This is a genomic window from Pseudomonas sp. RIT-PI-S (assembly GCF_025642975.1).
In the GTDB taxonomy this organism is placed as follows: Bacteria; Pseudomonadota; Gammaproteobacteria; order Pseudomonadales; family Pseudomonadaceae; genus Aquipseudomonas.
In genome coordinates, this window is sequence record NZ_JANZKJ010000006.1 from 170381 (window position 1) to 225791 (window position 55411).

A 55411-nucleotide genomic window follows, 5' to 3' on the forward strand; every position below is an offset into this window, starting at 1 on the left:
CTTGAGCCCAGACCTGAACCCGGACCAGGTCTATCTGAACGGTGTCAACAACCTCGAAGAACGGCTGGTGATCTACTCAGAAAGCCTGACCTACGCCACTACCCGGCGGATCCTCGAGCAGGACCCGCCTTCCCCAGTGGACAGCGACACCGATACCCTCGGGGTGTTCTTCGTGGCCTACAGCTTCGCCGATGAGCACCGGGTCCCGGACCACACGCCAGCGCAGGTCAGCCAAGCCATGGAAGCGGTTTATTTCCGGCTTGTTTAACCTCCTCGGTTGACCCTGCTTGCGTTCAGCTGAGGTTGCCTAGCGCATCCCGGCTGAACGCCAGGATGTCATCGTCACGCCCCTCCCGCACCTTGACCGCCCAATCCGGGTCTACCAGCAACGCGCGCCCCACCGCCACCAGATCGAACTCCTGCTGCTCCAACCGAGCAACCAGGCCGTCCAGGCGGGCGGGCTGCGCCACCTCGTCGGTCTTGGCCATGAATTTAAGAAACTCCCCATCCAAACCAACGCTGCCCACGGTGATTACCGGTTTGCCCGTCAGGCGGCGCGTCCACCCGGCAAGGTTGAGCCCGGCGACATCGGCTGGGGCATCGGGGAACTCCGCCTCCCAGAAGCGCCGGGTGGAACAATGGAAGATATCCACGCCCGCTTGCGCCAACGGCTGCAAAAACTCCTCGAGTGCCTCGGGCGTCGGCGCCAGCCGCGCGCTGTAATCCTGCTGCTTCCATTGGGAGAAGCGGAAAATGATCGGATAGTCTGGCCCTACCGCTGCGCGCACAGCCTGTATCAGCTCGACCGCGAAGCGCGAGCGACCTTGCACGGAGCCGCCGTAGGCATCCTCCCTTTGGTTGCTGGCCTCCCAAAAGAACTGGTCGATCAGGTAGCCGTGGGCACCGTGAATTTCCACCGCATCCATGCCGATGGCCTTCGCGGCGGCCGCAGCCTCGGCGAAGGCCACGATTACAGCGTCGATGTCGGCTTGGGTCATGCCATGGACGACCACTTGGTCGTCTTTGCGTTTTTCCATTGGGCCATAGCCAGGCACTGATCCGTCGGGCTCAGTACCCAACCGCCTCACATTGCCCACGTGCCACAGCTGTGGAGCGATCTTGCCACCTTCGGCATGCACCGCCTCGACGACCTTGCGCCAGCCAGCCAGTGCATCCTCGCCATGGAAGCGCGGTACGTTTGGGTAGCCGTTGGCAGCTGGATGATCGACTGTGGTGCCTTCGGTGATGATCAAGCCAACGCCTGCGGCCGCGCGACGACGGTAGTATTCGATCACCTGGTCGTTAGGTACGCCACCCGGCGAGAACGAGCGCGTCATGGGTGCCATGACAATGCGCGACGCCAGCGTGAGCGGCCCCGAGACGAAAGGTTGAAACAAAGATTGCACCGACATTTGCGCTGTCTCCGTGTAGTTCAGGGAGCAAGCTTAGGCATGACGGGCGCGGCGGCCTACCATTATTGATGCGGGTGATTGCACGCCCCGCAGGTCAGCCCAGGGCGCCTTCGATAGCGTTTAGCAGTGCGGGGTCTTGCGGCGGAGTGCGAGGGGAAAAGCGAGCCAGTACACGGCCGTCCTTGCCGACGAGAAACTTTTCGAAGTTCCAGGAGATGTCCCCAGGAAACTCCGCGCCCTCGCCAACCAATAGCCGATACAACGGATGACGCTGGTCGCCGTTCACCTCCATCTTGGCGGTGAGCGGGAACGTCACGGCATAGTGAGTGCTGCAAAAGGCCTGAATCTCGGCCTCAGAGCCCGGCTCCTGACCGCCGAACTGATTGCAAGGTACACCGAGCACCGTAAAGCCACGAGACCCGAAGCGTTCTTGCAAATGCTCCAGGCCTTCGTATTGCGGGGTAAGGCCGCACTTCGACGCCACGTTCACCACCAGCACCACTTGGCCGGCGAAACCGTCCAGCGGCAGCGTGCTGCCATCGAGTGCAACGAGTCGAGTGTCGTGAAACGCGCTCATGTCCCTTCCCCGCAACCGATCAGTGGTGGTGGCCGCCTTCGCCGTGAACGTGACCGTGGGCCACTTCTTCTTCGCTGGCGTCACGTACGTCCACTACCTTGACCTTGAAGTTCAGGCGCTGGCCGGCGAGCGGGTGATTGCCATCAACGGTGACGTCATCGCCGTCCAGGTCACGAATGGTGACGATCTGCATCTGGCCATCGGGCGCGGAAGCGTGGAACTGCATGCCGACTTCCAGCTCATCGACGCCTTCGAACATGCTGCGGCTCAGGGTGCTGACCAGCTCGGGCGAGTATTCGCCGTAAGCGTCTTCGGGTTCGATGGTCACATCCACTTCATCCTGAGGCTGCTTACCTGCGAGCGCCTTTTCCAGGCCCGGAATGATGTTGCCGGCGCCATGCAGGTATACCAGCGGCGCACCGCCGGCCGAGCTGTCGATGACCTCACCAGCATCGTTGGTGAGGGTGTAGTCGATGGACACAGCCTTGTTGGCGGCAATGAGCATGGGGTAAGACCTTTGCACAAGAGATTAGAAGACCTCAGTGTAAACAAGCATGGTGACGATTGCGAATATGACGAGCCTGCGGCGGGTGCGCTCGGCGGGACTTTGGCGGTACCCTTGGCTCATCTGGCCCAGCAGTGAAGAAAGACCGCGGCCTGTTTTGCTGACCGAGACATATCATGCAAACCTTTTTCATCGCGCCAACTGATTTTGGCGTTGGCTTGACCTCCATCAGCCTCGGGCTGATCCGCACTTTGGAGCGCGCCGGGCTCAAGGTAGGGTTCTTCAAGCCGGTAAGCCAGCCGCACCCCGGCGACACCGGGCCGGAGCGTTCCAGCGAATTGGTGGCACGGACCCACGGGCTCAAGCCGCCCTCCCCTCTGGCCCTTGGCCATGTAGAGCGGATGTTGGGCGACGGCCAACTCGATGAACTCCTTGAAGAAATCATCACCCTTTACCAACAGGCAGGCGTGGGCAAGGACGTACTGGTGGTCGAAGGCATGGTCCCCACCCGCCAGGCCAGCTATGCCGCACGGGTCAACCAGCACCTGGCCAAGAGCATGGACGCGGACGTGATTCTCGTCTCGGCCCCGGAAAACGAAGCACTGGCGGAGCTCTCCGGGCGGGTGGACCTGCAGGCTCGCCTGTTTGGCGGGGCCAGCGACCCGAAGCTGATCGGCGTCATCCTCAACAAGGTCCGCACCGAAGAAAGCATCGAGCAGTTCGCGGTGCGCTTGCGCGAGCATTCGCCGCTGCTGCGCGCGGGAGACTTCCGCTTGCTCGGCTGCATCCCTTACCAGCCCGAACTCAATGCCCCGCGGACCCGCGATGTGGCCGAACTGATGGGCGCGGAGGTGATCAACGCCGGTGACTACGAGCAACGGCGAATGTCGCGCATCATCATTTGCGCCCGTACGGTGCTCAACACCTTGCAGTTGCTCAAGCCGGGCGTACTGGTGGTTACCCCGGGTGACCGTGACGATATCCTGCTGGCCGCTTCACTGGCATCGCTCAATGGCGTTCCGCTGGCGGGCGTGCTGCTCACCAGCGACATCCGCCCCGACCCTCGGGTGATGGAACTATGCCGAGGTGCGCTGCAGGCCGGCCTGCCGTTGCTGTCGGTCAGCAGTGGCTCCTACGACACCGCCACGCGCCTGAATCAGCTGAACAATGAAATTCCCGTCGATGACCGCGAGCGCGCGGAGAACATCACCGATTTCGTCGCCAGCCATCTGGATGCCGCCTGGCTCCACCAGCGTTGCGGCACCCCGCGCGAACTGCGGCTGTCGCCAGCCGTGTTCCGTTACCAGTTGATCCAACGCGCGCAGCAGGCGAACAAGCGCATCGTGCTGCCGGAAGGTAGCGAACCCTTGACGGTGCAAGCCGCTGCGATCTGCCAGGCGCGGGGCATTGCGCGCTGCGTGCTGCTGGCCAAGCCTGCCGAGGTCGAGGCGGTTGCCCGTGCCCAAGGGCTGGAATTGCCAGCAGGGCTGGAGGTCCTCGATCCGGATGAGATTCGCGGGCGTTATGTAGAGCCTATGGTGGAGCTGCGCAACAGTAAAAACCTGAACGCGCCCATGGCCGAGCAGCAGCTGGAAGACCCGGTAGTGATTGGCACCATGATGCTGGCGCTGGATGAAGTGGACGGGTTGGTTTCCGGGCTGGTGCACTCCACCGCCAACACCATCCGCCCGGCCTTGCAGCTGATAAAAACCGCGCCAGGCTGGAGCCTGGTGTCTTCGGTGTTTTTCATGCTGTTTCCAGACCAGGTCGTGGTGTATGGGGATTGTGTAATGAATCCTCACCCGGACGCTGCCGAGCTGGCCCAGATCGCCTTGCAAAGCGCGGACTCCGCGCAAGCCCTGGGTATCGCGCCGCGGGTCGCCATGTTGAGCTACTCCAGCGGTCAGTCCGCTGCCGGCGAGGAGGTGGAAAAAGTTCGCGAGGCCACGCTCCTGGCTCGCGAAACGCAGCGCGATCTATTGGTGGATGGGCCTCTGCAATATGACGCGGCAATCAACGAGGCGATTGCCCGCCAGCTGGCACCGGACAGCGAGGTCGCAGGCCGCGCCACGGTGTTCGTGTTCCCGGACCTCAACAGCGGCAACACCACCCATAAAGCGGTGCAACGCAGCGCAGATTGCGTAAGCCTCGGGCCAATGCTGCAGGGGCTGCGCAAACCGGTGAGCGACCTGCCCCGCGGCGCTCAGGTCGATGACATCGTGTACACCATCGCCCTGACCGCCATCCAGGCAAGCCGCTCGACCTGAGCTGGCTCGCCAGGCGCTTACTGCTGAGCGGGTTGCTGATACTGCTGCCCAGGGATGGGCTTGAGGTTCACCTCGACGCGGCGGTTCTGCGCGCGGCCATTGGCGTCGGCATTGCTGGCGATGGGTTGGTCAGGGCCGGCGCCACGCACGGACAGCCGCGCCGGATCGACGCCCTGCGAACTCAAATAGGTGCTCACGGCCTGGGCCCGTTGCAGGGACAGGTCCATGTTGTGCTGGCGGCTGCCGGTGCTGTCGGTGTAACCGACGATCTCGATGTTGTTCTCGTTGAACTGCTTGAACGAGCCCGCGAGGTTGTTCAGCGGCGAGTAGAAACTTGGGGCAATTGCAGAGGAGTCTGTGGCGAAGGTGATGTTGCCGGGCATGATCAGTTTGATCTGGTCCCCCTGGCGCTGCACTTCCACGCCAGTGTTGGCCATGCTTTCGCGCAGGGCCTTTTCCTGGCGGTCGGCATAATAGCCATAGCCCGCGGACGCGGCACCTACCACCGCGGCGCCAATCAATGCGCCCTTGCCGCGGTTGTTATGGTCGATGGCAGCACCCGCTACCGCCCCGGCCAGCGCACCGAGCCCGCCGTATTTGGTGGTGTTGTTGACACCTTGGCCGGTTTGGCCCTGGCTCCCCTGGCCTTGGTTCGCATAGGGGTTTTGCCCAGCGCAGCCGGCCAACACGGCAACAACGGTAGTGACGAGGATCAGGCGGCAAGGGGTGCGCATCGGGGACTCCTGGTTACGAATAGGCATCGGGAAAGCGTGCATTACGGATGCGGATTTGAGCCTGGGAGGCCTGGCAAATTCCAGTGACGTTTGTTTCACGGTTTTTCCCAAGCGCCCCGCACGTCGGCCTGGCGGGGCTCTACCGTACCGCTGGTCAGAATGCCATCAAGCGCCCAAGCAGCGTGCCGTTAACTCCGAAGTAGCGCCATGGAAGGCAAATAGTGCTACGCCTGCCCGGCTGAAGCCTCCCGAGTGAGGGCCAGCCCACTCGAGCATTACAAGCATGATCGACCTGACAGTCTGGAACCTTACGCTTCCGATTCAAACGCCTGCGCTCACCGTGGCCACCGCCGCGATTCCCAGGCTACAAACGTCCTACTTCACCAACACGGGTGACAAGATTGTGTTCTGGGCGCCTGTAACGGGTTCGCACGCAGGCAGCAGCGACTTCCCTCGCTCTGAGCTGCGCGAAACCGCCACAGACGGCAAGGCTCGCAATTGGTTGTACAGCAGTGGCCTGAACACGCTCAAAGGCACCCTTTCCGTGGATCAGGTGCCCTCGACCGGCCGTGTGGTCGTGGCGCAAATCCACGCCAAGGACGCCGCCGCCCCGCTGCTCAAGGTGGTTTACCGCTATGCCAACGGCACCGGCAACATCGACCTGGAATATCGCGTTAACCCGACCGATGTGAAGAGCCCGGTGGCTTACACCGTACCTAACGTGCCGCTGAACAAGCCCTTTGCCTATGCCATCCAGATGAACAAGCAAGGCAAGCTGACGGTGCTGATCAACAATGCCGGGCCACAAATCCAACTGGCGCCGTCGTGGTATGGCTATGCGTTCTACTTCAAGGCTGGTGTGTACACCCTCGACAACGTGGGCTACGCCACCGAGGGCGGCAAGGTCACGTACACGCGCCTGGACGTGAGCCACCAGTAACGATGATCGCCCCGGGCCGCTCAGGCTTGGCCCTTGATAGCCTTGATACGTAGGTAGAGTGGCCCGGAAACGTCGTCGGGAAGATCCGCTTCATCGATCAGGTCGGTGATGCGGTTCAACTCCAGCAACATAGCCTGGCGCGGCAAAGTGCAAGCGTGGTCGATCATGGCGTTGAAGGCGGCGCCATCCAGTGGCGGCGTGCCCTCTGACTGCTCGTGGCATTCAAGTATGTCCACGATCCTGAGCAGCGTGCCATCGGTTGCCGGCTCCGATTCGTGACCTTGATCGACTTGGTTGTATGCGCCCATGTGAAACACATGTGGCCGGGCAGCGCGTTCGTCGCTGAGCCATGCACTCAGCATCTCCTTGCAACCCTCCTGTTCGAAGCCCACCTCGACTTTTCCACCGGCGTGCAAGCAAACCTGCACGGTGAAGGGCTGGGCGAGGTCTACCGGCTCGAATACCACCTGCTTGGGTGGGGCAGCGGGGTCTGGTGCGATGCGCAAGCCCACCTTGAAAACTCCGGAAAGTCGGTCCTTGGTCTCGATAAACCCTTTGAGGGTAGGGTCGTTGCCATCGTGGCAATGAGCCTGGATCAGCACGAAGCTGCCCTTCCAGTTCACCTGCTGCACCTGCGAGGTCAGCCGTGCAATGTGTTTAACACCATCGGCCAGGTAGAACGGCTTGCCCTTGACCTCACAGCGGGTGCGGTTGACGCTTGCCGTAGTGGCACCGCTAGTCGGCGCCCATAGCACCGCGCAGCCCTCCTCATAGCGGGCGAATTCACGGACTTCGTCGATGCGGTGCCCGGGAACGGTAAGCGCCGTCGTGCCGCCGGGTTTAGGTTTGGGAGTGGTGATATCAAAGGGCGTAAGGTCGAAATTCGCCATAACGCGAGCCTCAATCAGTAGATGGCGGCAGGTACACATACCGTATCGACCCTGCATCACAGTGCCTAGCTGGCAGAGTTGACAGGTACCGAAGGCACAACCCTGGTGGCCACCCTTTTACGTTTATCCTCCTTACCGCTGATCCTGGGCAGGGCGCTGATCCGCAGGGCGGAACCGCGCCACAGCCTTGTGCTGCTTAACCGAACCGCCCGGTGATGTAGTCCTCGGTCTGGGTCTTGTTCGGCTTGGTGAAGATGGTGTCGGTGTCCCCATGCTCGATCAGTTCACCCAGGAACATGAAGGCGGTGTAGTCGGAGCAGCGTGCCGCCTGTTGCATGTTGTGGGTAACGATGATGACGGTGAACTGCTCCTTGAGCTCGGTGATCAACTGCTCGATCCGCCCGGTGGAGATCGGGTCCAGTGCCGAGGTCGGCTCGTCGAGCAGCAGCACCTGCGGGCGCAGGGCGATGGTACGGGCGATGCACAAGCGCTGCTGCTGGCCACCGGAGAGGCTTTGGGCGCTCTGCTTGAGCTTGTCCTTCACCTCGTCCCACAGGGCGGCACCGCGCAGGGCCTGCTCTACCCGCTCCTCCATCTCGCGGCGGTTGAGCCGCTCGTGATGGCGCACCGCGTAGGCAATGTTGTCGAAAATCGACATCGGGAACGGCACAGGCTTCTGGAACACCATGCCCACATGGCTGCGCAGGCGGTTCATGGAGTAACCAGGGGCCAGGATGTTCTCGCCGTTGAGCAGCACCTCACCGCGCGCTTCCTGCTTGGGGTACATCGAATAGATCCGGTTGAACACCCGCAGCAAGGTGGATTTGCCGCAGCCGGAGGGGCCGATGATCGCCGTTACGTGCTTCTCAGGGATGTCCATGTTGATGGACTTTAGCGAGCGATGGCTATCGTAGAAGAACTCGAGGTCGCGCACCTGGATCTTGGTTCGTTTCGGGGCGAGGTTATTCATCAATTGGACCTATCGCGCAAAAGAATGAGGCGGGAAAGCAGGCTAAGCATCAACACGAACATCGTCAGCACAAGCGCACCGGCCCAGGCCAGGGCGTGCCAGTCGTCGAAGGGGCTCATGGCGTACTGGAAGATCACCACCGGCACGCTGGCCATGGGCTTGAGCACATCGCTGCTCCAGAACTGGTTACCGAACGCCGTGAACAGCAGCGGCGCGGTTTCACCGGTGATGCGCGCCAGCGCCAGCAACACTCCGGTCACCACGCCGGCGCGCGCTGCGCGCAGCACGATCTGCAGCGTCAGCTTCCACTGGGGCACGCCCAGCGCCAGCGCGGCTTCTCGCATGGTCGAGGGTTGCAGTTGAAGCATTTCGTCGGTAGTGCGCACTACCACCGGGATCACCAGCAGCGCCAGGGTCAGCGCGCCAGCCAGGGCCGAGAAACCCACGCGATGATCGGTCAGGGCGCTGACGGGCAGGATGAACGCGGTGTAGATGAACAGCCCCAACACGATCGAGGGCGCCGACAACAGAATGTCGTTAATGAAGCGCACCGCCATGCCCAGCTTGGTGTGGCGGGCGAACTCCGCCAGCCATACGCCGGCCATCAGCCCGATCGGAGTGCCGATCAACAGGGCGATCAACGACATCAGCGCGCTGCCATAGAAGGCGTTGGCCAAGCCGCCCGGGCTACCCGGCGGCGGCGTCATCTGGGTGAACAGCGCGGTGCCCAGGGCTTCGAACCCGTTGAGCAAGGTGGTGAGCAGAATCCAAACCAGCCACAGCAGGCCGAATAGCGTGGCCCCGCAGCTCAGGACCATCGCTAGCTTGTTTTTGAAGCTGCGCAGGCGGTAGAGGTTTTCATTCGGCGAACTCACAGGCCCTCCTTGCGCGACAGGCGCATCAGCATCAGCCGGGCACAGGCCAGCACGATGAACGTTACGACGAACAGCAAAAAGCCCAGGGCGATCAGCGAGGAGCGATGCAGGTCGGTGTAGGCCTCGCTGAACTCGTTGGCGATGACCGAGGCGATCGAACTGCTTGGCATCAACAACGAGGCGGACAATTGATGGGCGTTCCCCAGCACGAAGGTCACCGCCATGGTTTCACCCAGCGCGCGGCCGAGGCCGAGGAAGATCCCGCCCACCACCGCAGTGCGGGTATAGGGCAGGACGATGTCCCAGACCACTTCCCAAGTGGTGCCGCCCAGGGCGTAAGCCGACTCTTTCAGAGCCACAGGTACGGTGCGGAACACTTCGTTCATCACCGAGGTAATGAACGGGATGATCATGATTGCCAGCACGATGCCGGCAGTCAGGGTGCCGATGCCCAGGGGCGGCCCTTGGAACAGCGCGCCTATGCCGGGAATGGCCCCGAGCGTGTCATTGATCCAGGGCGACAGGTGTTGCGCCATGAAGGGCGCGAACACGAAGAGGCCCCACATGCCATAGATGATCGAAGGGATACCCGCCAGCAGCTCGATGGCCGAGGCGATCGGCATGCGCAGCCAGGGCGGGGCGACTTCGGTCAGGAAAATAGCGATGCCGAAGCTCACGGGTACCGCGATCAGCAACGCCAGAAAGGAGGTGACCAGGGTTCCATAAACAGGCACCACTGCGCCGAAACGGCCGGCGACGGCGTCCCAGTCCGTAGTGGTGAGGAAGTCCAGGCCGAAGGTTCGGAACGCTTCACTGCCGCCCCACAGGGTTGAACCGGCGATACTGGCCAACAGGAGCAGCACCAGCATGGCAGCGCCGCGCACGGTGCGGCGAAACCATAGGTCGTGGCGTTGGTCCCTGGCCGCGCGGGCTTCGCTTTCGCTTTGGCGCTCGGCAGTCATGTTGGTCAGCACTTGGGAGTTGTCGGTCATGGAGGGCTACTCATGGCAAATCCCCCAGCTGACCGGAGGTCGGCTGAGGGACGGGCTTCAGGTTGCGGTTACTTGGCGAATTCAGACTGCCAGTAGCCTTCGATGCGCTTGACCAGGGTGTCCGGCAGGGCAACGTAGTCCAGCGCCGCGGCTTGGGTCTGGCCTTTCTCGAAGGTCCATTTGAAGAAGTCGAAGGCAGCCTTGCTCTGCTCGGCGTTTTTCGGCTGCTTGTACATGATGATCCAAGTGGTGGCGGTGATCGGCCAGGCGTTTTCGCCAGGGGCGTTGACCATCAGCAGGTTGAAGTCTTTGGCGCTGCTCCAGTCGGCGGTATCCGCCGCGGCCGCGAAGGTTTTCATGTCGGGCGAAACGAACTTGCCAGCGGCGTTCTTGAGCTGGGTATAGGCCATCTGGTTCTGCTTGGCGTAGGCGTATTCCACGTAGCCAATGGAGTTCTTGATCTGCTTCACGTAAGCCGAAACGCCTTCGTTACCCTTGCCACCCACCCCAACCGGCCACTGTACGGTGCTGCCGGCGCCGGCTTTCCATTCGCCGCTGGCTTTCTGCAGGTAGTTGGTGAAGTTGAACGAGGTACCGGAGCCGTCCGAACGGTGCACTACGGTGATCTTGTCGCCCGGCAGGCTGACACCGCTGTTGAGCGCGGCGATGGCTGGGTCGTTCCAGGTGGTGATGGTGCCTTGGAAGATCTTGCCGAGGGTCTCACCGTCCAGCTTCAACTCGCCAGGCTTGATGCCTTCGATGTTGACGATCGGCACGATGCCGCCGATTACGCTAGGGAACTGGCCCAGGCCACCGGCGCTGAGGTCGTCGGCGCTCATCGGCGCGTCGGATGCACCGAAGTCCACGGTTGCTGCTTTGATCTGCGCAATGCCACCGCCCGAACCGATCGACTGATAGTTGATGCGGTGTTCACTGTCTTTGGAGTAGGCCTCGCTCCATTTGGAGAGCACTGGGTATACGAAGCTCGAGCCCGCGCCGGTAACGGTCGTCGCGTGGGCAACACCAGAAAGGCACAGCGAAGCCAGCAAAATCGATAGGCGATTTTTGGTCAGCAGTTTCACGGCAACACCTCAGTCAGGGTCCCCATGGAGTCATTCCAGGGGAGTTGGCCGTGCTGATTTAATGCTTTGAATGTGACCTTTTGATGACAGTCTTTTTAAAACATGGCATTAGGACATTGCCTGATACACGCCGCGTAGCGTGCTCAGGCAATGGAGGAAGGGAGGCAGGGTTTAGCGAACGCCACTCTGGCGCAACGCCGCTTGCGTGTAATCCGCCAGGGTGGCGGTGTATTCGAAGTTGTACGCGTGCTTTTCCTCATTCTTCATGCCCAGCGCCAGGTAACGGCCACTGGTCAAGTCGTAGAGGGTTTCGAGCGTGGTCCATGGCACCTGATAGTTGTAGTAGGTCTGGGCATGGGCCTCCGCGACACGCCACAGCTCACCACGGCCATCGTAATGGTCGATCTCGGCCGCCTGCCAGGTGTCTTCGTCGAAGTAGAATTCTCGCTTGGCATAGATGTGCCGCGCTCCGGGCTTGAGCGTGGCCACCACATGCCATACCCGGCGCAGCTCATAACGCGCCAGGGCCTGGTTGATGTGGCCAGGCTTGATGATGTCGGCGTAGTGAAGCGTGGGCGAGTCCAGTTTGTAGCTGTTGGCCGGGATGTACAGCTCCTGCTTGCCGACCAGCTTCCAGTCGTAACGGTCCGGCGCGCCGTTGTACATGTCGAGGTTGTCCGAGGTGCGCATGCCGTCCGCCGCCGTACCGGGGCCGTCGTAGGCCACCTGTGGTGCTTCCCGCACCCGCCGCTGCCCGGCGTTGTAGACCCAGGCCTTGCGAGGTTGCTTGATCTGGTCGATCGGCTCGTGCACCAGCAACACGGTGCCGGCCAGGCGCGCCGGCGCGGTGACCGCCTGCTTGAAGTAGAAGAGAATATTGCCGGGGTTGGCCGGATCGTAATCCTTCATACGGTCGCGGAAGACGAACGAGTCCTCGAAGGTCACCAGGCTGTAGTCGCCATTCTGCTGCGGCGTGGCCTGGGTAATGGTGCGGCTCACCGAACCGCCGCGGTAGCGGGTGATGTGATTCCACACCACCTCGAGCCCGGTTTGCGGGATCGGGAAAGGAACGGCGATCTTGAAGTTCTCCAAGCCATTGCCGTCACTGACCAGCTTGGCTTGCGTGGCGTTGTCCTTGATCGCCGCGAACACGGCATCCGGCACCGTCGCACCGCGGTGCCCCGGATAAACCGGCAGGTTGTAATCCGGGAAGCGCTTGATCATCGCGACCTGCCCCGGGGTGAGCTTGCTGGCGTATTTATCAACGTTCTTGCTGTCGATCACGAACAGCGGTTTTTCATTGGCATAGGGGTCAGCCAGAAAACCCTTGGCATCGACCGCGCCAGCGGTTTTCGCCATCGGTGCCCATGCCGGAATGGAGCCATCGGCGTTCCCCGCTTTCTCCGCGCCCATAGGCGTGAGAGTGGTACCCAGTTTGGCCGCGTCCGCTGCGGATACCGCCGCCCAACCATTGGCCGCCATTACCGATAACGCCAGAGCCGAGACCCATACCACGGTTTTGATCTTATTCATGCGTCCGTTCCCCGGTCAGAAATTCACGCCAACGCTCATGGCTACAAAGTCGCGATCATCCACGGTGCTGTACTTGCCGTCGAAGAAGTTCGTGTACGACAGGCTGGCCGTGTAGGTGTTGAGGTAGTCCGCATCGAGGCCGAGGCTGATCGCCTTGCGCCCTTCCTCGAAGTTACCGCCCGGGCCTGGCGAGTAGCCATCCACGTCATGAGACCAGGCAACGCTCGGCCGCAGGTTGATACCAGCGATGGCGTTGTTGAAATCCCAGATCGCCCGCATGCGGTAACCCCAGGAGTCGGTGGTGGTGAAACCATCGTTTTCGCAATAGCGGCTGACGTTGTTTTGTGGGCCGCCCGCGAGGGTGCTGGCGTTGAGCGCCTGGCACTGGCCATTGGGCAACGGCCCAGGGCCGTAACTGGGATCACGCCCGTACCGCAGCTTTGAGGTGCTTTCGAGCCCACCGACGTGAGTCCAGCCCACCTCCCCTACCAGGGTAAGTCGGTCGGCCCACATGACCTGATCGAAGAAGTGCGTGAAGGTGGTCTGCAGTTGGGTGATTTCCTTGCGCCGGTAGCCCGGCTGGTCGGTATCAGGAGCGCCCTGCACTTGGGACACATTGGGGTTGAGCGGGGACAGCCCTGAATAAAGGATGTCAGTGGTGTTGATCTGAACCGGCGCATTGGGCCGGTAGCTGAGTTCACCACTCCAGGCTGTGCCCGTAGGCAGCGTGGTGGAGAAGCTCAAGCCATACAGGTGAATGTCCTCAGGGTACTCCACGTAGTAACTGCCATTACCCGCCACCACGACCGGCAATAGCGTGGAGGCCAGGGCGCTAGCGGTGGCGAGCGGAATCCCGGAGCCGACCAGCGACCCCACCAAGTTGGCGGCGCTGTATGCACTGGCGGAGCCGCCCCGGCCGCTGAACACCGGCAGGCGGCTGTGGTAGTTCATGTAGTACGCACCGAATTCGGTGTCCAGCGGCTCGAAGTTATAGTGCATGGCCAAGCCGAACTGGCCACTATCGCGCGCGTCCCGATCGGGGTCGCGGGCCACCACCACGCCCTCGTTGCTGAAGTTGACCCCTTGGCGCCCCAGGCTGCCCAGCACGGCTGAGCGTGCTGCCGCCGGAAGCCCCGCGGCGCCCAAGGCGCTGCTCAGCCGGCTGCTGGTACGCAACACCGCCAGGTTGTTGTCGCAACCGTCTGCGATCACATCAGCCTGCGAGAAGAAGGTGCCGCAGTTGTCCACCACCGTCTGGTCCCACTCAAGCTGATAAAAGCCTTCCGCTGAGAGGTTGTCGGTGAGGTTTTGCGACAGGTAGAACATGTTGACCGGAATCAGCCCTTCCTTGATTTCCGCGCCGGGGCGGCGGAAGGCAGACACATCGACCGGGTTGATGCTGTTGATGGAATTGCCGATGAAGGTGCTTTCGCCCCAGCTCACCACCTGCTTGCCCAGGCGCACCGTGCCTGGCAGGTCGGCGATGGAATAGTTGTGATAGATAAAGGCGTCGAGCAACTGGGCGCCGGAAGACTTCGCCCCCTCCTTGCGGCCTGAATCACTGATGTCCTTGAAGCGGCGGTCTTCGTCCTTGAGCTCGAAGTCGTACCAGTACTTGCCTCGGAGGAACACCCCGGTGTCGCCGTACTTGAGCTCCAAGTCATGGATGCCCTTGAAGATCTTCGAGAAGGTCTCGCCGCGTTTGAAGTTCAGGTGACCGTCGTCAGAGGTCTGCGACAGGCCACGGCCCCCGTTGTTTATACCGATGAGGTTCTTGTTCGGGCTGGCGGTAGACCAGCTGGAGCCGATGGACAGGGACGAATCGAACTGGCCTTCGATCTCGCCGATATTGAAGCTCACCGCGAACGCCGGTGTGGCGAAGGTAGATGCAAGGCTGACGGCCAGCGGCAGCCTGCCCCACTGCCAGAGGGAACGGATCGGGTTCATCGACACTACTCCATATACATTCTTGTTATTGGGAGCGGCCAAACGCCTGGGCGCTGGTGACCGTGCCGAGAAGCGCACGGCCTTGAGCCCGGTTGTGACAGCTAAAAAGCCGCACAAGCACGAGGCCCGAAGTCGACTATAGCTAGGTCCGAGCGCATGAGCTTGCGGTGATGTATCACAATATTCACCAGTGATGGCCAGATGAGCCACGCGGTGCGCGGCAGTGCTCCCAAGAATGGCCGAAATAGTACATTACGCAAGATCGTTAGCCAGTTTCGAAGGCTCTGGCACGGGCTATTGAGATAAACAACGCTAGAGCGCGACGATGGCCGGGTGGCCATCAGCCTGCCAACGCTTGATGTCTGCCCGGATACGTTTCTTGTCCAGCTTGCCCACGCTGGTCTTCGGGATCTGGTCCACCACCGCCACTTGGCTTGGGATGGCCCACTTGTTGATTTGCCCCTGCTGAACGTACGGCAACAGATGCCGCTTTAAATCGCCCGCCAGCGTAGCCGCCACCGGCTCCTGCTCCGGCCGCAGCACCAGCAGGGCAAACGGCCTCTCGCCCCATTGCGCATCTGGCACCCCCACCACAGCCACCTCGCGTACCGCCGGATGCAAAGCGATCAGCCCTTCCAGCTCCAGCGAGGAGATCCACTCACCGCCGGTCTTGATCACGTCTTTGATCCGATCACGGATATCGATGACGCCGTGGTGGTCCAGGGTCGCGACGTCGCCGGTATGCAGCCAGCCGCCCGCCCACAGCTCCGCACTGCGCTCGGGCTCGTCAAGGTAGCCCATGCTCAGCCAAGGCGCACGCAACACAAGCTCGCCCTGGCTTTCGCCATCCGCTGGAAGCACCTGCCCCGACGAATCCAGCACCGCCGCTTCGACCAGCGGCACCGGCACGCCAGCTTTCAGCCGAAAATCTGCACGCACTTCGGCGTCGGCGGCCATCAGTGCCTGATCGAAGTAGGCGCAAGAGATCATTGGGCAGGTTTCCGACATGCCATAGGCTGCGGTCAATTGAATGCCACGCGCCAGAGCGGCGTCGTAGAGGGCCCGGTTGAGCGCGCTGCCACCGATGATGATGCGCCAGCCGGCAAAATCCACACCCTGCGCACGGTCGCAGTTGAGCAGCATCTGCAAGATGGTGGGCACGCAATGGGAGAAGGTCACCTGCTCGGTTTGCCACAACCGCAGCAGCATGTCTGGCTCGTAACGGCCTGGGTACACCTGCTTGATGCCAAGCATGGTCGCCGCGTAAGGCACGCCCCAGGCATGCACGTGGAACATCGGAGTAATGGGCATATACACGTCGTTGGTGCCCATCAGGCGCACACAGTCGATGCTTCCCAGCATGGTCGACAGCGAGAGGGTGTGCAGCACCAGCTGCCGATGAGTGAAGTACACCCCCTTGGGGTTTCCCGTGGTGCCGGTGGTGTAGAAGGTGGTCGCTACCGAGTTTTCGTCGAAATCCGGGAAGGCATACTCGGGGCTGGCCGCCGCCAGCAGCGTTTCGTACTCACCCAGCAGCCCTGGCAGGTCCGCCTGCGGGTGAGGGTTGTCGGTGAGCAAAATGGTATTGCTCACGGTGGTCAACTGCCCGGCGACGGCTTGGTACAGGGGCACGAAGTCTGCGTTGACCAGCACGTAGCGGTCCTCGGCGTGGTTCATCGTGTAGAGAATCTGTTCCGGTGACAGCCGCACGTTGATCGTGTGCACCACGGCCCCGATCATCGGAATGGCGAACATGCATTCCAGGTAGCGATGACTGTCCCAATCCATCACCGCCACGGTATCGCCCGCTTTGACGCCAGCCTGAGTGAGTACATTGGCGAGCCGGGCAATGCGCTCGCCGAGGGTTTTGTAGCTGTAGCGCAGCTGGTCCCGGTAGACGATCTCGCGGGCTTGCTCGTAGCGGCTGCCGGACATCAACAGCCGCTTGATCAACAGCGGGAAGGCATAAGCGCCTGGAGTAGGCGGGATGATCCGAGTCTGCATCGTGGAGGGTCCTTTGGCGAGCGGAGGGGCACGCCAAAGCCTAGCTCATCGCCTGCCGGCCACGCGCGGCCCGGCAAGGCACCGCTCAATGCATTTCGGTAAACGCGATCTTCACTCCGAGCGCGATCAGCACCGCGCCCATGGTGCGGTCGAACCAATGGCCGATACGGGCAAAGCCTGCGCGCACCCGGGCGTTGCTGAACAACCTGGCAACCAGGCAGAACCAGGCGGCAGTGGCCACAGCCAGGTACACCCCATAAGCGGCTTGCACGGCAAGCGGGGTATGCGGATTGATGACCACGGTAAACAACGACAAAAAGAACAGCGTGGCCTTAGGGTTCAATCCATTGGTCATGAAGCCCGCCACATAAGCGGCCTTCGGCGCTCGGCCCTGGGGAACGGCTACGGCTTCGCTGGGCTGGGCGCCGGCTGGGCGAGCGCGCAGCGCCTTGAAGCCGATGTACAGCAGGTAGGCGGCGGCGAGCCATTTAAGGGCATTGAACAGCACGATCGACTGAGAAACGATCAGGCCAATGCCCAGCAGCGAATAGCCGACGTGCAGGAAGATCGCCGAGCCGACCCCCAGGGCTGTCCAGGTCCCGGCGCGGCGACCATGCGTGACACTCTCGCGCACCACCACGGCGAAGTCCGGCCCAGGGCTGGCGACCGCCAGCAGGTGAATGGCGGCCACTGCCAGAAACTCACTCCAATACATGTGCAAACCTCTAAAAGATGTAACAAGCCGATGCAGCGGTTACCTTACCCCTTCGCCGGCTACCCCGACAGATACAGTTGCCTCCAAGAGACCGCCCATGACCCCGAACCGCCGCGCCGTTTTTCTGGATTACAGCTCCCTGGACCTGGGCGACCTGGACCCCAGCTCCCTGCGCCAGGCCTTCGACAGCCTGGAGCTGCATGCGCATACCGCTCCGGGCGACGTCGCTGCCCGCCTGGCGGATGCACAGGTGGCGATCACCAACAAGGTCGTGATCGACGCCTCGACGCTCGCCCGCAGCCCTGACCTCAAGCTGATCCTTGTGGCTGCTACGGGTACCAACAATGTAGACCTCTCTGCCGCCGCCAACCACGGCGTCACAGTGTGCAACTGCCAAGGCTACGGCACCCCTTCGGTGGCGCAGCACACCTTGATGCTGCTGCTCGCCCTGGCTACCCGCCTGCCCGACTACCAGCGCGCCGTGGCAGAGGGTCGCTGGCAGCGCTCGGCGCAGTTCTGTTTGCTCGATTACCCGATCATGGAGCTTGAAGGCAAAACCCTTGGGCTACTGGGGCATGGCGAGCTGGGCAGCGCAGTGGCACGGCTGGCCGAAGCCTTCGGCATGCGCGTGCTGCTTGGGCAGCTCCCCGGGCGCCCCGCGCGCGAAGGCCGTTTGCCGCTCGAGGCGCTGTTGCCACAAGTGGATGCCCTCACCCTGCACTGCCCCCTCACCGAACACACCCGCGGCATGATAGGCGCGGCGCAACTCGCGCGGCTCAAACCGGGCGCGCTGCTGGTGAACACTGCCCGCGGTGGTATCGTCGATGAACGTGCCTTGGCCGACGCCTTGCGCAGTGGCCATCTTGGCGGCGCCGCCACCGATGTGTTGAGTACCGAGCCTCCTGCCCAGGGCAACCCATTGCTGGCCGCCGACCTCCCGCGGCTGATCGTTACCCCGCACAGCGCCTGGGGCAGCAAGGAAGCGCGGCAGCGGATCATCGAGCAGATGAGCGAAAACGCCCAGGGTTACTTTGCCGGCCAGCCGTTGCGGGTGGTCGGTTAAGCTGGCGGGGTCTGATAAACTCGGCGTTTTTGCCAGGAGTTCGCCATGGACCCGCGCAGTGAAGTGCTGCTTCGCCAGGCCCATTTGTTCCAAGGCCGCCTATTGCTCGTCGGTTTGCCCGCCGACGGGCTGCTCGACAGGCTACCGGATACCCATGGCTGGAGCTGGAACGCCGCCGACCATGCTGCCCTCACCCTGCGCCACGGCGAGCGGGCAAACTTTGGCGTCAGCCCGCCCGAAGGGGACTTCCACGCCGCGGTGGTGTTCCTGCCCAAGGCGCGGGAGCTTGCGGCGTATGTGCTCAATGCGCTGGCCAGCCGCCTGGCTGGGCGCAGCCTGTTCCTGGTAGGCGAAAAACGTGGCGGCATCGAGGGCGCAGCGCGTCAGTTGGCCGCCTTCGGTCGCCCGCGCAAGCTCGACAGCGCGCGCCACTGCCAGCTGTGGCAAGTGGATGTCGATCAAGCGCCCACCGAACCGCACCTCAACAGCCTCGCCCAGCGGTTCACCCTGGAGCTGGAGGGTGCAGAGCCGTTGAACGTGGTCAGCCTGCCAGGGGTGTTCAGCCATGGGCGGCTTGACCGCGGCACACGCTTGCTCCTGGGGCAACTCGACGGGTTACCCGCGGCCCACCTGCTGGATTTCGGCTGCGGCGCCGGTGTGATCGGCGCAGTGCTCAAGCGGCGCTACCCGCAAGCCCGGGTCAGCCTGCTGGATGTGGACGCTTTCGCTATCGCCAGCGCCCGGCTCACGCTGGAAGCCAATGGCCTGGAGGGTGAGCTCATCTGCGCCGATGGCATCGGCGGGGCGCCGCAGGGGTTGAGCGCGATCATCAGCAACCCACCCTTCCACACTGGAGTTCATACCGATTACCGAGCCAGCGAGGCCCTGCTTCAGCGAGCGGCGTCCCACTTGGCGCCGGGAGGCGAGATCCGCCTGGTAGCCAACAGCTTCTTGCGTTACCAGCCGCTGCTCGAAGCGCACCTGCGCGATTGCTCGGTGCTGGCCGAGGGCGACGGTTTCCGCGTGTATCGCGCGCTTCGATAGTGGCAAAGCCCTTGCGCTTGGCGGCCAGGGTAGGCAGAATCCGCTCCGTCCTAGGGGAGTAGTCTCCGCGAGCTCGCGCTCACAGGCATGCGTCAACATACTTGGCCCTCAGGCCATGGCGCTGCGACCCCCGTGCCCACCTGCGGCACCGGCCGGTTTGACAAGACCTATGACACGTTCACCTTACCCGGGGCGGGGAGGTCGTACGTGTCATAGCCGTGTTGACCCGCCCCTGTAGGAAGCCTGATGCTCGAATCCCTGCTTGTCCCCACCGGTGTGGTGGCCCTCGCCGAAATCGGTGACAAGACCCAACTGCTTGCCCTTATTCTCGCCGCTCGCTTTCGCAAGCCTTGGCCGATCATTGCCGGCATCGTTGCCGCGACCCTGGCCAACCATGCCGCCGCTGGCGCGGTGGGCGCGCTGGTCAGCAATTTCCTTTCGCAGACCGTGCTGCACTGGATCCTCGCCGCCAGCTTCACCGCCACTGCCCTATGGACCCTCGTTCCAGACAAGATCGACGACGACGAAACCCGTACCGGCAAGGCGTATGGGCCGTTCGTAACCACGCTGATCGCGTTCTTCCTGGCAGAAATCGGCGACAAGACCCAAGTCGCCACGGTGATGCTTGCCGCGCAATACCCTCATCTGATCCTGGTGATCCTGGGGACCACCCTGGGCATGCTCGCGGCCAATGTGCCGGTAGTGCTGGCCGGTAACTTCGCCGCCGACAAACTGCCGCTGACGCTGATCCGCCGGCTGGCGGCGCTGTCGTTCTTCGTGCTGGCGGCGTTTGCTGTGTACGAAGCCATGAAGGTCAGCGGCTGGGTGGGTTGACTCAGGCGCACCGCTGGCCACCCCGCGCCAGAAGGCGCGGGGCTAGCCTCAGCTTTTCTTGGCGGCCTGGTAAAGCGGCTGCACCTTAGGGATGGCCGCTTCCAGCGCGGCGATACGGTTGGCGCTGGAAGGGTGGGTGCTGGTGAACTCTGGCGGTGCGTTACCGGCTTCGGCCGCGGTCATTTTTTTCCACAGGCTGATTGCGGCATTGGGGTCGAAACCTGCCCGGGCCGCCAGTTCAAGGCCGATCAGGTCGGCCTCGTTCTCATTGGCCCGGCTGTTGGGCAACGTCAGGCTGTATTGCACCACGGTGTCGGCCAAGGCCAGGCTGTCCTGGCCAAGCCCCAGCAGCGCACCGGCGCCGGTCCTGGCCATCTCGATACCATAGGCCTTGGACATCGCCTCGCGCCCATGCTCGCGCAGGGCGTGGGCAATTTCATGCCCCATCACCGCAGCGAGTTCATCATCGGTGAGCTTGAGGCTGTCGATGATCCCGGTATACACGATGATCTTGCCGCCTGGCCCGCAGTTGGCGTTGAGTTCATCACTTTTGATCAAGTTCACTTCCCAGGTCCATTGGGCGGAGTCTGGGCGCAGTTTCGGTGCCTGGGCGATCAGCCGGTTGGCGATGGCCTGTACCCGCTTGGCTTCGGCGCTGTTTTTGTCCAGCACGCCTTTGCCGGACGCCTCGGTGAGGGTCTGCTGGTACGACTGGGCATACATCTGGTTCACCTGTGCGGTGGACAGCATGCTGAACATATATTGCTTGCGCTCCACGCCCACGGCATCGCCGCTGGTGGTGTTGACGGCCTGGCAGGCAGCGAGCAACAGGCTGCTGCTCAGGGCCAGAGTGGCAAACGGCTTACGCATGGGAGGCTCCGTGTGAATGCTAGGTCGCCAATGCTAGCAGCTCTGTATCAGCGCAGACACACAACCTACGCAGGCGTCAGGCACTCCGGCGCATTGAGCTTGGGGTCGTTCACCAGGTTGGCCAGCGGCCGCTCCAGCAGTGCTGCCGGGGGTTGCGCCAGCAGTGAGTAGAGCAGCGGCAGCGGCGTGGCCAGGTCCAGCCAGGCGGCTTGGCCAGCGGCGTCGAGGATCAACGGCCGCCGCTGGTTCGCTGCCGCTTGGGTGACGATAGCCATGCTCAGCCACAACTGCTCTTGCACCGGGAAGGCGTCCCATACGGCGGCAAAGTACAAAAAGGAGCCTTGCGCAGGGGTCAGCCAGTAAGGCCGCTTGCGCACCCCGCCGCGCCACTCGTAAAAGCCGTTCGCCGGCACCAGGCAGCGCCGCGCCCGGAAAGGCTCGCGGAACATGGGTTGTTCGGCCAGGGTCTCGGCCCGCGCATGGTTAGGGGTACGGGACAGATCGGTGAGCCAGGGTGGGGTCAGGCCCCAGCGCGCCGTGGCCAGTTCACGGCCACCCTCCCCCTGGCGTTCTATCAGTACCTGCTGGCCCGGAGAGATATTCCACTGCGACCGCTGGTCGCCTGGAAAACCCGGCAGGGCGGCGAACGCCGGAGCCCAACGGAACAACGCATAACGACCGCACATGCACAATGACTCCGGCTCAGCACAGCAAACTACCCGGGTAGCTGTCCGGCTCTTCGGCCGGCAGCACGAAGGCGGCATTGTACGCATCGATCAGTGCCCGCGCGCGCTCGGCATGGTCGTCGTCGACCAGCAGCGCGAGCAAGCCGAGCGCGGGCAGTTCGCCCACGCCGCCCATCAGGTGTGCGCCGCTAAGGTGGGCCACTACGCCTTCGCTGGCCAGCATGCCCACCAGCAGCTCCGCTTCCAGCAGGCTTTCGGGCTCGTAGATGCGGCGCATCATTCGTTCTCGCTGCGTACGTCGAGCGACCACTGGGTGCCGTCGGTGTACAGGTTGAACACCAAGGGGCGGCAGCATACCGGGCAGTCTTCTATATATTGCTGGTCGCCGGCCGAGAGATCGAGCACCGCCTCGACTGGCTCGCCGCAACATGGGCATTGATAACGCTCGTTTTCCAGCATCGGAACACCCCTGCAAGTTATGCGTATAATGCCGCGTTTGTTTATAACCCTAGCCGTTTCCAACAAGAGAGCATATGGGCGAATTCGATACCATCCGGCCCTACGATGATTCCGAGGTCAAAGCCGTCCTTAGCCGCCTGCTGAGCGACCCGGCCTTTCTCGACATTCTCACCCGCTTTCGTTTTCCGCGCTTCGCCGGGCCGCTCGGCTGGGCCTTGCGCCCGCTGATCGCGCGCAAGCTGCGCAATGAATTCGCCGGTATCGAGAGCGTCGCGGCCTTGCAGGACAAGGTCGAGTTCTACGTGGACCACACTATCGAGCGCGCAACGGATGGCGTGACCTACACCGGTGTGGAGCAGCTGCAGCACGGTAATGCCTACCTGCTGCTGGCCAACCATCGCGACATCGTGATGGACCCGGCCTTCGTCAACTATGCGGTCTACCACGCGGGCCTGCCCACGCCGCGTATCGCCATTGGCGATAACCTGCTGCAAAAGCCCTTCGTCAGCGACCTGATGCGCCTGAACAAGAGCTTTATCGTGCACCGCTCAATCAGCGGCCGGCGCGAGAAGCTCGCCGCTTACCAGCTGTTGTCGGCTTACATCAACCACTCCATCCGCACCGACTGCCAGTCGGTGTGGATCGCCCAGGCTGAAGGGCGCGCCAAGGACGGGGACGATCGCACCGATTCAGCGATCCTCAAGATGTTCCACATGAGCCGCAAGGATGAGCCTTTTGGCGATGTCATTCGCTCGCTCAACCTCACGCCTGTGTCCATCAGTTACGAATATGACCCCTGCGACCTGGCCAAGGCCCGCGAGCTGTACATCCGCGCTACCACCGGCGGGTACGTGAAGGCACCTGGGGAGGACGACATCAGTATTGCCCTGGGCATCACCGGCTATAAGGGCCGCGTACACATCAACTTTTCCGCTCCGGTCACCGAACAGTTCGCCGACCCTCGCCAGCTGGCGGCGGAGATCGACCGCTGCGTGCTCGCCGGCTACCGGCTGTTCCCGGTGCACTACCTGGCATATGCCCGCTGGGAAGGAGCCGATCCTGCATTGCAGGTGCCGAACGCGGCGAGCCTGTTCGGTGCCGAGGAGCTGGATAAAGCCAAGGCAGAGTGGCAACACCGCTTGGAGGCCTGCCCGGCGGAACATCGGCCCTGGCTGATCGCCCAATATGCTTGCCCGGTACGCAACCAATACCGTGTCAAGGCAGGGCTACCGCTGGACGCCTGAGCGCCGTTCGTCATAACACCGTCATCAAAGCACGTCAGGCTGTGCGCCCAGATCAGACGCACAGTTCGACGGAGCCCCGGCATGCTGCACGCCAATAATCAGGATCGCCTCTACCTGATCGCCCCCAGCGATGAACAAGAAGCCCTCATCGATGCAATGGCATTCAACGTCCAGGACAGAGGCTGGCTGGTGTATTGCGCATTGGGCGGCCATCAACACCCCAACTGGCCAGAAGTGGACCCCGCAACGGGGATCAGCCTGCTGGATTGGCACATCGAGGCGGCATAAAAAAACCCGCCCTGTGGGGGCGGGCGAGCCCGCGAACGCCGCCATCGCTCCGTTCGCAGGCTGACAGTGCTTACAATCGGTGGATCATTGCTGCGACAGTTTCTGCCCGATGGTCGGGTCCTTGAACAACCGGGTCAGCGCGTCGCTAAGCACGTCGCTCACCAGCTTGGTGTTGGTCTCCTGGTTCGGCGCCATGCCGAAGCGCTGGTTCAAGGAAGCGTTGTAACGCCCGCTATAGCGGCCGCTGGAGTTCTGCACGTCGGCGCGGAAGGTGGCGCTAATGGTTGCCTCGGTGACGTACATGTTGTCCTTCGGCGATTGATACTTGAGGTCCGCCAGCGTCACGGTCAGCTGCGGCGCGTTATAAGCACTGGCATTCGGGGTGAAGCCCAGCAGCCGAACGGCAGCTTCGGCCTGGGCTTGCAGCTTGGGCAGCACGTCGGCACCGTTGACCGACACCGCGCTGGTTTCCGGGTACAGGCCGCCGCGGGTGCCCAGGGTCGGCGAGGCGCGGCCATCGACCACGCGAACCACCACAGGTTGCCCCTGGCCTACTGGCGCCAGTTGCTCGGTAATTTTTGGTTGCGGATTCAGCTGCTGGGGGCTGTTGGCACAGCCGGCCAATGTCAAGGCAGATGCGGCGATCAAACCGAACAACAGGCGAGGCAACATGCGCGAGATCTCCAGAATAAAAACGAAGCGGCAGTATAACGGAACGCCATTATCTGCTCATCAAAAGGACGGCGTACTTTCCTGCGAGGCTTCAAGACCTGCCGCAACGGGATGTTATTCGGACATCGCGCAAGTTTTGCCGGTTCCAGGAGCATTTTCCCCAGTTTGGCCGCTATAATCTCGCCCCGATTATAAGGACGTCTCCTGATCGGGCCCTGCAGCTTTGCCGACGCAACTTGTCGCTTCCAGCCGCGCCGACGGAGAGGCCTCCATCAGGTCAGCGGCGCGGTGTGCCTGCACTGTGCCGCTAACCCTCGGGGCTTCGCCAACCAGCTTCGCGGCGAACCTCACTTTGAGGTTTACGACTCCAAAAGAGCGTGAAAAACAACGGTTTTCACAACTTCACGAGAGTGTGGCGAGCAAAAACATGAATAACATTGCGTCAGCAATCAAAGCCTTAACGCCCCCGTTCCAGTCATCGCGCCGGGGTATCGCCTACCGGTGATCCTCTCTCGTCGCCACCCCCCGACCATTGGTCTATTGCCCCTGGCCTGCGCGCATGCGTTCATGGGCACACCATCGGTAGCGGGACACGCGGCGGCGCGAGCGCAGAAAAATCGGCCAAGGTGATTCGCTCACGGCTGTTACCTCGCCCAACGGCGGGCTCAGCGGAGCAACCCGGATCCCTGGCTGTCTATTTGATGCAGAAGATTTTGGAGATGCGTTAATGGCGCAGAACGAAGCAGTCGACGTAGTACTGGTGGGGGCTGGCATCATGAGTGCCACCTTGGCGGTACTGCTCAAGGAGCTCGACCCAGGGCTCCGGCTGGAAGTGGTCGAGGCAATGGATTCCGGCGCGGCGGAGAGTTCCAACCCTTGGAACAACGCAGGCACCGGGCATGCAGGGCTGTGCGAACTGAACTACACGCCGCAAGCGGCAGACGGTTCCATCGACATCAAGAAAGCCGTGCAGATCAACACCCAGTTCGAGGTCTCGAAGCAGTTCTGGGCCTACTTGATGGGCAAGGGCGCGTTCAGCTCACCGAAAGCCTTCATCAATCCAGTGCCGCACCTGAGCTATGTGGCCGATAGCGGCATTGCGTTCCTGAAGAAACGCTACGAGAGCCTCAAGCCACACCATGCCTTCGCAGACATGGAATACACCGAGGACCACGCCAAGCTGGTCGAGTGGATGCCATTGATGATGGATGGCCGCCCCACCAGCGAACGCCTGGCTGCCACGCGCGTGGCCAAGGGTACGGACGTCAACTTCGGCGCCTTGACCAACCTGCTGCTCGGCCATCTGGGCAAGGCGGGCGATGCACAGGTCAAGTATTCGAAGAAAGTCACCGGCCTGACTCGTCGCCAAGGCGGCTGGACGGTGGACGTCAAAGACGTGCACAGCGGCCATACCCGCCAGCTGGATGCTCGCTTCGTGTTCCTCGGCGCTGGCGGCGCGGCGCTGCCGTTGTTGCAGCTGTCAGGCATCGAAGAGAGCAAGGGCTTTGGCGGCTTCCCGGTGAGCGGCCAGTGGCTGCGATGCGACAACCCGGAGATCGTCGAGCGCCATCAGGCCAAGGTGTATAGCCAGGCCGCCGTCGGCTCGCCGCCAATGTCGGTACCGCACTTGGATACGCGCGTAGTGGACGGCAAGAAATCTCTGCTGTTCGGGCCGTATGCCGGCTTCACTACCAAGTTCCTCAAGCACGGCTCACTGATGGACCTGCCCCTTTCGGTACGCTTGGGCAACATCGGCCCAATGCTGGCGGTTGCCCGGGACAACATGGACCTGACCCGCTATCTGGTCAGTGAAGTGATGCAGTCGATGGAGCAACGGCTCGAGTCCCTGCGCCGCTTCTATCCACAAGCCAAGGCCGAGGACTGGCGCCTGGAAGTGGCTGGCCAGCGGGTGCAGATCATTAAGAAGGACCCGAAAAAGGGCGGCGTGTTGCAGTTTGGCACCGAGCTGGTGTCGGCCCGGGACGGGTCGCTCGCGGCATTGCTGGGCGCAAGCCCTGGGGCATCCGTGACGGTATCGATCATGCTGGAATTGATCGAGCGCTGCTTCCCCGAGCAATACCGATCCGAGGCCTGGACCGCCAAGCTCAAGGAAATTTTCCCGGCACGGGAAAAAGCCCTGGCAACCGATGCAGCCCTGTACCGTGAGGTGTTCGATCGCAGCAACGCGCAGCTGGAACTGGCCCCTGCGGGCGAGACTGAAGGCGAGCGTTACGCCTGATCGCTCAGGTAGCCTGCCTCGCCTTCGCCGCCGGCAAGGCGAGGCGCCCGCCAATGCCGTCAGGCGTTGGCGGCTTGTTGAATGATGGCGATGTATTCCTGAGCGTTGCGCTGGTCTTGAATCTGGGCAATGAAATCCTGCCCCTTCGCATCTTTTGCATGCAGGTCGTAGCCGGCTTCGATAAAGAAGGCCACGAAGCGCTCGAAGTCATCTATCCGCAAGCCACGGTACGCCTTCACCAGCTTATGCAAGGACGGCGGAGTATCGTCGGCCGGTTCTACCGCCAGGAACAGCTTGATCTGTTCATCACCGATCTCATCCCCGATCACCTGCTGTTTGTCTTTACGCATCTGCCTGCTCACCTTGTGGATAACCCGAGGCCGGGCAGTTTACCCCCCTGCCTCCTTGCCACTCAACGCGCCTTGATGCTGCCGGTGTGCACATCTGCCCAAACATGGCCATTGGGGTAGGTAAGGAACTGCACATACACCGGGTCGTTACGCAGCATGTCCATCAACACCCGGTATTGAGCCAGCGGGTAAGTCAAAGTGAGGGTGCTGTTTTCTTCATCGAGCGTCGGCCGCTTTAGGCTTTTGCTTTCCGCATCGAAGGTAATGAAAACCTGGGTAAGGCTGCCCCCTTTGTTCAGGGGCTTGCCCTTGAGCCGCAGGGTGACCGGCGCGGTCACCGGAATCGGTTGCTGGTTGGACAACCGCTGGTTGCCCGCCACCAGGGAAAATTCCGTCACTTGCAGCAGCAATTGCTGGTCTGGAGTGCCGCCGCGCAGCCCCTGCTCGTCGGGTGGAAGGTACTGTTCGTGCATGGGCGCGGCGGCCAATGGGAGGGAACAGGCGAGCAGTATCAGGGCAGGAAAAACATAGCGCATGGCGGGCTCCAGGGCGTGGCCCGCCAATGTAACACCAACCGGCTACGGGGAAATCCCTTGACTGGCTGGCACTAGGTAAATGGCTTACAGCCCCTTTACCGCATAGATTCCAGCGGCATTGCGCCAGTAGCCTTTGTAGTCCATGCCATAGCCGAAGATATAGCGGTCTTCGCAAGGCAGGCCCACGAAGTCGGCTTTCAGGTCCGGGCTGGCCTTGCGGTCGTGCTGCTTATCGATCAGCACGGCGGTGTGCACCGCGCTGGCGCCGGCGTGGTGGCAGAAATCAATGATCGCGCTAAGGGTATGACCTTCGTCGAGGATGTCATCGATGATCAGTACATCGCGGTCGATGAAGGAGATTTCCGGCTTGGCTTTCCAGAACAGGTCGCCGCCACGGGTTTCGTTGCGGTACCGGGTCGCATGGAGGTAGCTGGCCTCCAGGGGGAAGTCCAGATGCGTGAGCAGTTTGCCGGCGAAAATCAGCCCGCCATTCATTACGCAGAACACAACCGGGTTACGGTCAGCCAACTGCGCGCAGATCTGTTCACCAACACGGGCAATCGCGGCATCCAGCTCAGCTTCGGTGTAAAGGCAATCGGCTTCGCGCATGACTTGACGAATATGCTCGAGATCAGCGGACATGGCGCTCTCCAGGGGGGTTCCGGGTAAAAGGCGGCAAAGGTACGCACCTGGGCGAAACGAATCAAGCGTTTCTGGACTAACGTCCAGACAGCAGGCTGTGGATAGATTAATCTACCGCGCATTTTTCTGACCGCCCCGGAGACGTTTTCCTATGCCCATCCGCGAAATCCGCCACCCGTTGATCCGCCACAAGCTTGGCCTGATGCGCCGTGCCGATATCAGCACCAAGAATTTTCGCGAACTCGCACAGGAAGTAGGTGCGCTGCTGACCTATGAAGCGACCAAGGACCTGCCGCTGGAAACCTATGAAATCGAAGGCTGGTGTGGGCCGGTGCAGGTTGAAAAGATCGCTGGCAAGAAGATCACTGTAGTCCCGATTTTGCGCGCTGGTATCGGCATGCTCGATGGCGTGCTCAGCCTGATCCCCGGCGCCAAGGTGAGCGCGGTAGGCGTTGCCCGTAACGAGGAAACCCTGCAAGCCCACACCTACCTGGAAAAACTGGTGACCGGAATCGAATCGCGCCTGGCAATGATCATTGACCCCATGCTGGCCACCGGCGGTTCCATGGTCGCCACCATCGACCTGCTGAAAAAAGCGGGCTGCCGGGACATTCGTGCCATGGTGCTGGTTGCCGCGCCCGAAGGTATTGCCGCGGTCGAGCAGGCCCACCCCGACGTGCAGATCTACACCGCGTCCATCGACCAGCAGTTGAATGAAAACGGCTACATCATCCCTGGCCTTGGCGATGCCGGTGACAAGATTTTCGGTACCAAGCAGAAGGACGCCTGAGCATGCGGGACGAATTCAACGACCCGCTTTGGCGCCAGGTGTTGTCTGGCGCGCAGATGCTCTTCGTCGCCTTCGGCGCATTGGTGCTGATGCCACTGATTACCGGCCTGGACCCCAACGTGGCGCTGTTCACCGCGGGGCTCGGCACGCTGCTGTTCCAACTGGTGACCGGTCGCCAAGTCCCGGTGTTCCTGGCATCGAGCTTCGCGTTCATTACCCCGATCATCCTTGCCAAGGGGCAGTTCGGCCTCGCCGCGACCATGGGTGGGGTAATGGCCGCGGGCTTCGTGTACACCTTCCTCGGCCTTGCGGTGAAAATCAAAGGCACCGGGTTTATCGACCGCCTGCTGCCGCCGGTGGTCATTGGCCCGGTGATCATCGCGATCGGCCTGGCGATGGCGCCGATTGCCGCCAACATGGCCATGGGCAAGGCGGGCGACGGTACCGAGTTGATCCCCTATCGAACCGCCATGTTGATTTCCATGCCGGCGTTGCTGACCACGCTGATCGTGGCGGTGTTTGGCCGCGGCATCTTCCGTTTGGTGCCGATCATCGCTGGGGTGCTGGTCGGGTTCGCGCTTGCGTTCTGGTTTGGTGTGGTGAACACCGCGCAAATCGCCGCGGCGCCTTGGCTAGGTATCCCGCACTTCACCGCCCCGGAATTCAACCTGCAGGCGATCCTGTTCATCGTGCCTGTGGCGCTGGCACCGGCGATCGAGCACATCGGCGGGGTGATTGCGGTAGGCAGCGTGACCGGCCGCGATTACCTGCGCACGCCGGGCCTGCACCGCACCTTGCTCGGTGACGGCCTTGCCACTACCGCCGCCGGCCTGTTCGGCGGCCCGCCCAACACTACCTACGCCGAAGTGACCGGGGCGGTGATGCTGACCAAGAACTACAACCCGAAAATCATGACCTGGGCTGCAGTGTTCGCCATCAGCCTGGCGTTCATCGGCAAGTTCGGCGCCCTGCTGCAAAGCATCCCGGTGCCGGTGATGGGGGGCATTCTGTGCCTGTTGTTCGGCTCGATCGCGGCGGTGGGCATGAACACCCTTATTCGCCATCAAGTCGACCTGAGCGAAGCGCGAAACCTGGTCATCGTTTCCGTGACACTGGTGTTTGGCATCGGCGGCGTACTGATCGGAACCGGCCCCGGCCCAAGCGACTTCGGCCTCAAGGGCATCGCCTTGTGTGCGCTGGTGGCCATTGCCTTGAACCTGCTGTTACCCAGACGCCGCGATGCTTGATCCCCGGCGGCGTTGCCACGGGTCGCTGTAGGCGATTCATGGTTGCCCGCGGGCCAACCCGCAGCGGCGCGGCTTGCCGGCGACAGGCGCATACGGAGCTGCGCCCGATCACGGTCAAGCCCGGCTGCTACGGCCCTGGCGCCAGCCCCCTACCGGGGCAACGCCTCGCACAGGCCGGTGAGTGCATCGGCCCATTGCGGGTTGTCATTCAAGCAAGGCACCAGGACCAACTCCTCCCCCCCAGCCTCACGGAACTGCTCGGCCCCGCGGATGCCGATTTCTTCCAGGGTTTCGATACAGTCGGCCACGAACGCCGGGCACATCACCAACAGCCGCTTGACCCCCTGCGCAGCGAGGGCGTCCAGGCGCGCGTCGGTATAGGGCTCGATCCATTTGTTCTTGCCCAGCCGAGACTGAAACGATACCGACCACTTGCCATCCGGCAGCCCCATCTGTTCGGCGAAGGCCTGGGCGGTGCGAATGCACTGGCCGCGATAACACACTGCTCGTTCCGCCGGCGAGGCGTCGCGGCAGCAGTCGGCATCGGTCAGGCAGTGCCGGCTGCCCTTGGGCAGGCGTTTTTTGATATGGCTTTCCGGTAGGCCATGAAAGCTCAACAACAAGTGGTCGAAGTCATGCTCCAGCCAGGGGCGAGCACTGGCAACCAAGGCCTCGATATAGCTGGGCTGGTGATAGAACGGTGGCAGCACCTTCAGGGTGAGCTTAAGCCCCTCCTCGGCCACGACCTTGCGGGCGACTTCCAGTGCCGTAGTCACGGTGCTGTCGGCAAACTGCGGGTACAGCGGCGCCAAGGTGATGGTTTGCATCCCACGAGCGGCCAGGTCGCGCAACGCGCCCTCGATGGAGGGTTCGCCATAGCGCATGGCAATCTCCACTGGGCCGTGCGCCCAACGCGGGGCCATTTGTGCCTGTAAGCGGCGGGTCAATTCGATCAGCGGCGAGCCTTGGTCCCACCAGATAGATGCATAAGCATGGGCTGATTGCTCGGGCCGCTTGAGCAAGATCAGCGACACCAGCAACCGTCGCAGCGGCCAGGGAATGTCGATGACGTAAGGGTCCATCAGGAACTGGTTGAGATAGCGCCGCACCGCTTCGACTTCAGTCGAAGCAGGAGAACCCAAATTGATCAGCAGCAGTGCGTGGTTGGTCATGCGTCGTCCTAAAATTCAGCGGCGGCGGAGCAGCTCATCCAGCGCGCTTTGCAGGTCATGGAAAGCAAAGGTAAAACCGGCCTCTTCCAGCCGGCCGGGCCGCGCCCTTTGGCCGCCAAGCAGCAACCCCGAAAGCTCTCCCAGGCAGGCCCGCAGCACTGGCCCCGGTAACGGTAACAGGGCCGGGCGGTGCAAGGCCTTGCCTAGCCGCTTGGCGAACTCGCGGTTGCGCACCGGGCGCGGAGCGCAGGCATTATAAGGACCGCTGGCGGTTTGACTGTTCAACAAAAAATCAATCGCCGCTATTTGATCGTCGATGTGAATCCAGGGCATCCATTGCCGCCCGCTGCCCACCGGGCCACCCAACCCCAGGCGGAAGGGCTTGAGCAAATGAGCCAGCATGCCACCCTCGCTGCTCAGTACCAGGCCGGTACGCAGCAGCACCACGCGGATGCCCAGGGCTTCGGCGCGTTGAGCGGTTTCTTCCCAGGCAATACACAGTTGGCTGGCGAAGTCCTCGCTTACAGGAGGCGAGCTTTCATCCAGCTGGCGCTCGCCGCCGTCGCCATACCAGCCGATCGCCGAGCCGGAAATCATTATCCGTGGCCGCTGCGGTTGTACATCCAGCCACGCCAGCAATTGCTCGGTCAACGCGATGCGGCTGGCCCAGAGCACATTCCGGCGATGGCGGGTCCAGGGCCGTTGGGCGATCGGCGCGCCGGCGAGGTTGATCACTGCATCCACCGGCTGGCTGCGCAGTTCCTCCAAGGCGCCGATCCCCCGCACGTGAGCTCCGCAGAGGCGCGCGACCTGGCCCGGCTGCCGGCTCCAGACAGTGACCTGGTGGCCCTGGGCTGACCAATAACGACACAGATGAGTGCCGATCAAGCCGGTACCGCCCGTCAGCAGGATATGCATGGCGTGTTTCTCCTTATGGCCAAAACCCAGTCTTTGCTGGTCTATTTTTGTGCAAGCAAGGCACTAATGATCGAGGTCGATCTCAGATTAACCATAGGACGACACAGAGAAGACCAAAGGACTCGTACTTATACTCGTTCTTCCGATTGTACAGCTTCAACATTCGTAGCCTGGCGGTCGGAAACCAGTAAAGAGGGCATTATGACTGTACCCATCGCAATCATCGGCGCCGGCATCGCCGGGCTCTCCGCGGCCGGAGCACTGGTGAAGGCAGGCCACACCGTCCATATCTTCGAAAAAGGCAAAGGCCCTGGCGGGCGTATGGCGAGCAAGCGCAGCAATGCCGGCCCGCTGGACTTGGGCGCCCAGTACTTCACCGCACGCGACCGCCGCTTCGTTGCCCAACTCCAGCAATGGCAGGCTCAAGGCTGCGTGGCAGTGTGGGCCCCCACGCTCTACCAAGCCCAAGGCGGGCAATTGCGGCCCTCTCCAGATGAGCAAACCCGTTGGGTAGGTGCGCCGCGCATGAGTGCGCTGACCCGCGCGATGATCCAGGATCTTCCGGCCGTCTATGGCTGCCGTGTGGCTGAGGTATTTCGCGGTAAAGAATATTGGCACCTGCTCGATGCCGAGGGTGAAAGCCACGGCCCTTTCAGCCATGTAGTGTGCGCAGTTCCCGCACCTCAGGCAGCTACGTTGCTGGCCGCGGCGCCGAAGCTCGCAGCGGTTGCCGCCGGAGTGAAGATGCATCCCACCTGGGCCGTGGCGCTGGGCTTCGACAAGCCCCTGCAAACCTCGATGCAAGGCTGTTTCGTCCAGGACAGCCCCCTTGACTGGCTGGCCTGCGACCACAGCAAGCCGGGCCGTGACAGCAGCCTCGATACCTGGGTGCTGCATGCCACCAGCGAATGGAGCCGGCAACACATCGACCTCAGCCACGAAGCTGTCACAGAGCTGCTCTATGGCGCCTTCGCCGAAATCATCGGCTGCGCCGTGCCCGTTCCCACCTTCTCCCTCGCCCACCGCTGGCTATATGCCCGGCCCGCCAGCAACCATGAGTGGGGCGCGCTCGCCGATGGCGACCTGGGTCTCTATGCCTGCGGCGACTGGTGCCTGTCGGGGCGGGTCGAAGGCGCCTGGCTCAGCGGCCAGGATGCCGCCCGGCGCCTGCTCGAGCATCTGGAATAGGGTCCTCGCTCCGCTGCGCCCGCCGGCGGGCGTGATTGGCAACTTTCGGTGGAACCTATGGCCGGGCTGCTGTACAAACTCAGTAGCCTGTACAATTTTCTTCGAGGTAGCCATGCGGGAGTGCCCTTCTTCCGACCTTCCGGCCTTGCCCGAGGGTTTCCGCCCCAAGCTTGCAATCAGCGCCTGCCTGATCGGTGAAGAGGTCCGCTATAACGGCGGGCACAAGGCGTCGCAGTTCTGCACCCGGGTATTGGCCGAGCACGTGGACTTCGTACCGGTTTGCCCTGAAGTCGCCGTCGGTCTCGGTGTTCCGCGCCAGCCCATACGGCTTGTAGGCGATGCCGCCCAGCCACGGGCACTGGGCAGCGTGACGCCTTCGCTGGACGTCACAGCGCCACTGGCTGAATACGGTGAGCGGATGGCCGCCTCGCTGAGCGGCGTGTCAGGCTATATTTTCATGCATAAATCCCCCTCCTGCGGCCTGGAGCGGGTAAAGGTTTACCGCGAAGACGGCGTGCCGGGCCCGGACGGCGGCCGCGGGCTATATGCACAGGCCTTCTGCGCAGCGCGCCCAGATCTTCCCGTGGAAGAAGACGGCCGTTTGTGTGATCCGGTGTTGCGGGAGAACTTTCTCGTGCGAGTTTACGCCTACGCTCAATGGCAACACTTGCTCGCTCACGGCTTGACCAAGGGCAGGCTGCTGGCCTTCCACGCACGGTACAAATATCAACTTATGGCCAACCACCCTCAGCACTATAAAACCCTCGGCCGTTTGCTGGGGTCCATGGGCCGTGACCAAGCAGAGACAATCGCCCCGCACTATTTCAGCGCTCTCATGGCAGCACTGAGCCGCTGTGCGACCCGAGGGACCCACAGCAACGTGCTCCAGCATATCGCCGGGTACTTGCGAGGTTCGCTGGACCGCGCAGGCCGCCAGGAGCTGGAACAGCTCATTGCCCAATACCGCAACGGCGTGGTTCCACTGGTGGTGCCGCTGACGCTTCTCAAGCATCTGTTCCGGCTTTATCCGCATCCCTACATCGCCGGCCAGGTCTACCTGCAGCCACACCCTGAAACCCTCAGCCTACGCAACGCGATCTGATCAATGAATGCTCTCCCTGAATCTACCCTGCCCGACCAGGAACCAGCCGCCGAAACGTTGCCGCGCAATGCTGTTGCCCTGGGCTGGCTGCCTATTCGTGAAGTGGCACGGCGCACAGGGGTCAACCCGGTAACGCTCCGTGCCTGGGAGCGGCGCTATGGGCTTATCGTGCCGCAGCGCACGCCCAAGGGGCACCGCTTGTATTCCCCCGACCACCTGGAGCGCATCCAGAAGGTCATTACTTGGCTCAACCGCGGCGTGTCGGTAAGCCAGGTCAAGGCGCTGCTCGATACCCCCGAGCAACGGCTGCAGGCACCCGCGCCCAGCGACTGGTTGCCGCTGCGCGAAACCCTGGTGCAGGCGATCGCCGAACTGGCCGAACGGCGCCTGGACGAGCAACTGAACCAGGCCATGGCGCTCTACCCGCCCAGCACACTGTGCGAGCACTTGCTGTTGCCGTTGCTGGGCGACCTGCATGTGCGCTGGCAGCAGCAGTTCGGGGCCCACCTGGAGCGGGCGTTCTTCCATGGTTGGCTGCGCAGCAAGCTAGGCACCCGGCTTTATCACAACAATCGCCAACTGAGCGGCGCACCGCTGCTGCTGGTCAAGCACAGCGACATGTCCTTCGACCCGGAATTGTGGCTGACAGCCTGGCTGGCGAGCAGCGCCGACTGCCCGGTGGAAGTGCTTGACTGGCCACTGCCGCCCAGCGAACTGGTGCTGGCGGTGGAACGCCTGTCTGCGCGAGGGCTTGTGCTGTATGCAGGCCGCCCATTGCAACTCGAAGGGCTGGGGCGGCAACTTGCCAATTGCCCCTGCCCGGTGTTGCTGGCTGGCCCGGCAGTGATCATTCACGGCCCGGCCATTCGTGAACGAACCGACTTGCGCGACCTTCTGCTGGCCAGCGATCCCCTCGCCGCCCACTTGGTACTTCGCCAGCACCGCCTGATCTAGGATTTCCATGACCTCCACGCATGATCGCCAGCTCGTCTGGCTGCGTACCGACTTGCGCATCGAAGACAATTCCGCCCTGCTTGCGGCGTGTAGCAGGGGCCCTACCCTGGCGCTCTTTGTGATAAGCCCGGAGCAGTGGCGCGAGCATGATGAAGCGGCCAGTAAAGTGGACTTCTGGCTGCGCTCGCTCGCCGAATTGCAACAGCAGTTGGCCGGCCTGAACATCCCGCTGCTGGTTCGCCAGGTGACGCACTGGCGGGACGTACCCGCTACCTTGCTCGAACTCTGCGGCAGGCTGGCCATCGCGGCCGTGCACTGCAACGAGGAGTATGGGCTCAACGAGCGGCGCCGGGACGAAGCGGCCAGGCAGGCATTGGAGGCCTCCGGCATCGGGTTCAACAGCTACCTAGACCAAAGCCTTTTCGCGCCCGGCAGCGTGCTTACCCGCACTGGCGGCTATTATCAAGTGTTCGGCCAATTCCGCCGCGCCTGCCTTGAACGGCTTCGCCTGGGAATTCCGGCCGCGGCTTCAACGCCGCGGCCCCAGGCACCTATGGAGCTCGCCAGCGATCCGGTACCTGAGGCCGTGGAAGGGTTCGCGCCGCCTTCGGCACAGCTGCGGCAACACTGGCCAGCCGGTGCCAGCGAGGCCCACCGTCGACTGCAGGCGTTCACCGACGACGCCATTCACGATTACCACTACGCCCGCGACCTGCCGGCGCGGCCCGGCACCAGTGAGTTATCTACATACCTGAACGCCGGTGTGATCTCGATACGCCAATGCTTGCATGCGGCGTTGATGAGCAACCAAGGGGAGTTGGATAGCGGCAGCGTGGGGGTCACGACCTGGATCGGCGAATTACTGTGGCGGGAGTTCTACAAACATATTCTGGCGGGATACCCCAGGGTCTCGCAGCACCGTGCGTTTCGTCAGCATACCGAAGCACTGCCCTGGCGCGATGCACCAGACGACTTCGCAGCCTGGCAAGAGGGCCGTACCGGCATCCCCATCATCGACGCGGCCATGCGCCAACTCAAGGCACTGGGCTGGATGCACAATCGGTTGCGGATGATCAGCGCCATGTTCCTGAGCAAAAACCTGTTGATTGACTGGCGCTTGGGCGAGCGGCATTTCATGCAGCATTTGATCGACGGCGAGTTGGCGGCCAACAACGGTGGCTGGCAATGGAGCGCCTCTACCGGAACTGATTCGGTACCGTACTTTCGCGTGTTCAACCCGGTTAGCCAGTCCGCGCGCTTCGACCCACAGGGCGTGTTTATCAAGCACTGGGTGCCGGAGCTGCGCGACCTCAGCCCCAAAACCATCCACAACCCACCCAGAGGGCAGGAGCTCTTCGGAGCCTTGGATTACCCGCCGCCGTTGGTAGACCTTGGCGAGAGCCGAGCGCGGGCGCTCTCGGCTTTCAAGAATCTACCGCGGCGTTGAGGCAATCAGAGCGGCATGCGGTAGTTCAGCGAATAGGCTTCGATGCCGTCGTTTGGCTCTTTGATGCTGCCGTTGGAGTAGTGGATAGCGCGCACGCTAACCTCATGGCCGCCGGCGAAGCGGACGCCCAGGCCCAGGCGATCTTCAAAGTTGAAGGCCGAGCCGAACTTCTGGTCTTCGATCTGGGTTTGCGAGAACAGGGATACGCCGATGCCCGCCTCGACGAAAGGCTTCACCGAGCCATTACCGAACTCGTAAACGAACACTGGGGCGAACGACAAGCTGTTGTTGCCTGAGTGCTCGTCACCTTGCCAGTAGGTATAGGCGCCGTCCCAGTAGCCGGTCAGATGCCCAAGGTTGCTCTGCCACCAGGTCTTGTCCCAATCCGACTGCACACCTACACGGTAAACCATGGTCGTTTGCCCGGTATGACCGACGGAAAACGATACGCCGGCCGCTTGAGCGGACAGGCTGTGCCCCAGAACCATGGCTGCAACGGCGGCCAGACCCAACATTCTCTTCATGAGGACATCCTTTTTTCGATTTTTTTATCAACGGTTGTGCGGTCAGCAAAAACGCTGCGAGTTAGAAATCACAAACAATTTGTAAGTTCAGGCTTACAGGACATTTTTTTTCACAACTTTTTCACGTTCCGAGCGGTTCCACAAGTTCGGAATTCATCCCAAATGCTTGTAGGACGTTTCGGAAGTCGTTGACATCCCCTGAGGTCCAGTACCGCGTTGGGCCGCACGCCTGCAGATTCGATAGCCCGGCCTGCGTCAACAGACGTTGCAGGTGCCGGGCCACGGCGGCGCCCGTGTCTACCAGGGCTACGTCTGGAGGTAACAACTCGGACAACAATGGCTTGAGAAAAGGATAGTGAGTGCAGCCAAGGATGAGGGTGTCGCAGCCGCCAGCCAGCAGCGGCTGGAGGTAATGCGCCAGCAGCGCACGCAACGGCGGGCTGCTCAGGTCCCCCTGCTCGATTCGCTCCACCAGCCCGGGGCCTGGCTGGGTCAGCACGGTGACATCGGCGGCAAAGCGGTCCAGCAACGCAGCGAAGCGTGCGCTCTGCAGCGTGCCGGTAGTTGCCAACACACCGACGATGCCGTTGCGCGTAGCCATGGCTGCTGGCTTGACCGCCGGCTCCATGCCAATGATCAGCCAATCAGGGTAGCGCTCGCGCAGGTCCGCCGCCGCCGCTGCAGTGGCGGTGTTGCATGCCATCACCAGCGCCTTGGCGCCTCGTTGGCGAAAAAATTCGGCGATAGCCACGCAGCGCTCACGGATGAACTCAGGCGTTTTTTCCCCGTAAGGGATGTGCCCGCAGTCCCCGGCATAGAGAAGGTGTTCATTGGGCAGCAGCCGCTGTATCTCGGCCAACACAGACAAGCCACCTACTCCGGAATCGAATACGCCTACCGGCGCGCTCGACCGCTCAAGCATGGCGCACCTTGCACACCGGGCACTCGGGGTCGCGCTTGAGCCGTAGCTCGCGGAAGCGAGTGGTGTAGGCGTCGACCAGCAGCAAGCGGCCAATCAAAGGCTCGCCAAAGCCGGCCAGCAGCTTGAGTGCTTCGAGCGCTTGCAGGCTCCCCAGCATTCCAACCACCGGGCCCAATACGCCTGCTTCGCTGCAGGTGAGATCGGCTTCGCTGCCGTGGCCGTACAGGCAGTGGTAGCAGGGGCTGTGTTCGCGGCGCGGATCGAACACGGACAACTGCCCTTCAAGACGGATCGCCGCGCCGCTGACCAGCGGCCTGCCCAAGGCAAAACAGCTGGCGTTCACCGCCTCCCGGGTGGCGAAGTTGTCGGAGCAATCGATGACGAGGTCCACCGCCGCTACTGCTTCGGCCATGAGCTCGGCCTCGAGCGGGTTCGGGCAGGTGACGAGCTCAACGCAAGGGTTGATCGCGCGCAATCGAGCCGCAGCCGACTCCACCTTCAGCAGGCCGATGCTGGCGGCGTCATGCACCACCTGGCGCTGCAGGTTGCTCAGGTCCACCCGGTCGAAATCGGCGAGGTGCAGCGCTCCCACCCCCGCCGCGGCCAGGTACATCGCCACCGGCGAACCCAGACCGCCGAGACCCACGATCAACACCCGGCTGGCCTTTAGCTTGAGTTGCCCGGCGACATCGACCTGAGCGAGCAGGATCTGCCGGCTGTAACGCAGCAGCTCCTCATCGCTCAGCATGTGAGGCGCCCTAAGGTGACGCGCTGGTGCCCGGCGAGGTCCTCTTGGCTTTCGATCTGCTCGAACCCGTGCTTGGCGAGCAATTCGCGCACCTGCGCGGCTTGGTCGAAGCCGTGCTCGAGCAGCAGCCATCCCCCAGGCGACAAGTGCTCGGGGGCCATGGCGATGATCTGGCGAATGTCGTCGAGGCCATCGTCACCCGACACCAGAGCGCTCGAAGGCTCGAAGCGCACGTCTCCTGCACCCAGGTGTGGATCGGCGGCGGGAATATACGGTGGATTGCTGACGATCAGGTCGAACCGCTCATCCACGAGGGCGCTGAACCAGTGGCTGGCGCGCACGCTGACATTGGCGAGCTTGAGCCGCAGCCTGTTGCGTTCGGCCAGCGCGACCGCTTCGGGCACGCGGTCCACGGCAACTACCTGCCACCCGGCCCGCTCGCTTGCCAGCGCCAGGGCGATGGCCCCGGTACCGGTGCCCAGGTCCAGCACCCTGGCTTGTTCCAAAGGTAGGCGGCGCAGTGCCAGCTCTACCAGCAATTCGGTTTCCGGCCGGGGAATGAGTGTGTGCGGGGCCACTTCCAGGTCCAACGACCAGAAACCCTGCTGCCCCAGGATATAGGCCACCGGCTCACCCTGGCGGCGACGCTCCAGGTAGCCGGCGAACACTTGCGCCGATTCGGTGCCCACGATGCGTTCGGGCCAGGTGCGCAGATAGCTGCGGCTCTTGCCCAGCGCGGCCGCCAGCAGCAGCTCGACATCGAGCCGCGCGGTGGGCGATTCGGGAAGCTGCGCGTCGCGCAGCAAGCTGGCAATGATGGTCATTCAGTCACCCAAGGCCGCAAGTTGATCAGCCTGGTATTCAGCCAGCAAGGGTTCGATAACCGCATCGACGCCACCTGCGAGGATTTCATCCAACGAGTAAAGGGTGAGGTTGACCCGATGGTCGGTCACTCGCCCTTGCGGGAAGTTATAGGTGCGGATGCGCTCGGAACGGTCACCAGAGCCCACCAGCAGCTTACGTTCGCTGGCGATCGCGCTCTGCGCCGCGCTGGTTTGCATGTCGTTGAGCTTGGCCGACAGCCAGGACATCGCCCGGGCGCGGTTCTTGTGCTGGGAGCGCTCTTCCTGGCATTCGACCACGATGCCGGTGGGCAAGTGGGTGATGCGGATGGCCGAGTCCGTCTTGTTCACGTGCTGGCCACCAGCGCCGGACGCCCGGTAGGTGTCCACTCGCAAGTCCGCCGGGTTGATCTCGATCGCCACCTGCTCGTCTGGCTCAGGCAACACCGCCACGGTGCAGGCGGAAGTGTGAATGCGTCCCTGGGACTCGGTTTCCGGCACACGCTGCACGCGGTGCGCCCCGGACTCGAACTTGAGCTTGGCGTAAACGTTATCGCCCTCGACCCGGGCGATCACCTCTTTATAGCCGCCATGCTCGCCTTCGTTTTCCGACAGCACCTCGACGCGCCAGCCGCGTTTCTCGGCATAGCGCGAATACATACGGAACAGGTCGCCGGAGAAGATCGCCGCTTCGTCGCCACCTGTGCCCGCGCGGATTTCCAGGAACACGTTACGGCCATCGTTCGGGTCCTTCGGCAACAGCATGCGCTGCAGGCCGTGTTCGAGGTCGGCAAGCCGCTGCCTGGCCTCGCGCACTTCCTCTACGGCCATTTCACGCAGGTCCGGGTCGCTGTCCTTGAGCAGCGCTTGCGCGCCTTCGAGATCGGCCTGCACCTTGCCCCACTGGCGGAAGGCTTCGACCACCGGCTCCAGCTCGGCATACTCGCGCGAGCACGCGCGGAAGCGGCTCTGGTCGGCGATGATTTCAGCATCGCCAAGCAAGGCAGTCACTTCCTCGTAGCGCTCCTGGAGGGTTTCGAGTTTGTTGAGCAGTGACGCTTTCATTGCGGGGGTCTGTCCGTGGCGCCCTCATCGAGGGCAAACAATTCTTGGGCCATGGCCAGCGCATCGAGGCGGCCTTCGGCGGAAAGTTTCTTGAGCTGCACGCTCGGCGCATGCAACAGCTTGTTGGTCAGCCCACGCGCCAACTGCGCGAGGACCTCTTCGGCGTTGCCGCCATTGGCCAGCAAGCGCTGAGCCTTTTGCAATTCCTCGTCGCGCAGGCGCTCACCCTGTTGGCGGTAAGCGCGCAGCACATCTACCGCGGCCAGCTCGCGCAGCCGCGCCATGAAGTCACTTACCCCTCCGGCAACCATCTCCTCGGCGGCCTGCGCGGCGCCCTGGCGGCTCTTGAGGTTCTCGGCGACGACTTCATGAAGGTCGTCGACGCTATACAGGTACACGTCGTCCAGCTCGCCCACTTCCGGCTCTATATCGCGTGGAACGGCGATATCCACCATGAAGATCGGCTTGTGCCGGCGCTGCTTGAGCGCGCTCTCGACCGCACCCTTGCCCAGGATCGGCAACTGGCTGGCCGTGGAGCTGATCACGATGTCGCTGTGGACCAGCTCCTGGGGGATGTCCGCCAGCAGCACCGCGTGGGCGCCGAACTCTTCGGCCAGCACCTTGGCGCGCTCGAGCGTCCGGTTGGCCACCACGATACGCTTGATCCCCTGCTCGTGCAGGTGCCTGGCCACCAGCGTGATCGTTTCGCCGGCGCCGATCAGCAGGGCCTGGCTGCGCTGCATGTCAGAAAAGATCTGCTTGGCCAGACTGACCGCGGCAAACGCCACCGACACCGGGTTTTCGCCGATGGCGGTATCGGTGCGCACCTGCTTGGCGGCACTGAAGGTAGCCTGGAAAAGCCGCCCTAGCAGCGGGCCGACCGTCCCGGCCTCACGCGCCACCGCGTAGGCGGACTTCATCTGCCCGAGAATCTGCGGCTCGCCCAGTACCAGGGAGTCCAGCCCTGCGGCGACCCGCATCATATGGCGCACCGCGTCGGCGTCTTCGTGCACATAGGCACACGCGCGCAGGTCCGCCGCGCTCAGCCGGTGGTAATCGGCCAGCCATTCGAGCACCGCCTCGGCTTCGGCACGGGATTGCTCGATGTACAGTTCGCTGCGGTTGCAGGTAGAGAGGATCGCCGCTTCGCGGGTACCGGTGCGCTGGCACAGCTGCTGCAACGCCTCGACCAGCTGCTCGGGGGTGAACGCCACGCGCTCGCGCACGTCTACCGAAGCGGTCTTGTGGTTGATACCGAGGGCGAGGAAGGCCATGCAATGTCGCTGAAGGAGATCTTGAGCCGGCGATTGTCCTACTTCATCAAGCTCAGAACAACCACCGTACTCTATTGTCCCAATAGACGGACGAGATAAAGCCGCTCATATGGGTTTGCCATACGGCTTGTGTCATCATGCCCCCCACCGCAGGTTAGCCGCTCGATTTCTCCTTTATGAAAAAATCCCCCGCGTTGCTTCTCGCCCTCGCCATGCTCGGAGGCTGTCAAAACTGGGCAGCGACTCGCGAGGCAGCGGCCCCTGCCGCCGCCGAGGCGCCCACTCCTGCCCCTGCCCCGCCGGTGGCGTATGGCTCATTCAGCGAAGAAACGCTTTATAGCCTGCTGGCCGCGGAACTCGCCGGCCAGCGCAACCGCTTCGACATTGCCCTGGACAACTACGTCACCCAGGCCAACAAGACCCAGGACCCCGGCGTGGCCGAACGCGCCTTTCGGATCGCCGAATACATGGGCGCGGACCAGTCCGCCCTGCAGACCTCGCTGATCTGGGCCCGTACCGCGCCGAACGACCTCGACGCCCAGCGCGCCGCGGCGATCCAGCTGGCGCGCGGTGGACGGTATGACGAGTCCATGGCCTATATGGAGAAAGTGCTGCAGGGCAAGGGCGATACCCATTTCGACTTCCTCGCCCTTTCGGCCGCGGAAACCGACCAAGCCACCCGTGACGGGCTGCTCCATGGGTTCGAACGCTTGCTCGAGAAGTACCCCGGCAACGGCCAGCTGATCTTCGGCAAGGCGCTATTGCTGCAACAGGATGGCAAGGCTCAGGAGGCCCTGACCCTGCTGGAGCGCAGCCCGCCACAGGATGGTGAAATCGCCCCGCTGCTGCTGCGCGCGCGCCTGCTGCAAAACCTCGACCGCGGCGCAGAAGCCGTCCCCCTCCTGGACAAAGCCGTGCGCAAGGCCCCGGACGACAAGCGCCTGCGCCTGGCCCTGGCACGTACCCTGGTAGAACAGAACCGCATCGACGAAGCGAAGGTGCAGTTCCAGGTGTTGGTACAGCAAAACCCGGACGACGACGAGTTGCGCTATTCGTTGGCCTTGGTATGCCTGGAAGCCAAGGCGTGGGACGAGGCCGAGGGCTACCTCAACGACCTGGTCGAACGCGGCGCCCATGTGGATTCCGCCCACCTTAACCTTGGCCGCGTGGCCGAGGAGCGCAATAACCCGCAACAGGCGCTTGAGCAGTATGCGTTGGTGAGCCCAGGCACCGATTATCTCCCGGCGCAGCTGCGCCAGGCCGATATCCTCATTGCCAACGGGCAGGCGGCCGAAGCTTCCCGGCGCCTGGCGGCGAGCCGGGCCGCGAACCCGGAGTACGCCGCACAGCTATACCTGGTCGAGGCCGAAACATTGGCCGACAACAACAAGGTAGAGCCTGCCTGGACCGTACTCGAGCATGCCCTCAAGCAGTACCCGGACGACTCCAGCCTGCTTTATACCCGGGCCATGCTGGCGGAAAAGCGCGGCGACCTTGGCCAGCTCGAGCGAGACCTGCGCAGTATCCTGCAGCGCGAGCCAGACAACGCCATGGCGCTCAATGCGCTGGGCTACACGCTATCCGATCGCACCGACCGTTTCGCCGAAGCCAAGGCGCTGATCGAAAAAGCCCATCAGCTCAATCCGGAAGACCCCGCCGTGCTCGATAGCCTGGGCTGGGTGAATTTCCGCATGGGCAACCTGGCCGAAGCCGAAACCTTCCTGCGCCAGGCGTTGGAGCGCTTCCCCGACCACGAAGTGGCGGCTCACCTGGGCGAAGTGTTGTGGGCCCGGGGCAAGCAACGCGAAGCCCGCCAGGTTTGGGGCAATGCCCTTAAAGACCAACCCGACAGCCCTGTCCTGCGCAGCACCTTGCTGCGCCTCACCGGTTCCGAGAAGCTTTGACCCATGTTGTTGCGCCATTGCCTGACCTTCACCCTAGTCGCCCTCCTCGCCGGCTGTGCCGGCCTCGGCCCGAAAGAGGCCGTGCAGGGCCAGGGCAACCCGCAAACGTGGCGCGACCACAAGGACCAGACCGCCAGCGTGGATGGCTGGGAAATCAACGGCAAGGTGGGCATCCGCGCACCGAGCGACTCCGGTAGCGGCACCCTCTACTGGCTGCAGCGCAACGATTACTATGACATTCGCCTCTCCGGCCCCTTGGGCCGAGGCGCTGCGCGGCTGACCGGGCATCCCGGCGAGGCCACCCTGGAGGTGGCAAGCCAAGGCCGCTATCAAGCCGCGAGCCCTGAAGACCTCCTGCAGCAGCAGCTTGGCTGGCGCTTGCCGGTGGCCAACCTGGTGTATTGGGTCCGCGGCCTGCCCGCGCCCAAAGGCAAAAGCACCGTGGTGCTCGATGGCGACAGCCGCCTGGCCCGGCTGGAACAGGATGGTTGGACGGTGGAATACACCCGCTACAGCCAACAAGGCGAATACTGGCTGCCTGAACGCCTGAAACTGCATGGCCAGGACCTAGACGTGACTCTGGTGATCAAGGACTGGCAGCCGCGCCAGCTCGGGCGCTGACATGCCCCTGCCACGGCTGACGCTACCCGCCCCCGCCAAGCTCAACCTGATGTTGCACATTCTTGGCCGCCGCGCCGACGGTTATCACGAGCTGCAGACCCTGTTTCAATTTCTCGACTATGGCGACGAGCTGGACTTCGCCGTGCGCGAGGATGGCCTGATTCAACTGCATGGCGCCCTCGACGACGTACCCCATGACAGCAATCTGGTCGTCAAGGCCGCGCGGAAGTTGCAGGCCGAAGCCGGCACCCGCCTGGGCGCGGATATCTGGCTGCGCAAAGTGTTGCCCATGGGTGGCGGAATTGGCGGTGGGAGCTCGGACGCCGCCACCACCTTGCTGGCGCTCGACCATCTATGGAAATTGAAGTGGAGCGAGGACCGGCTAGCCGCACTAGGCCTCACCCTGGGCGCCGATGTTCCCGTATTCATTCGGGGCAGAGCCGCGTTTGCCGAGGGTGTGGGCGAAAAACTGACCCCAGTGGAACCCGCCGAGCCGTGGTATCTCGTGCTCGTTCCGCAAGTATCTGTAAGTACAGCAGAAATTTTTTCAGATCCGCTGTTGACACGTGACTCTCCCGCCATTAAAGTGCGCTCCGTTCTCGAGGGAAACAGTCGAAATGACTGCCAACCGGTGGTCGAGAGGCGTTACCCAGATGTTCGTAACGCTTTGAGTTTGCTAAGTAAATTTACTCAAGCTAAACTCACCGGAACTGGAAGTTGTGTGTTTGGGGCCTTCCCAAACAAAGCTGAAGCTGATAAAGTTTCGGCCCTTCTGACAGAGACCCTCACAGGGTTTGTAGCAAAGGGAAGCAACGTTTCGATGTTGCATCGCAAGCTGAAAACTCTGTTCTAAGAAACGAGTGCCCGGCACTCGGTTGATCCGCCACAGGGGCGTCGCCAAGCGGTAAGGCAGCAGGTTTTGATCCTGCCATGCGTTGGTTCGAATCCAGCCGCCCCTGCCATTTTCTATACTCATCCAGGTATACCCCAGCCGGCAGGTACTGCGCGTGTCCAAGATGATGGTCTTTACGGGGAATGCTAACCCCGATCTGGCTCGGCGTGTCGTACGTCAGCTGCATATTCCACTGGGTGACGTCTCCGTCGGTAAATTCTCCGATGGTGAAATCAGCGCTGAAATCAACGAAAACGTTCGCGGTAAAGACGTTTTCATCATTCAGCCGACTTGCGCACCAACCAATGACAACCTGATGGAACTGGTCGTGATGGCAGATGCCTTCCGCCGTTCTTCTGCGTCGCGTATCACCGCTGTCATCCCCTACTTCGGCTATGCCCGCCAGGACCGTCGTCCTCGTTCGGCCCGGGTAGCGATCAGCGCCAAGGTGGTTGCGGACATGCTGACCGTGGTCGGTATCGACCGCGTGCTCACCGTGGACCTCCACGCCGACCAGATTCAGGGTTTCTTCGATATCCCCGTCGACAACATCTACGGCTCGCCCGTGCTGGTAGACGACATCGAAGATCAACGCTTCGAAAACCTCATGATCGTGTCCCCGGATATCGGCGGTGTGGTGCGTGCTCGCGCTGTCGCCAAATCCTTGGGCGTGGATCTGGGCATCATCGACAAGCGTCGCGAGAAAGCCAACCACTCCGAAGTGATGCACATCATCGGTGACGTGGAAGGCCGTACCTGCATCCTGGTCGATGACATGGTCGATACCGCAGGCACCTTGTGCCACGCGGCGAAGGCTCTGAAAGATCACGGCGCTGCCAAGGTCTACGCCTACAGCACCCACCCGGTACTGTCTGGCCGTGCGATCGAAAACATTGAAAACTCCGTGCTGGACGAACTGGTGGTGACCAACACCATCCCGCTGTCCGCCGCGGCGCAAGCGTGCTCGCGTATCCGCCAACTGGATATCGCACCCGTCATTGCCGAAGCGGTCCGCCGCGTCAGCAACGAAGAATCGATCAGCGCGATGTTCCGCTAAGGCTCGAGCCTTCGGAAGTCGAACTGACGAACATGCCCCGCCCCGACGCCTGTCAGGGCGGGGCTTTTTTGCCCTCACTACCTGGCGCTGGTCGCAAACGCTGGGTAGGACGGGGCCAACTGGAGAAACAACATGACCGATTTTATCCTTAACGCCGAAGCGCGTTCCGACCTGGGGAAAGGTGCGAGCCGCCGCCTGCGTCGCCTCGCGGCCCAAGTACCTGCCGTTGTATACGGCGGCGAACAAGCGCCTGAATCCATCACCTTGCTGGCCAAAGAAGTCGCCAAGCTGCTGGAAAACGAAGCAGCCTACGCTCACGTCATCGAGCTGACCGTTGGCGGCACCAAGCAGAACGTCGTGATCAAGGCCCTGCAGCGTCACCCAGCCAAGGGTCACGTAATGCACGCTGACTTCCAGCGCGTGGTTGCTGGCCAGAAACTGACCGCCAAGGTCCCGGTTCACTTCATGAACCAGGAAGCCGCGGCCAAGAAAGGCGGCGAAATCTCGCACGTCGTTTCCGAGCTGGAAATCACCTGCCTGCCGAAAGACCTGCCTGAGTTCATCGAAGTGGACCTGGCCAGCGCCGACGTCGGTACCATCATCCACCTGTCCGACATCAAGGCGCCTGCTGGCGTTGAGTTCGTCGCACTGGCCCACGGCAACGACCTGGCTGTCGCCAACGTCCACGCGCCGCGCGTACCGGTTGAAGATGCAGGCGAAGGTTCGGCTGAGTAATCAGTGACCTGTGCGGAGGGCTAGCTGGCGCATGGCGTCGCTACCCTCTACATAAGCTTCCAGATAAGAGCCCTTGACGTGACCGCCATCCAGTTGATCGTCGGCCTGGGAAACCCAGGCGCCGAATACGAACAGACCCGGCATAACGCAGGGGCTTTTTTCGTTGAGCGCATCGCCCGAGACCAGAACGTCACCCTGGTCCCCGAGCGCAAGTTTTTTGGCCTTGTGGCGCGCTTCAGCCATAAGGGCCAGGATGTTCGTCTGTTGATCCCTACCACCTACATGAACCGTAGCGGGCAGGCCGTCGCCGCCCTCGCCGGCTTCTATCGCATCGCGCCTGAAGCGATACTGGTGGCCCACGACGAACTCGACATTCCCCCAGGCGTTGCCAAGCTCAAGCAGGGCGGCGGCCATGGTGGGCACAACGGGCTGCGCGACATCATTGCGCAGCTGGGTAACCAGAACAGCTTCCATCGCCTGCGGCTTGGCATCGGCCACCCGGGCGACGCCAGCAAGGTGTCGGGCTTCGTGCTGGGGCGCGCGCCACGCGCCGAGCAGGAAAAACTCGACGCCAGTATCGATTTCGCCCTCGGCGTGCTGCCAGACATTCTCGCCGGGGACTGGCCCCGGGCGATGAGAGAACTGCATAGCCAAAAGGCCTGACTCCACGAAGAGGGTTGTACCATGGGTTTCAATTGCGGCATCGTCGGCCTGCCTAACGTGGGCAAGTCCACCCTGTTCAACGCGCTGACCAAATCCGGTATCGCGGCGGAAAACTTCCCGTTCTGCACCATCGAACCGAACAGCGGCATCGTGCCCATGCCCGATTCGCGCCTCGAAGCCCTGGCGGCCATCGTAAAACCCAAGCGGATTCTGCCAACGACCATGGAGTTCGTGGATATCGCCGGCCTGGTGGCGGGGGCGTCCAAGGGTGAAGGCCTGGGTAACAAGTTTTTGGCGAACATCCGCGAAACGGACGCCATTGCCCACGTGGTGCGCTGCTTCGAAGACGAGAACGTGATTCACGTGTCCAACAGCGTGGACCCCAAGCGCGATATCGAGATCATCGACCTGGAGCTGATTTTCGCGGACCTCGACAGCTGCGAGAAGCAACTGCAGAAAGTCGCCCGCAATGCCAAGGGTGGGGACAAGGACGCGCTGGCCCAGAAGGCCGTGCTCGAGCGGTTGATCCCGCACTTCACCGAAGGCAAGCCTGCCCGCAGCCTGATGCAAACCATGAGCACGGACGAGAAGCAGTTGATCCGTGGCTTCCACCTGCTCACCAGCAAGCCGGTGATGTACATCGCCAACGTGGCCGAAGACGGCTTCGAGAACAACCCGCACCTGGACGTGGTCAAGGCTATCGCCCAGGAAGAAGGTGCGATCGTGGTACCGGTGTGCAACAAGATCGAAGCAGAAATCGCCGAACTCGACGACGGCGAAGAAAAGGACATGTTCCTCGAAGCGTTGGGCTTCGACGAGCCTGGCCTGAACCGGGTGATCCGCGCCGGTTACTCGCTGCTTAACCTGCAAACCTACTTCACCGCCGGGGTGGAGGAAGTTCGCGCCTGGACGGTACGCGTGGGTGCGACCGCACCCCAAGCCGCTGGCGTGATCCATACCGATTTCGAGAAAGGCTTCATTCGCGCCGAGGTGGTCGCCTATGACGATTTTATCCAGTACAACGGCGAAGGCGGCGCCAAGGAAGCCGGCAAGTGGCGCCTCGAAGGCAAGGAATACATCGTCAAGGACGGCGATGTGATGCACTTCCGGTTCAACGTATAAGCCCTCGCCCGCACTGCGGGCTGTACAAAAAACCCTCGAGGCCTGCGCTTCGAGGGTTTTTTATTAGGCAAGAAGTGCAGTACAGGAAGCTGCCGAAGCCTCAGTAACGCAGCGCGATACTGCCCTGCCCAACTTTATGCGTGCTGCCGCCATAGGTAAATTCGAAGGCGAAGGCGGCCTTGAAGGTTTTTTCTGCCTTGTTCCACTTAACATCCGTGAGGCTGAAGTTCCGGCCCGCGTACAGGCCCTGGTTGACGATGAAGAAGGCTCGGCAGGCTTGCGCGGTGCTGCCTTCAGACAAGTCTCCAGGGATGAACAACACTACGCCCTGGCCGGCCCCGTTGATGTCTTGATGAGCCTGCAGCTTGAACTCGTCGCCTACCGGTGTAAACGAAACCTCGGTTGCCTCAAATTTCCCGGCATTGCTGAACACGGGAGGCATGACAGCCGCTTTCACCCTGTTGTCGCCACCGAGGGCGAGCACCGGGGAGTTCCATTCGGCGCGGATGCTGCCATTTTCGATCTGGTAGGTGGTGGGGACGCTTGAATCCAGCGCGCCCTTAAAAGAGAAGCTGGCCTGCAAGGCATTGGCTGCACGATCCCACTTCAGGCCGTGCACCGCGCCGGATGTGGCCTGCCCTGCCGCTTCTGCGGTGGCGAACGCGGCTTTGATTCCCACGCCATGCTCATCCGCGATGGGGTGGTCGCCGTCCTGTGTGCCTTCGGGAATGCGCAGCAGAAGCAGATCGTGCTGACCGTCAGGGTTGCCCTGGATGCCCCACAAGTGCAGTTCGCGATTGAGGGTGTAAACGTCCGAGCGTTGCGCGATGAATTCGTCGTGCTTGCCATCTGCTCGAATCAGCTTGGCTTGAAATTTCATGTGGGCGTTCATACGCGCCGCTTTGCCTTCAGTATTGCTCATGGTGCCTCCACTATGTTTGATCCGTTAACGCCCACCTCCTGGGAAGGGGCGATGCCCGGACCAAACTAGTGATGAACACCCACTCCAACAACTGGCAGAACTGCCAGGGTCCGTCGGAAAAAAGGCGATGGGCTACTCCGAAGCCGTAGGCGATTCGGTGTTGATATAGCCCGGCGTTTCGGCCAACGGCAATTTCTGCTGCTGGTCTCGGCTGGCGGTGCGTTTGCCCGGCAGAGGGTCGAGCTGCTGTGGTTGGCCGGTTTCGAGCGCCCGTTCGATGGCGGCGATTACCCGCACATCGCGCCAGCCCTCGTCACCATCCGGCTCGGGGTCTTGGTCGGTGAGGATGCAGTCGGAGAAGTAAGCCGTCTCTCCGGCAAACTGGTCGACCACCGGGTGCATATGCTCGCGAGTCTGCTCACCGATGATGGCCCGGTAGCTGATGGCTACGCCCTCGCCATAACCGAAGCACGGCGAGGCCTCGATTTCGCCCTTGGTGCCTATCAGCTGGAAGCGCTCACTGCCCGGCAGTGTGTAGCTCACCGTGAACTGGGCAAGGCGTTCACCGGGGAAACGCAGCGAAACCGTGACCGTGTCCCAAGTATCCATGCCGCTGCCGGGCGTTTGAACGCCCACGGCGCTGACCTCGATCGGCTCCGCGGCGAACAGCTGGCGCACCATGTTCAACGGATAGGGCCCCATGTCCGCGACCGGCCCTGCGCCAAAACCATTCTGGGTGCGGTGGTTGCTGGCCTTCACTACCTGGGTGAAGGTGGACGTGAACAGCCGCGGCTCGCCGAATTCCCCGGCATGCACGCGCTCGATCATCTCCAGCGTTCCGGGCTCGCAATGCAAGCGATAGGCAACCATCAGTTTAGCGCCAGAGCGTTTTGCCGCTTCGAGCATGGCCTGGCAGTCGGCTTCGTTCGTGGCCATGGGCTTCTCGAGTAACACATGGATACCGGCCTCCAGCGCCGGAATCACGAACTCCCGATGCCGAAAGTTCGGCGTTGCCACATACACCGCATCGATTTCACCCGAAGCCAGCAGGTCAGGAAATTGCTCGTAGCTATAGCTTTTGAGCTTATACCGCTGCGCTAACTTCTCGGCCTTGACCGGGTCTCCGGTGACCAGGGCGGTCATTACGGAGTTGTCGGTCTGGCCGACGCCCGGCATGAAGGCGCCTTGGGAAATCGATCCGCCTGCGACCACGCCGTAGCGAATTTTGCCGTCTGATTCAGGCATTCTGGGTCTCCTTCTGGTGAACGAACGATCGCTTACCCTCAGCTGAACCCAGCGCTTAAAAGGAAGTTCAATGCCTGCGCCCGTTGTGCTCGTGTGGATCAGAACGGCACTTTCACCGCCACCGTTGCCGCGGCGGCGGCGTAGTCGCTGCGGCTTTGGGCGGTGTAGTTCACCTCAGCCTCGCGCCAGTGGCCGTCAGTGGCGTAACCAAGCTTGCGGATCTCCCCTCTGAGCAGCGCGCCGGTGATGCTCACGCCCTGCTCCCGCTGAGCGCACCGCTGTTAACGCGCCCGGCTGAGCCCGCCGGAGAGCCCGTTTTCAATCGTGACCGCAGCACCGGTATCGACGCCAATGCCCCTTCCTGAGTAATGGTCACCGACTGATTACGCCCCAGGGTGCACGGCTGGCTGGCGGCTGCCCTGAGGGTGGTGCTGGCGCCACTGCACTCCCCACGGCGTGCGCCTGGCCCGCCACCTGGGCGTTGAGCGGCGACGGTAGGCTTGGGCAACTGGAGCGCAACGAGGACGGCCTGCGAAGGGGTTTGCTACGGATGGCCGACTGCCAACGCTGACCAGGGCTGCGGCTGTCCATGTGGCTACCTGCCTGCTGAAGGTGAAAGCGAAGGTATAGGCAGTGGATCGGTGTGTGTCAAAGAACACCGCCAAAGGGGCATGAGACTCTTTTTTTATGTCGATATGCAGCGCCGTTGAATCAAATAGTAGCAATAGGCCGCGAATTGACGACGGGCGCCTCCTTTTTGCAAGAATATGTCGCAATTGTCACAAATATGAAAAAACCTGTTACAAGTCGCCGGAAACCGCTGGACGATGGATCCAATGGTGTGTCAGTTTTTTTCCTGCTTTACGCAAGACGAGTGATCGGACGAACTCGTACCCCGGGTTTGTCTCGATCTTTTTTTCAACGCAGACAAGGAACTGTCTGAATGTCGAAACTCAAACTCAATGCAGTAAATGCAATTCCTCAAGGCCCAAGCTCGGCCTATAACCAACTCAGCACGTTCAGCCATCAGTACGACCGTGGTGGCGCGCCCATCAACGGTAAAACCTCGTACACCAACGATCAGGCAGCGGACCACATCCTGCGTGACCATGCCGCCTGGGTTGACCAGAACCACAGCGGCACCATCGAGCTGACCTACAGCTTCCTCACCCGGGCACCGAGCAACTTCGCGGAACTCGACGTGGGTAGGTTCTCGGCGTTCTCCGCACTGCAGCAACAGCAGGCCAAGCTGTCGATGCAGTCGTGGGCGGACGTGGCCAAGGTGACCTTCACCCAAGCCGCTTCCGGTGGTGACGGGCACATGAGCTTTGGCAACTACGATGGCGACAACGGCGGCGCCGCCTTCGCCTTCCTGCCTGGCACTGCCCCGGGTCACGACGGTGAATCCTGGTACATGATCAACAGCAGTTATCAGGTCAACGCTACCCCGGGCACCAACAACTACGGGCGCCAGACCCTGACTCACGAAATCGGCCATACCCTGGGCCTGTCTCACCCCGGCGATTACAACGCTGGCGAAGGCAACCCAACCTATGCCGACGCGGACTATGCCCAAGATACCCGCGGCTACAGCGTGATGAGCTACTGGAGCGAGACCAACACCGGGCAAAGCTTCAAGGGTGCTTACTCCTCCGCGCCGCTGCTCGATGACATCACCGCGATCCAAAAGCTGTATGGCGCCAACTTCGCCACGCGTGCCGGCGATACCACCTACGGCTTCAACTCCACTGCCGACCGCGACTATTACTCGGCGACCTCGTCGTCGTCCAAGCTGGTGTTCGCGGTATGGGACGGTGGCGGCAAGGACACGCTGGACTTCTCCGGCTACACCAACAACCAGAAGATCAACCTCAACGAAGGTTCGTTCTCGGACGTTGGCGGGCTGGTGGGCAACGTATCCATCGCCAAGGGCGTGGTGCTGGAAAACGCCATCGGTGGTTCGGGCAGCGACCTGCTGATCGGCAACAGTGCCGCCAACGAGCTTAGGGGTGGGGCCGGCAACGACCTGATCTACGGCGGTGCCGGCGCTGACAAGCTGTGGGGCGGCACTGGCGCGGATACCTTCGTGTTCGGCGCCAGCAGCGACTCGCGCCCTGGCACGGCAGATTCGCTCATGGACTTCGTCAGCGGTCAGGACAAGATCGACCTGTCGGGCCTGCCAGAGTTTGCCAGCAGCCATATCCCGCTGACCTTCGTCAGCGCCTTTGGCGGCGTGGCCGGCCAGGCGACACTGGTACAGACCAGCACAGGTAGCAACCTGTCGATCGACTTTACGGGCGACCGTATCGCTGATTTCCTGGTGAGCACCGTTGGCCAGGCGGCAACCACCGATATCGTGGTGTAAGCCGAGGGGCGGCACCGCGGTGCCGCCCTTTCAACAGCGTGGAGTCATCGATGAATCGAACCCTTGCGGCGTGCCTGGTCACGACGCTTTTAACACTCAGCGGAGCCCCTCTCATGGCCAGTAGCTTACGTCTCGCCAGCCCCGCCGAATTAGCCGGCGCCTGGCACCTTTACCCTGCCGGGGGTGAGCGCCAGCCCTGCGCCATCGCCCTGGTGGAAGCCGGGGAAACGCTGGCGGGCGACCTGGCCTGCGCCGGCCGCCTGCTGGGCGGGGCGCCGGCAACCTGGTTCCCCACCCCAGACGGCATTGCGCTGGTCGACAGCAATGGCGACACCCTGCTCCACATGGGCCGGCAACGGGAAGGCTTTTACATGGCCACCCTGCCAAACAGCCAGGTGCTTTACCTGCAACGGGCAACCACGCCAGACCCCACGCGCTTCTGATCGGCTTCTTTCAAGGACGAACACTTCATGACATCAGCCCGGCCAAGCCGTGCGCCGCGCGCGCCCATGTGGGATACGCTCAAGGCCTATAAAGGCATCCTGCTCAGCGTCGGTGCCTTTACCGCACTGATCAACGTGCTGATGCTGGTGCCCTCGATCTACATGCTGCAGGTGTACGACCGGGTGCTGTCGTCACAGAACGAAACCACCCTGGCCATGCTGACGGCGATGGTCGTCGGTTTCTTCGTATTCATCGGCCTGCTCGAAGCGGTGCGCAGCTTCGTGGTGATCCGCATCGGCAGCGAGATGGAGCGCCGCCTCAACCTGCGGGTATACCAGGCCGCCTTCGAGCGCAACCTAGGCAGGGCCGAAGGCAGTGCCGCCCAGGCATTGGCGGACCTGACCCTGGTGCGCCAGTTCGCGACGGGCCCGGCCTTGTTCGCGTTTTTCGATGCCCCCTGGTTTCCGGTGTACCTGCTGGTCATTTTTGTGTTCAACCCTTGGCTCGGCCTGCTCGCCAGCGGCGGCGCAGTGCTGCTGGTGGTGCTGGCCTGGCTCAACGAAGCGCTTACGCGCAAGCCGCTGGCCGAAGCGGGCCACTTCTCCACGACCTCCAGCCAGCTGTCCGATAGCCATTTGAGCAACGCCGAAACCATCCAGGCGATGGGCATGCTGGCACCGCTGCGCCGGCGCTGGTTCGCGCTGCACGACCAGTACCTGGCGCGGCAGAACCGAGCCAGCGACACAGGCGCGGTGATCGGCTCATTGAGCAAGGCGGCGCGCCTGTGCCTGCAATCGCTGGTGCTGGGCCTGGGGGCCTTGCTGGTGATCGAAGGCCAGATCAGCGGCGGCATGATGATCGCCGGGTCGATCTTGATG

General features: G+C 62.4%; 56 protein-coding genes, 1 tRNA gene and 1 pseudogene (2 of these 58 cut by a window edge). 26 read left to right on the top strand and 32 right to left on the bottom strand.

Annotated features, from left to right (window positions below; all coding sequences use genetic code 11):
• Positions 1 to 268 carry the 3' portion of a hypothetical protein gene (locus tag OGL93_RS11075; RefSeq protein ID WP_263262686.1) on the top strand. It extends 98 nt beyond the left edge of the window, so 268 of the gene's 366 nt are visible here — the last part of the coding sequence; its start codon lies beyond the left edge, outside the window; it ends in the stop codon at positions 266 to 268.
• A gap of 25 nt (positions 269 to 293) precedes the next feature.
• Here the strand turns inward: OGL93_RS11075 and OGL93_RS11080 are convergent, their stop codons facing one another.
• The 3 genes from OGL93_RS11080 to OGL93_RS11090 all read right to left on the bottom strand — a co-directional run bounded on the left by OGL93_RS11080 (position 294) and on the right by OGL93_RS11090 (position 2494).
• Positions 294 to 1412: an NADH:flavin oxidoreductase gene (locus OGL93_RS11080; RefSeq protein ID WP_263262687.1), complete on the bottom strand. Its 1119-nt coding sequence runs from the start codon at positions 1410 to 1412 to the stop codon at positions 294 to 296.
• 94 nt (positions 1413 to 1506) lie between these two features.
• Positions 1507 to 1989 (bottom strand): glutathione peroxidase, encoded by a 483-nt coding sequence (locus tag OGL93_RS11085; protein ID WP_263262688.1) that lies wholly within the window; start codon positions 1987 to 1989, stop codon positions 1507 to 1509.
• 19 nt (positions 1990 to 2008) lie between these two features.
• On the bottom strand, positions 2009 to 2494 hold the full coding sequence (locus tag OGL93_RS11090) for a peptidylprolyl isomerase (protein WP_263262689.1): 486 nt from the start codon (positions 2492 to 2494) through the stop codon (positions 2009 to 2011).
• Positions 2495 to 2670: 176 nt separating this feature from the next.
• Here OGL93_RS11090 and pta point away from each other — a divergent pair, with 176 nt between their 5' ends.
• Positions 2671 to 4761, top strand: a complete 2091-nt coding sequence (pta, locus tag OGL93_RS11095) for a phosphate acetyltransferase (protein ID WP_263262690.1) — start codon at positions 2671 to 2673, stop codon at positions 4759 to 4761.
• A gap of 17 nt (positions 4762 to 4778) precedes the next feature.
• Here the strand turns inward: pta and OGL93_RS11100 are convergent.
• Positions 4779 to 5503 (bottom strand): annotated as a pseudogene (locus OGL93_RS11100) (OmpA family protein); the annotation flags it as partial.
• Positions 5504 to 5778: 275 nt separating this feature from the next.
• Here OGL93_RS11100 and OGL93_RS11105 point away from each other — a divergent pair.
• Positions 5779 to 6435 carry a polysaccharide lyase family 7 protein gene (locus tag OGL93_RS11105; RefSeq protein WP_263262691.1) on the top strand — a complete coding sequence of 219 codons (657 nt, stop codon included), beginning with the start codon at positions 5779 to 5781 and terminating at the stop codon, positions 6433 to 6435.
• Between the two features lie 20 nt (positions 6436 to 6455).
• On the opposite strand, the gene OGL93_RS11110 is transcribed toward OGL93_RS11105, so the two are convergent.
• The 9 genes from OGL93_RS11110 to OGL93_RS11150 all read right to left on the bottom strand — a co-directional run bounded on the left by OGL93_RS11110 (position 6456) and on the right by OGL93_RS11150 (position 17443).
• Complete coding sequence (locus OGL93_RS11110; protein WP_263262692.1) at positions 6456 to 7325, bottom strand: polysaccharide lyase family 7 protein; 870 nt, start codon at positions 7323 to 7325, stop codon at positions 6456 to 6458.
• 196 nt (positions 7326 to 7521) lie between these two features.
• A complete protein-coding gene (pstB, locus tag OGL93_RS11115; protein WP_263262693.1) occupies positions 7522 to 8295 on the bottom strand; it encodes a phosphate ABC transporter ATP-binding protein PstB in 774 nt (257 codons plus the stop codon).
• Complete coding sequence (gene pstA / locus OGL93_RS11120) at positions 8295 to 9113, bottom strand: phosphate ABC transporter permease PstA (RefSeq protein WP_263262775.1); 819 nt, start codon at positions 9111 to 9113, stop codon at positions 8295 to 8297. Before pstA ends, pstB begins: the two co-directional genes overlap by 1 nt.
• 53 nt (positions 9114 to 9166) lie before the next feature.
• On the bottom strand, positions 9167 to 10162 hold the full coding sequence (gene pstC, locus OGL93_RS11125; protein ID WP_263262694.1) for a phosphate ABC transporter permease subunit PstC: 996 nt from the start codon (positions 10160 to 10162) through the stop codon (positions 9167 to 9169).
• Positions 10163 to 10230: 68 nt separating this feature from the next.
• Entirely contained in the window at positions 10231 to 11244 is a 1014-nt protein-coding gene (gene pstS, locus OGL93_RS11130) for a phosphate ABC transporter substrate-binding protein PstS (RefSeq protein ID WP_263262695.1), read from the bottom strand.
• 171 nt (positions 11245 to 11415) lie between these two features.
• Positions 11416 to 12777 (bottom strand): DUF1329 domain-containing protein, encoded by a 1362-nt coding sequence (locus tag OGL93_RS11135; RefSeq protein ID WP_263262696.1) that lies wholly within the window; start codon positions 12775 to 12777, stop codon positions 11416 to 11418.
• A gap of 15 nt (positions 12778 to 12792) precedes the next feature.
• Positions 12793 to 14724 (bottom strand): DUF1302 domain-containing protein, encoded by a 1932-nt coding sequence (locus OGL93_RS11140; protein ID WP_263262697.1) that lies wholly within the window; start codon positions 14722 to 14724, stop codon positions 12793 to 12795.
• A 312-nt stretch (positions 14725 to 15036) separates the two neighbouring features.
• Positions 15037 to 16728: a fatty acid--CoA ligase gene (locus tag OGL93_RS11145; protein WP_263262698.1), complete on the bottom strand. Its 1692-nt coding sequence runs from the start codon at positions 16726 to 16728 to the stop codon at positions 15037 to 15039.
• Between the two features lie 85 nt (positions 16729 to 16813).
• Positions 16814 to 17443, bottom strand: a complete 630-nt coding sequence (locus OGL93_RS11150; RefSeq protein WP_263262699.1) for a LysE family transporter — start codon at positions 17441 to 17443, stop codon at positions 16814 to 16816.
• Positions 17444 to 17540: 97 nt separating this feature from the next.
• Here OGL93_RS11150 and OGL93_RS11155 point away from each other — a divergent pair, with 97 nt between their 5' ends.
• From OGL93_RS11155 to OGL93_RS11165, 3 genes are all read left to right on the top strand, one after another.
• Complete coding sequence (locus OGL93_RS11155) at positions 17541 to 18506, top strand: 2-hydroxyacid dehydrogenase (RefSeq protein WP_263262700.1); 966 nt, start codon at positions 17541 to 17543, stop codon at positions 18504 to 18506.
• A gap of 45 nt (positions 18507 to 18551) precedes the next feature.
• Positions 18552 to 19550 carry a class I SAM-dependent methyltransferase gene (locus OGL93_RS11160; protein ID WP_263262701.1) on the top strand — a complete coding sequence of 333 codons (999 nt, stop codon included), beginning with the start codon at positions 18552 to 18554 and terminating at the stop codon, positions 19548 to 19550.
• A 246-nt stretch (positions 19551 to 19796) separates the two neighbouring features.
• Positions 19797 to 20384, top strand: coding sequence for a TMEM165/GDT1 family protein (locus tag OGL93_RS11165; RefSeq protein ID WP_263262702.1), 588 nt, complete (start codon positions 19797 to 19799; stop codon positions 20382 to 20384).
• A gap of 48 nt (positions 20385 to 20432) precedes the next feature.
• Here OGL93_RS11165 and OGL93_RS11170 read toward each other — a convergent pair whose 3' ends face one another.
• The 4 genes from OGL93_RS11170 to OGL93_RS11185 all read right to left on the bottom strand — a co-directional run bounded on the left by OGL93_RS11170 (position 20433) and on the right by OGL93_RS11185 (position 22399).
• Entirely contained in the window at positions 20433 to 21254 is an 822-nt protein-coding gene (locus OGL93_RS11170) for a M48 family metallopeptidase (RefSeq protein ID WP_263262703.1), read from the bottom strand.
• 65 nt (positions 21255 to 21319) lie between these two features.
• Entirely contained in the window at positions 21320 to 21940 is a 621-nt protein-coding gene (locus OGL93_RS11175) for an SOS response-associated peptidase (protein ID WP_263262704.1), read from the bottom strand.
• Between the two features lie 16 nt (positions 21941 to 21956).
• The gene (locus tag OGL93_RS11180) at positions 21957 to 22217 is read right to left on the bottom strand and encodes a DUF2007 domain-containing protein (protein WP_263262776.1); all 261 of its coding nucleotides are present in this window, start codon (positions 22215 to 22217) and stop codon (positions 21957 to 21959) included.
• Complete coding sequence (locus OGL93_RS11185) at positions 22217 to 22399, bottom strand: CPXCG motif-containing cysteine-rich protein (protein ID WP_263262705.1); 183 nt, start codon at positions 22397 to 22399, stop codon at positions 22217 to 22219. Before OGL93_RS11185 ends, OGL93_RS11180 begins: the two co-directional genes overlap by 1 nt.
• A 74-nt stretch (positions 22400 to 22473) precedes the next feature.
• On the opposite strand from OGL93_RS11185, the gene OGL93_RS11190 reads away from it, so the two are divergent.
• Both OGL93_RS11190 and OGL93_RS11195 read left to right on the top strand, forming a co-directional pair.
• Positions 22474 to 23643 carry a 1-acyl-sn-glycerol-3-phosphate acyltransferase gene (locus OGL93_RS11190; RefSeq protein ID WP_263262706.1) on the top strand — a complete coding sequence of 390 codons (1170 nt, stop codon included), beginning with the start codon at positions 22474 to 22476 and terminating at the stop codon, positions 23641 to 23643.
• 81 nt (positions 23644 to 23724) lie between these two features.
• Entirely contained in the window at positions 23725 to 23931 is a 207-nt protein-coding gene (locus tag OGL93_RS11195) for a hypothetical protein (RefSeq protein WP_263262707.1), read from the top strand.
• Positions 23932 to 24015: 84 nt separating this feature from the next.
• On the opposite strand, the gene OGL93_RS11200 is transcribed toward OGL93_RS11195, so the two are convergent.
• On the bottom strand, positions 24016 to 24603 hold the full coding sequence (locus OGL93_RS11200; RefSeq protein WP_263262708.1) for a YajG family lipoprotein: 588 nt from the start codon (positions 24601 to 24603) through the stop codon (positions 24016 to 24018).
• Between the two features lie 727 nt (positions 24604 to 25330).
• Between OGL93_RS11200 and mqo the strand changes: the two genes are divergently transcribed.
• On the top strand, positions 25331 to 26842 hold the full coding sequence (gene mqo / locus OGL93_RS11205) for a malate dehydrogenase (quinone) (RefSeq protein WP_263262709.1): 1512 nt from the start codon (positions 25331 to 25333) through the stop codon (positions 26840 to 26842).
• A gap of 59 nt (positions 26843 to 26901) precedes the next feature.
• Here the strand turns inward: mqo and OGL93_RS11210 are convergent, their stop codons facing one another.
• The 3 genes from OGL93_RS11210 to OGL93_RS11220 form a co-directional block, all read right to left on the bottom strand.
• Complete coding sequence (locus OGL93_RS11210) at positions 26902 to 27192, bottom strand: PA4642 family protein (RefSeq protein ID WP_263262710.1); 291 nt, start codon at positions 27190 to 27192, stop codon at positions 26902 to 26904.
• Between the two features lie 62 nt (positions 27193 to 27254).
• On the bottom strand, positions 27255 to 27728 hold the full coding sequence (locus OGL93_RS11215) for a hypothetical protein (RefSeq protein WP_263262711.1): 474 nt from the start codon (positions 27726 to 27728) through the stop codon (positions 27255 to 27257).
• A gap of 84 nt (positions 27729 to 27812) precedes the next feature.
• Positions 27813 to 28370, bottom strand: a complete 558-nt coding sequence (locus tag OGL93_RS11220; protein ID WP_263262712.1) for a hypoxanthine-guanine phosphoribosyltransferase — start codon at positions 28368 to 28370, stop codon at positions 27813 to 27815.
• Between the two features lie 151 nt (positions 28371 to 28521).
• On the opposite strand from OGL93_RS11220, the gene upp reads away from it, so the two are divergent.
• Positions 28522 to 29160 carry a uracil phosphoribosyltransferase gene (upp, locus tag OGL93_RS11225; RefSeq protein ID WP_263262713.1) on the top strand — a complete coding sequence of 213 codons (639 nt, stop codon included), beginning with the start codon at positions 28522 to 28524 and terminating at the stop codon, positions 29158 to 29160.
• Between the two features lie 2 nt (positions 29161 to 29162).
• The gene (locus OGL93_RS11230; protein ID WP_263262714.1) at positions 29163 to 30407 is read left to right on the top strand and encodes a uracil-xanthine permease family protein; all 1245 of its coding nucleotides are present in this window, start codon (positions 29163 to 29165) and stop codon (positions 30405 to 30407) included.
• Between the two features lie 149 nt (positions 30408 to 30556).
• Here OGL93_RS11230 and hemH read toward each other — a convergent pair whose 3' ends face one another.
• The gene (hemH, locus tag OGL93_RS11235; protein ID WP_263262715.1) at positions 30557 to 31579 is read right to left on the bottom strand and encodes a ferrochelatase; all 1023 of its coding nucleotides are present in this window, start codon (positions 31577 to 31579) and stop codon (positions 30557 to 30559) included.
• 15 nt (positions 31580 to 31594) lie between these two features.
• Positions 31595 to 32497 (bottom strand): TIGR01777 family oxidoreductase, encoded by a 903-nt coding sequence (locus OGL93_RS11240; protein WP_263262716.1) that lies wholly within the window; start codon positions 32495 to 32497, stop codon positions 31595 to 31597.
• 201 nt (positions 32498 to 32698) lie between these two features.
• Here OGL93_RS11240 and OGL93_RS11245 point away from each other — a divergent pair, with 201 nt between their 5' ends.
• From OGL93_RS11245 to phrB, 4 genes are all read left to right on the top strand, one after another.
• Positions 32699 to 33685, top strand: a complete 987-nt coding sequence (locus tag OGL93_RS11245; protein ID WP_263262717.1) for an FAD-dependent oxidoreductase — start codon at positions 32699 to 32701, stop codon at positions 33683 to 33685.
• A gap of 112 nt (positions 33686 to 33797) precedes the next feature.
• Positions 33798 to 34787, top strand: a complete 990-nt coding sequence (locus OGL93_RS11250) for a DUF523 and DUF1722 domain-containing protein (protein ID WP_263262718.1) — start codon at positions 33798 to 33800, stop codon at positions 34785 to 34787.
• Positions 34788 to 34790: 3 nt separating this feature from the next.
• The gene (locus OGL93_RS11255; RefSeq protein ID WP_263262719.1) at positions 34791 to 35741 is read left to right on the top strand and encodes a MerR family transcriptional regulator; all 951 of its coding nucleotides are present in this window, start codon (positions 34791 to 34793) and stop codon (positions 35739 to 35741) included.
• A gap of 7 nt (positions 35742 to 35748) precedes the next feature.
• Positions 35749 to 37188: a deoxyribodipyrimidine photo-lyase gene (gene phrB / locus OGL93_RS11260; RefSeq protein WP_263262720.1), complete on the top strand. Its 1440-nt coding sequence runs from the start codon at positions 35749 to 35751 to the stop codon at positions 37186 to 37188.
• Positions 37189 to 37193: 5 nt separating this feature from the next.
• Here phrB and OGL93_RS11265 read toward each other — a convergent pair whose 3' ends face one another.
• From OGL93_RS11265 to hemA, 6 genes are all read right to left on the bottom strand, one after another.
• On the bottom strand, positions 37194 to 37712 hold the full coding sequence (locus tag OGL93_RS11265) for an acyloxyacyl hydrolase (RefSeq protein ID WP_263262721.1): 519 nt from the start codon (positions 37710 to 37712) through the stop codon (positions 37194 to 37196).
• A gap of 121 nt (positions 37713 to 37833) precedes the next feature.
• On the bottom strand, positions 37834 to 38634 hold the full coding sequence (murI, locus tag OGL93_RS11270) for a glutamate racemase (protein WP_263262722.1): 801 nt from the start codon (positions 38632 to 38634) through the stop codon (positions 37834 to 37836).
• A complete protein-coding gene (locus tag OGL93_RS11275) occupies positions 38627 to 39382 on the bottom strand; it encodes a molybdopterin-synthase adenylyltransferase MoeB (protein ID WP_263262723.1) in 756 nt (251 codons plus the stop codon). The genes murI and OGL93_RS11275 overlap by 8 nt, the downstream gene beginning before the upstream one ends.
• Complete coding sequence (gene prmC, locus OGL93_RS11280) at positions 39376 to 40206, bottom strand: peptide chain release factor N(5)-glutamine methyltransferase (RefSeq protein WP_263262724.1); 831 nt, start codon at positions 40204 to 40206, stop codon at positions 39376 to 39378. Before prmC ends, OGL93_RS11275 begins: the two co-directional genes overlap by 7 nt.
• Positions 40207 to 41289 (bottom strand): peptide chain release factor 1, encoded by a 1083-nt coding sequence (gene prfA / locus OGL93_RS11285; RefSeq protein WP_263262725.1) that lies wholly within the window; start codon positions 41287 to 41289, stop codon positions 40207 to 40209.
• Positions 41286 to 42563, bottom strand: a complete 1278-nt coding sequence (hemA, locus tag OGL93_RS11290) for a glutamyl-tRNA reductase (RefSeq protein ID WP_263262726.1) — start codon at positions 42561 to 42563, stop codon at positions 41286 to 41288. Before hemA ends, prfA begins: the two co-directional genes overlap by 4 nt.
• 176 nt (positions 42564 to 42739) lie before the next feature.
• Between hemA and OGL93_RS11295 the strand changes: the two genes are divergently transcribed.
• From OGL93_RS11295 to ychF, 8 genes are all read left to right on the top strand, one after another.
• Positions 42740 to 44467, top strand: coding sequence for a tetratricopeptide repeat protein (locus OGL93_RS11295; protein WP_263262727.1), 1728 nt, complete (start codon positions 42740 to 42742; stop codon positions 44465 to 44467).
• Between the two features lie 3 nt (positions 44468 to 44470).
• Positions 44471 to 45088, top strand: coding sequence for a lipoprotein insertase outer membrane protein LolB (gene lolB, locus OGL93_RS11300; RefSeq protein ID WP_263262728.1), 618 nt, complete (start codon positions 44471 to 44473; stop codon positions 45086 to 45088).
• Position 45089: 1 nt separating this feature from the next.
• On the top strand, positions 45090 to 45941 hold the full coding sequence (gene ispE / locus OGL93_RS11305; RefSeq protein ID WP_263262729.1) for a 4-(cytidine 5'-diphospho)-2-C-methyl-D-erythritol kinase: 852 nt from the start codon (positions 45090 to 45092) through the stop codon (positions 45939 to 45941).
• Between the two features lie 34 nt (positions 45942 to 45975).
• Positions 45976 to 46050, top strand: a tRNA-Gln gene (locus OGL93_RS11310).
• A 45-nt stretch (positions 46051 to 46095) separates the two neighbouring features.
• Positions 46096 to 47037 carry a ribose-phosphate pyrophosphokinase gene (locus OGL93_RS11315; RefSeq protein WP_263262730.1) on the top strand — a complete coding sequence of 314 codons (942 nt, stop codon included), beginning with the start codon at positions 46096 to 46098 and terminating at the stop codon, positions 47035 to 47037.
• Between the two features lie 132 nt (positions 47038 to 47169).
• Positions 47170 to 47772 (top strand): 50S ribosomal protein L25/general stress protein Ctc, encoded by a 603-nt coding sequence (locus OGL93_RS11320; RefSeq protein ID WP_263262731.1) that lies wholly within the window; start codon positions 47170 to 47172, stop codon positions 47770 to 47772.
• A gap of 78 nt (positions 47773 to 47850) precedes the next feature.
• A complete protein-coding gene (gene pth / locus OGL93_RS11325; RefSeq protein WP_263262732.1) occupies positions 47851 to 48435 on the top strand; it encodes an aminoacyl-tRNA hydrolase in 585 nt (194 codons plus the stop codon).
• A gap of 21 nt (positions 48436 to 48456) precedes the next feature.
• On the top strand, positions 48457 to 49557 hold the full coding sequence (gene ychF / locus OGL93_RS11330; protein WP_263262733.1) for a redox-regulated ATPase YchF: 1101 nt from the start codon (positions 48457 to 48459) through the stop codon (positions 49555 to 49557).
• A 100-nt stretch (positions 49558 to 49657) separates the two neighbouring features.
• On the opposite strand, the gene OGL93_RS11335 is transcribed toward ychF, so the two are convergent.
• From OGL93_RS11335 to OGL93_RS11345, 3 genes are all read right to left on the bottom strand, one after another.
• Positions 49658 to 50479 carry a hypothetical protein gene (locus tag OGL93_RS11335; protein WP_263262734.1) on the bottom strand — a complete coding sequence of 274 codons (822 nt, stop codon included), beginning with the start codon at positions 50477 to 50479 and terminating at the stop codon, positions 49658 to 49660.
• 132 nt (positions 50480 to 50611) lie between these two features.
• The gene (locus OGL93_RS11340) at positions 50612 to 51724 is read right to left on the bottom strand and encodes a Gfo/Idh/MocA family oxidoreductase (RefSeq protein ID WP_263262735.1); all 1113 of its coding nucleotides are present in this window, start codon (positions 51722 to 51724) and stop codon (positions 50612 to 50614) included.
• A gap of 98 nt (positions 51725 to 51822) precedes the next feature.
• The gene (locus OGL93_RS11345) at positions 51823 to 51978 is read right to left on the bottom strand and encodes a hypothetical protein (RefSeq protein ID WP_263262736.1); all 156 of its coding nucleotides are present in this window, start codon (positions 51976 to 51978) and stop codon (positions 51823 to 51825) included.
• Positions 51979 to 52667: 689 nt separating this feature from the next.
• Here OGL93_RS11345 and OGL93_RS11350 point away from each other — a divergent pair.
• The 3 genes from OGL93_RS11350 to OGL93_RS11360 form a co-directional block, all read left to right on the top strand.
• A complete protein-coding gene (locus OGL93_RS11350; protein WP_263262737.1) occupies positions 52668 to 54089 on the top strand; it encodes a serralysin family metalloprotease in 1422 nt (473 codons plus the stop codon).
• 113 nt (positions 54090 to 54202) lie between these two features.
• Entirely contained in the window at positions 54203 to 54532 is a 330-nt protein-coding gene (locus OGL93_RS11355; RefSeq protein WP_263262738.1) for a protease inhibitor Inh/omp19 family protein, read from the top strand.
• Positions 54533 to 54559: 27 nt separating this feature from the next.
• A protein-coding gene (locus tag OGL93_RS11360) for a type I secretion system permease/ATPase (RefSeq protein ID WP_263262739.1) crosses the window boundary here: on the top strand, positions 54560 to 55411 show its start. The gene runs 918 nt beyond the window's last position; the window shows 852 of its 1770 coding nt (coding positions 1-852); it begins with the start codon at positions 54560 to 54562; its stop codon lies beyond the right edge, outside the window.

Coding starts and splice junctions, on each gene's coding strand:
- OGL93_RS11080 (WP_263262687.1), bottom strand. CDS start 1,412: ATGTCGGTGCAATCTTTGTTTCAACCTTTCGTCTCGGGGCCGCTCACG.
- OGL93_RS11085 (WP_263262688.1), bottom strand. CDS start 1,989: ATGAGCGCGTTTCACGACACTCGACTCGTTGCACTCGATGGCAGCACG.
- OGL93_RS11090 (WP_263262689.1), bottom strand. CDS start 2,494: ATGCTCATTGCCGCCAACAAGGCTGTGTCCATCGACTACACCCTCACC.
- pta (WP_263262690.1), top strand. CDS start 2,671: ATGCAAACCTTTTTCATCGCGCCAACTGATTTTGGCGTTGGCTTGACC.
- OGL93_RS11105 (WP_263262691.1), top strand. CDS start 5,779: ATGATCGACCTGACAGTCTGGAACCTTACGCTTCCGATTCAAACGCCT.
- OGL93_RS11110 (WP_263262692.1), bottom strand. CDS start 7,325: ATGGCGAATTTCGACCTTACGCCCTTTGATATCACCACTCCCAAACCT.
- pstB (WP_263262693.1), bottom strand. CDS start 8,295: ATGAATAACCTCGCCCCGAAACGAACCAAGATCCAGGTGCGCGACCTC.
- pstA (WP_263262775.1), bottom strand. CDS start 9,113: ATGGTCCTGAGCTGCGGGGCCACGCTATTCGGCCTGCTGTGGCTGGTT.
- pstC (WP_263262694.1), bottom strand. CDS start 10,162: ATGACCGACAACTCCCAAGTGCTGACCAACATGACTGCCGAGCGCCAA.
- OGL93_RS11135 (WP_263262696.1), bottom strand. CDS start 12,777: ATGAATAAGATCAAAACCGTGGTATGGGTCTCGGCTCTGGCGTTATCG.
- OGL93_RS11140 (WP_263262697.1), bottom strand. CDS start 14,724: ATGAACCCGATCCGTTCCCTCTGGCAGTGGGGCAGGCTGCCGCTGGCC.
- OGL93_RS11145 (WP_263262698.1), bottom strand. CDS start 16,728: ATGCAGACTCGGATCATCCCGCCTACTCCAGGCGCTTATGCCTTCCCG.
- OGL93_RS11150 (WP_263262699.1), bottom strand. CDS start 17,443: ATGTATTGGAGTGAGTTTCTGGCAGTGGCCGCCATTCACCTGCTGGCG.
- OGL93_RS11155 (WP_263262700.1), top strand. CDS start 17,541: ATGACCCCGAACCGCCGCGCCGTTTTTCTGGATTACAGCTCCCTGGAC.
- OGL93_RS11160 (WP_263262701.1), top strand. CDS start 18,552: ATGGACCCGCGCAGTGAAGTGCTGCTTCGCCAGGCCCATTTGTTCCAA.
- OGL93_RS11165 (WP_263262702.1), top strand. CDS start 19,797: ATGCTCGAATCCCTGCTTGTCCCCACCGGTGTGGTGGCCCTCGCCGAA.
- OGL93_RS11170 (WP_263262703.1), bottom strand. CDS start 21,254: ATGCGTAAGCCGTTTGCCACTCTGGCCCTGAGCAGCAGCCTGTTGCTC.
- OGL93_RS11175 (WP_263262704.1), bottom strand. CDS start 21,940: ATGTGCGGTCGTTATGCGTTGTTCCGTTGGGCTCCGGCGTTCGCCGCC.
- OGL93_RS11180 (WP_263262776.1), bottom strand. CDS start 22,217: ATGCGCCGCATCTACGAGCCCGAAAGCCTGCTGGAAGCGGAGCTGCTG.
- OGL93_RS11185 (WP_263262705.1), bottom strand. CDS start 22,399: ATGCTGGAAAACGAGCGTTATCAATGCCCATGTTGCGGCGAGCCAGTC.
- OGL93_RS11190 (WP_263262706.1), top strand. CDS start 22,474: ATGGGCGAATTCGATACCATCCGGCCCTACGATGATTCCGAGGTCAAA.
- OGL93_RS11195 (WP_263262707.1), top strand. CDS start 23,725: ATGCTGCACGCCAATAATCAGGATCGCCTCTACCTGATCGCCCCCAGC.
- OGL93_RS11200 (WP_263262708.1), bottom strand. CDS start 24,603: ATGTTGCCTCGCCTGTTGTTCGGTTTGATCGCCGCATCTGCCTTGACA.
- mqo (WP_263262709.1), top strand. CDS start 25,331: ATGGCGCAGAACGAAGCAGTCGACGTAGTACTGGTGGGGGCTGGCATC.
- OGL93_RS11210 (WP_263262710.1), bottom strand. CDS start 27,192: ATGCGTAAAGACAAACAGCAGGTGATCGGGGATGAGATCGGTGATGAA.
- OGL93_RS11215 (WP_263262711.1), bottom strand. CDS start 27,728: ATGCGCTATGTTTTTCCTGCCCTGATACTGCTCGCCTGTTCCCTCCCA.
- OGL93_RS11220 (WP_263262712.1), bottom strand. CDS start 28,370: ATGTCCGCTGATCTCGAGCATATTCGTCAAGTCATGCGCGAAGCCGAT.
- upp (WP_263262713.1), top strand. CDS start 28,522: ATGCCCATCCGCGAAATCCGCCACCCGTTGATCCGCCACAAGCTTGGC.
- OGL93_RS11230 (WP_263262714.1), top strand. CDS start 29,163: ATGCGGGACGAATTCAACGACCCGCTTTGGCGCCAGGTGTTGTCTGGC.
- hemH (WP_263262715.1), bottom strand. CDS start 31,579: ATGACCAACCACGCACTGCTGCTGATCAATTTGGGTTCTCCTGCTTCG.
- OGL93_RS11240 (WP_263262716.1), bottom strand. CDS start 32,497: ATGCATATCCTGCTGACGGGCGGTACCGGCTTGATCGGCACTCATCTG.
- OGL93_RS11245 (WP_263262717.1), top strand. CDS start 32,699: ATGACTGTACCCATCGCAATCATCGGCGCCGGCATCGCCGGGCTCTCC.
- OGL93_RS11250 (WP_263262718.1), top strand. CDS start 33,798: ATGCGGGAGTGCCCTTCTTCCGACCTTCCGGCCTTGCCCGAGGGTTTC.
- OGL93_RS11255 (WP_263262719.1), top strand. CDS start 34,791: ATGAATGCTCTCCCTGAATCTACCCTGCCCGACCAGGAACCAGCCGCC.
- phrB (WP_263262720.1), top strand. CDS start 35,749: ATGACCTCCACGCATGATCGCCAGCTCGTCTGGCTGCGTACCGACTTG.
- OGL93_RS11265 (WP_263262721.1), bottom strand. CDS start 37,712: ATGAAGAGAATGTTGGGTCTGGCCGCCGTTGCAGCCATGGTTCTGGGG.
- murI (WP_263262722.1), bottom strand. CDS start 38,634: ATGCTTGAGCGGTCGAGCGCGCCGGTAGGCGTATTCGATTCCGGAGTA.
- OGL93_RS11275 (WP_263262723.1), bottom strand. CDS start 39,382: ATGCTGAGCGATGAGGAGCTGCTGCGTTACAGCCGGCAGATCCTGCTC.
- prmC (WP_263262724.1), bottom strand. CDS start 40,206: ATGACCATCATTGCCAGCTTGCTGCGCGACGCGCAGCTTCCCGAATCG.
- prfA (WP_263262725.1), bottom strand. CDS start 41,289: ATGAAAGCGTCACTGCTCAACAAACTCGAAACCCTCCAGGAGCGCTAC.
- hemA (WP_263262726.1), bottom strand. CDS start 42,563: ATGGCCTTCCTCGCCCTCGGTATCAACCACAAGACCGCTTCGGTAGAC.
- OGL93_RS11295 (WP_263262727.1), top strand. CDS start 42,740: ATGAAAAAATCCCCCGCGTTGCTTCTCGCCCTCGCCATGCTCGGAGGC.
- lolB (WP_263262728.1), top strand. CDS start 44,471: ATGTTGTTGCGCCATTGCCTGACCTTCACCCTAGTCGCCCTCCTCGCC.
- ispE (WP_263262729.1), top strand. CDS start 45,090: ATGCCCCTGCCACGGCTGACGCTACCCGCCCCCGCCAAGCTCAACCTG.
- OGL93_RS11320 (WP_263262731.1), top strand. CDS start 47,170: ATGACCGATTTTATCCTTAACGCCGAAGCGCGTTCCGACCTGGGGAAA.
- ychF (WP_263262733.1), top strand. CDS start 48,457: ATGGGTTTCAATTGCGGCATCGTCGGCCTGCCTAACGTGGGCAAGTCC.
- OGL93_RS11335 (WP_263262734.1), bottom strand. CDS start 50,479: ATGAGCAATACTGAAGGCAAAGCGGCGCGTATGAACGCCCACATGAAA.
- OGL93_RS11340 (WP_263262735.1), bottom strand. CDS start 51,724: ATGCCTGAATCAGACGGCAAAATTCGCTACGGCGTGGTCGCAGGCGGA.
- OGL93_RS11350 (WP_263262737.1), top strand. CDS start 52,668: ATGTCGAAACTCAAACTCAATGCAGTAAATGCAATTCCTCAAGGCCCA.
- OGL93_RS11355 (WP_263262738.1), top strand. CDS start 54,203: ATGGCCAGTAGCTTACGTCTCGCCAGCCCCGCCGAATTAGCCGGCGCC.